The organism is Herbaspirillum sp. AP02, from assembly GCF_015767275.1.
GTDB lineage: Bacteria > Pseudomonadota > Gammaproteobacteria > Burkholderiales > Burkholderiaceae_D > Herbaspirillum.
The window spans coordinates 172,316-228,988 of sequence record NZ_JADWMY010000002.1 but is presented as its reverse complement, the minus strand read 5'-3'; the positions used below and the strand labels follow the sequence as shown (position 1 = coordinate 228,988).

The 56,673-nt window shown below is 63.1% G+C and carries 52 protein-coding genes; 26 read left to right on the top strand and 26 right to left on the bottom strand.

Annotated features, from left to right (window positions below; translation table 11 throughout):
- Positions 1–61 precede the first annotated feature (61 nt).
- Positions 62–385, bottom strand: coding sequence for an AzlD domain-containing protein (locus I5R65_RS06960; RefSeq protein ID WP_180665726.1), 324 nt, complete (start codon positions 383–385; stop codon positions 62–64).
- Complete coding sequence (locus tag I5R65_RS06955; RefSeq protein WP_180665724.1) at positions 382–1,176, bottom strand: AzlC family ABC transporter permease; 795 nt, start codon at positions 1,174–1,176, stop codon at positions 382–384. The genes I5R65_RS06960 and I5R65_RS06955 overlap by 4 nt, the downstream gene beginning before the upstream one ends.
- Positions 1,177–1,402: 226 nt before the next feature.
- Here I5R65_RS06955 and I5R65_RS06950 point away from each other — a divergent pair, with 226 nt between their 5' ends.
- The 5 genes from I5R65_RS06950 to I5R65_RS06930 all read left to right on the top strand — a co-directional run bounded on the left by I5R65_RS06950 (position 1,403) and on the right by I5R65_RS06930 (position 4,751).
- The gene (locus I5R65_RS06950) at positions 1,403–2,323 is read left to right on the top strand and encodes a branched-chain amino acid transaminase (protein ID WP_180665723.1); all 921 of its coding nucleotides are present in this window, start codon (positions 1,403–1,405) and stop codon (positions 2,321–2,323) included.
- 84 nt (positions 2,324–2,407) lie between these two features.
- Positions 2,408–2,608, top strand: coding sequence for a zinc-finger domain-containing protein (locus I5R65_RS06945; RefSeq protein ID WP_180665721.1), 201 nt, complete (start codon positions 2,408–2,410; stop codon positions 2,606–2,608).
- A 68-nt stretch (positions 2,609–2,676) separates the two neighbouring features.
- Positions 2,677–3,111: a nuclear transport factor 2 family protein gene (locus I5R65_RS06940; protein ID WP_180665719.1), complete on the top strand. Its 435-nt coding sequence runs from the start codon at positions 2,677–2,679 to the stop codon at positions 3,109–3,111.
- Between the two features lie 55 nt (positions 3,112–3,166).
- Entirely contained in the window at positions 3,167–4,159 is a 993-nt protein-coding gene (locus I5R65_RS06935; RefSeq protein WP_180665717.1) for a YheT family hydrolase, read from the top strand.
- Entirely contained in the window at positions 4,152–4,751 is a 600-nt protein-coding gene (locus tag I5R65_RS06930) for a DUF2946 family protein (protein WP_180665715.1), read from the top strand. Before I5R65_RS06935 ends, I5R65_RS06930 begins: the two co-directional genes overlap by 8 nt.
- A gap of 15 nt (positions 4,752–4,766) precedes the next feature.
- On the opposite strand, the gene I5R65_RS06925 is transcribed toward I5R65_RS06930, so the two are convergent.
- Entirely contained in the window at positions 4,767–6,323 is a 1,557-nt protein-coding gene (locus I5R65_RS06925; protein ID WP_180665713.1) for a M48 family metalloprotease, read from the bottom strand.
- A gap of 111 nt (positions 6,324–6,434) precedes the next feature.
- Here I5R65_RS06925 and moaC point away from each other — a divergent pair, with 111 nt between their 5' ends.
- A complete protein-coding gene (gene moaC / locus I5R65_RS06920; protein WP_180665711.1) occupies positions 6,435–6,941 on the top strand; it encodes a cyclic pyranopterin monophosphate synthase MoaC in 507 nt (168 codons plus the stop codon).
- 75 nt (positions 6,942–7,016) lie between these two features.
- Here the strand turns inward: moaC and I5R65_RS06915 are convergent, their stop codons facing one another.
- From I5R65_RS06915 to recA, 6 genes are all read right to left on the bottom strand, one after another.
- Positions 7,017–7,523, bottom strand: coding sequence for a pilin (locus I5R65_RS06915; RefSeq protein WP_180665709.1), 507 nt, complete (start codon positions 7,521–7,523; stop codon positions 7,017–7,019).
- Positions 7,524–7,636: 113 nt separating this feature from the next.
- Positions 7,637–8,365: a TerC family protein gene (locus I5R65_RS06910; protein ID WP_180665707.1), complete on the bottom strand. Its 729-nt coding sequence runs from the start codon at positions 8,363–8,365 to the stop codon at positions 7,637–7,639.
- Positions 8,366–8,602: 237 nt separating this feature from the next.
- Positions 8,603–9,484, bottom strand: coding sequence for a succinate--CoA ligase subunit alpha (sucD, locus tag I5R65_RS06905; RefSeq protein ID WP_180665705.1), 882 nt, complete (start codon positions 9,482–9,484; stop codon positions 8,603–8,605).
- A gap of 101 nt (positions 9,485–9,585) precedes the next feature.
- Positions 9,586–10,746 (bottom strand): ADP-forming succinate--CoA ligase subunit beta, encoded by a 1,161-nt coding sequence (gene sucC / locus I5R65_RS06900; protein ID WP_180665703.1) that lies wholly within the window; start codon positions 10,744–10,746, stop codon positions 9,586–9,588.
- Positions 10,747–11,363: 617 nt separating this feature from the next.
- On the bottom strand, positions 11,364–11,828 hold the full coding sequence (gene recX / locus I5R65_RS06895) for a recombination regulator RecX (RefSeq protein ID WP_180665701.1): 465 nt from the start codon (positions 11,826–11,828) through the stop codon (positions 11,364–11,366).
- Positions 11,829–12,047: 219 nt separating this feature from the next.
- Positions 12,048–13,097: a recombinase RecA gene (gene recA, locus I5R65_RS06890; protein WP_180665700.1), complete on the bottom strand. Its 1,050-nt coding sequence runs from the start codon at positions 13,095–13,097 to the stop codon at positions 12,048–12,050.
- A 434-nt stretch (positions 13,098–13,531) separates the two neighbouring features.
- On the opposite strand from recA, the gene I5R65_RS06885 reads away from it, so the two are divergent.
- The 4 genes from I5R65_RS06885 (at position 13,532) to I5R65_RS24380 (ending at position 17,071) form a co-directional block, all read left to right on the top strand.
- The gene (locus tag I5R65_RS06885) at positions 13,532–15,160 is read left to right on the top strand and encodes a tetratricopeptide repeat protein (RefSeq protein ID WP_180665698.1); all 1,629 of its coding nucleotides are present in this window, start codon (positions 13,532–13,534) and stop codon (positions 15,158–15,160) included.
- A 2-nt stretch (positions 15,161–15,162) separates the two neighbouring features.
- On the top strand, positions 15,163–15,768 hold the full coding sequence (locus I5R65_RS06880; RefSeq protein WP_180665696.1) for a sensor histidine kinase KdpD: 606 nt from the start codon (positions 15,163–15,165) through the stop codon (positions 15,766–15,768).
- A gap of 206 nt (positions 15,769–15,974) precedes the next feature.
- The gene (locus I5R65_RS06875) at positions 15,975–16,940 is read left to right on the top strand and encodes an aliphatic sulfonate ABC transporter substrate-binding protein (protein WP_180665694.1); all 966 of its coding nucleotides are present in this window, start codon (positions 15,975–15,977) and stop codon (positions 16,938–16,940) included.
- Positions 16,941–16,942: 2 nt separating this feature from the next.
- Positions 16,943–17,071 carry a hypothetical protein gene (locus tag I5R65_RS24380; RefSeq protein WP_255493348.1) on the top strand — a complete coding sequence of 43 codons (129 nt, stop codon included), beginning with the start codon at positions 16,943–16,945 and terminating at the stop codon, positions 17,069–17,071.
- Positions 17,072–17,274: 203 nt separating this feature from the next.
- On the opposite strand, the gene I5R65_RS06870 is transcribed toward I5R65_RS24380, so the two are convergent.
- Both I5R65_RS06870 and I5R65_RS06865 read right to left on the bottom strand, forming a co-directional pair.
- The gene (locus I5R65_RS06870) at positions 17,275–18,228 is read right to left on the bottom strand and encodes a Tim44 domain-containing protein (protein ID WP_180665692.1); all 954 of its coding nucleotides are present in this window, start codon (positions 18,226–18,228) and stop codon (positions 17,275–17,277) included.
- A 208-nt stretch (positions 18,229–18,436) separates the two neighbouring features.
- Positions 18,437–18,853: a hypothetical protein gene (locus I5R65_RS06865; protein ID WP_180665690.1), complete on the bottom strand. Its 417-nt coding sequence runs from the start codon at positions 18,851–18,853 to the stop codon at positions 18,437–18,439.
- A 283-nt stretch (positions 18,854–19,136) separates the two neighbouring features.
- Between I5R65_RS06865 and I5R65_RS06860 the strand changes: the two genes are divergently transcribed.
- From I5R65_RS06860 to I5R65_RS06845, 4 genes are read left to right on the top strand one after another with little or no spacing between them, the layout of a single operon-like run.
- Positions 19,137–19,847: a response regulator transcription factor gene (locus tag I5R65_RS06860; RefSeq protein ID WP_180665688.1), complete on the top strand. Its 711-nt coding sequence runs from the start codon at positions 19,137–19,139 to the stop codon at positions 19,845–19,847.
- Positions 19,848–19,897: 50 nt separating this feature from the next.
- Positions 19,898–21,484 (top strand): sensor histidine kinase, encoded by a 1,587-nt coding sequence (locus I5R65_RS06855; protein WP_180665686.1) that lies wholly within the window; start codon positions 19,898–19,900, stop codon positions 21,482–21,484.
- 1 nt (position 21,485) lies between these two features.
- Entirely contained in the window at positions 21,486–21,770 is a 285-nt protein-coding gene (locus tag I5R65_RS06850; RefSeq protein WP_180665684.1) for a DUF4212 domain-containing protein, read from the top strand.
- Positions 21,760–23,811 (top strand): sodium:solute symporter family protein, encoded by a 2,052-nt coding sequence (locus I5R65_RS06845; RefSeq protein ID WP_180665682.1) that lies wholly within the window; start codon positions 21,760–21,762, stop codon positions 23,809–23,811. The genes I5R65_RS06850 and I5R65_RS06845 overlap by 11 nt, the downstream gene beginning before the upstream one ends.
- Before the next feature lie 17 nt (positions 23,812–23,828).
- Here the strand turns inward: I5R65_RS06845 and I5R65_RS06840 are convergent, their stop codons facing one another.
- From I5R65_RS06840 to I5R65_RS06825, 4 genes are all read right to left on the bottom strand, one after another.
- A complete protein-coding gene (locus tag I5R65_RS06840) occupies positions 23,829–24,773 on the bottom strand; it encodes a transglutaminase family protein (RefSeq protein WP_180665680.1) in 945 nt (314 codons plus the stop codon).
- Position 24,774: 1 nt separating this feature from the next.
- Positions 24,775–27,276: a circularly permuted type 2 ATP-grasp protein gene (locus I5R65_RS06835; protein ID WP_180665678.1), complete on the bottom strand. Its 2,502-nt coding sequence runs from the start codon at positions 27,274–27,276 to the stop codon at positions 24,775–24,777.
- A gap of 84 nt (positions 27,277–27,360) precedes the next feature.
- The gene (locus tag I5R65_RS06830; RefSeq protein WP_180665676.1) at positions 27,361–30,789 is read right to left on the bottom strand and encodes a DUF2126 domain-containing protein; all 3,429 of its coding nucleotides are present in this window, start codon (positions 30,787–30,789) and stop codon (positions 27,361–27,363) included.
- Positions 30,790–31,033: 244 nt separating this feature from the next.
- Positions 31,034–32,260, bottom strand: a complete 1,227-nt coding sequence (locus I5R65_RS06825) for a polyhydroxyalkanoate depolymerase (RefSeq protein WP_180665674.1) — start codon at positions 32,258–32,260, stop codon at positions 31,034–31,036.
- Positions 32,261–32,615: 355 nt separating this feature from the next.
- Here I5R65_RS06825 and I5R65_RS06820 point away from each other — a divergent pair, with 355 nt between their 5' ends.
- The 5 genes from I5R65_RS06820 (at position 32,616) to I5R65_RS06800 (ending at position 37,530) form a co-directional block, all read left to right on the top strand.
- Entirely contained in the window at positions 32,616–33,272 is a 657-nt protein-coding gene (locus tag I5R65_RS06820) for a glutathione S-transferase family protein (RefSeq protein WP_180665672.1), read from the top strand.
- Between the two features lie 76 nt (positions 33,273–33,348).
- Positions 33,349–33,792, top strand: coding sequence for a cupin domain-containing protein (locus I5R65_RS06815; RefSeq protein WP_180665670.1), 444 nt, complete (start codon positions 33,349–33,351; stop codon positions 33,790–33,792).
- 258 nt (positions 33,793–34,050) lie between these two features.
- Complete coding sequence (locus tag I5R65_RS06810) at positions 34,051–35,478, top strand: circularly permuted type 2 ATP-grasp protein (protein WP_180665668.1); 1,428 nt, start codon at positions 34,051–34,053, stop codon at positions 35,476–35,478.
- 2 nt (positions 35,479–35,480) lie between these two features.
- A complete protein-coding gene (locus I5R65_RS06805) occupies positions 35,481–36,479 on the top strand; it encodes an alpha-E domain-containing protein (protein WP_180665666.1) in 999 nt (332 codons plus the stop codon).
- A 172-nt stretch (positions 36,480–36,651) separates the two neighbouring features.
- Positions 36,652–37,530 (top strand): peptidase, encoded by an 879-nt coding sequence (locus tag I5R65_RS06800; protein WP_180665664.1) that lies wholly within the window; start codon positions 36,652–36,654, stop codon positions 37,528–37,530.
- Between the two features lie 132 nt (positions 37,531–37,662).
- Here the strand turns inward: I5R65_RS06800 and purM are convergent, their stop codons facing one another.
- A complete protein-coding gene (gene purM / locus I5R65_RS06795; RefSeq protein ID WP_180665662.1) occupies positions 37,663–38,706 on the bottom strand; it encodes a phosphoribosylformylglycinamidine cyclo-ligase in 1,044 nt (347 codons plus the stop codon).
- A 104-nt stretch (positions 38,707–38,810) separates the two neighbouring features.
- Here purM and I5R65_RS06790 point away from each other — a divergent pair, with 104 nt between their 5' ends.
- From I5R65_RS06790 to folK, 5 genes are all read left to right on the top strand, one after another.
- Positions 38,811–39,893, top strand: a complete 1,083-nt coding sequence (locus tag I5R65_RS06790) for an AI-2E family transporter (RefSeq protein WP_180665660.1) — start codon at positions 38,811–38,813, stop codon at positions 39,891–39,893.
- A gap of 123 nt (positions 39,894–40,016) precedes the next feature.
- Entirely contained in the window at positions 40,017–40,733 is a 717-nt protein-coding gene (hda, locus tag I5R65_RS06785) for a DnaA regulatory inactivator Hda (RefSeq protein WP_180665658.1), read from the top strand.
- Positions 40,730–41,413 carry an HAD family phosphatase gene (locus I5R65_RS06780; RefSeq protein ID WP_180665656.1) on the top strand — a complete coding sequence of 228 codons (684 nt, stop codon included), beginning with the start codon at positions 40,730–40,732 and terminating at the stop codon, positions 41,411–41,413. The genes hda and I5R65_RS06780 overlap by 4 nt, the downstream gene beginning before the upstream one ends.
- Positions 41,410–43,020, top strand: coding sequence for a polynucleotide adenylyltransferase PcnB (gene pcnB, locus I5R65_RS06775; RefSeq protein WP_180665654.1), 1,611 nt, complete (start codon positions 41,410–41,412; stop codon positions 43,018–43,020). The genes I5R65_RS06780 and pcnB overlap by 4 nt, the downstream gene beginning before the upstream one ends.
- Before the next feature lie 6 nt (positions 43,021–43,026).
- Positions 43,027–43,512, top strand: coding sequence for a 2-amino-4-hydroxy-6-hydroxymethyldihydropteridine diphosphokinase (gene folK, locus I5R65_RS06770; protein ID WP_180665652.1), 486 nt, complete (start codon positions 43,027–43,029; stop codon positions 43,510–43,512).
- Between the two features lie 27 nt (positions 43,513–43,539).
- Here the strand turns inward: folK and I5R65_RS06765 are convergent, their stop codons facing one another.
- The 9 genes from I5R65_RS06765 to I5R65_RS06725 all read right to left on the bottom strand — a co-directional run bounded on the left by I5R65_RS06765 (position 43,540) and on the right by I5R65_RS06725 (position 53,459).
- On the bottom strand, positions 43,540–44,802 hold the full coding sequence (locus tag I5R65_RS06765) for an EAL domain-containing protein (protein WP_180665650.1): 1,263 nt from the start codon (positions 44,800–44,802) through the stop codon (positions 43,540–43,542).
- Positions 44,780–45,973, bottom strand: a complete 1,194-nt coding sequence (locus I5R65_RS06760; protein WP_180665648.1) for a chemotaxis response regulator protein-glutamate methylesterase — start codon at positions 45,971–45,973, stop codon at positions 44,780–44,782. Before I5R65_RS06760 ends, I5R65_RS06765 begins: the two co-directional genes overlap by 23 nt.
- Positions 45,970–46,845, bottom strand: coding sequence for a protein-glutamate O-methyltransferase CheR (locus tag I5R65_RS06755; RefSeq protein WP_180665646.1), 876 nt, complete (start codon positions 46,843–46,845; stop codon positions 45,970–45,972). The genes I5R65_RS06760 and I5R65_RS06755 overlap by 4 nt, the downstream gene beginning before the upstream one ends.
- A 4-nt stretch (positions 46,846–46,849) precedes the next feature.
- Positions 46,850–47,425 (bottom strand): chemotaxis protein CheW, encoded by a 576-nt coding sequence (locus I5R65_RS06750; protein ID WP_180665644.1) that lies wholly within the window; start codon positions 47,423–47,425, stop codon positions 46,850–46,852.
- A 104-nt stretch (positions 47,426–47,529) separates the two neighbouring features.
- Entirely contained in the window at positions 47,530–49,317 is a 1,788-nt protein-coding gene (locus I5R65_RS06745; protein WP_180665642.1) for a methyl-accepting chemotaxis protein, read from the bottom strand.
- Between the two features lie 26 nt (positions 49,318–49,343).
- Complete coding sequence (locus tag I5R65_RS06740; RefSeq protein ID WP_180665640.1) at positions 49,344–51,545, bottom strand: chemotaxis protein CheA; 2,202 nt, start codon at positions 51,543–51,545, stop codon at positions 49,344–49,346.
- The gene (locus I5R65_RS06735; protein ID WP_180665638.1) at positions 51,542–51,877 is read right to left on the bottom strand and encodes an STAS domain-containing protein; all 336 of its coding nucleotides are present in this window, start codon (positions 51,875–51,877) and stop codon (positions 51,542–51,544) included. Before I5R65_RS06735 ends, I5R65_RS06740 begins: the two co-directional genes overlap by 4 nt.
- Before the next feature lie 52 nt (positions 51,878–51,929).
- On the bottom strand, positions 51,930–52,298 hold the full coding sequence (locus I5R65_RS06730; RefSeq protein WP_180665636.1) for a response regulator: 369 nt from the start codon (positions 52,296–52,298) through the stop codon (positions 51,930–51,932).
- Positions 52,299–52,307: 9 nt separating this feature from the next.
- The gene (locus I5R65_RS06725; protein ID WP_180665634.1) at positions 52,308–53,459 is read right to left on the bottom strand and encodes a chemotaxis protein; all 1,152 of its coding nucleotides are present in this window, start codon (positions 53,457–53,459) and stop codon (positions 52,308–52,310) included.
- Between the two features lie 424 nt (positions 53,460–53,883).
- On the opposite strand from I5R65_RS06725, the gene I5R65_RS06720 reads away from it, so the two are divergent.
- Together I5R65_RS06720 and panB are read left to right on the top strand one after the other, a co-directional pair.
- Complete coding sequence (locus I5R65_RS06720) at positions 53,884–54,525, top strand: deoxynucleoside kinase (RefSeq protein WP_180665632.1); 642 nt, start codon at positions 53,884–53,886, stop codon at positions 54,523–54,525.
- A 7-nt stretch (positions 54,526–54,532) separates the two neighbouring features.
- Positions 54,533–55,360 (top strand): 3-methyl-2-oxobutanoate hydroxymethyltransferase, encoded by an 828-nt coding sequence (gene panB, locus I5R65_RS06715; RefSeq protein WP_180665630.1) that lies wholly within the window; start codon positions 54,533–54,535, stop codon positions 55,358–55,360.
- 109 nt (positions 55,361–55,469) lie between these two features.
- Here panB and dnaJ read toward each other — a convergent pair whose 3' ends face one another.
- Complete coding sequence (gene dnaJ / locus I5R65_RS06710; protein WP_180665628.1) at positions 55,470–56,600, bottom strand: molecular chaperone DnaJ; 1,131 nt, start codon at positions 56,598–56,600, stop codon at positions 55,470–55,472.
- Between the last annotated feature and the right edge of the window lie 73 nt (positions 56,601–56,673).

Below are 56,673 nucleotides of genomic sequence, written 5' to 3'. Positions count from 1 at the left end.
TGACGGCTTTTTGGCAGCCTGGACAACATCCTGGGCGCGACGGGCGGCTATGCGCAGAGGTTCACAGGAACCAGCGCAACAGTGTAAAGAGTGACATTCCTGCCACAATAGTTCCCAGAAGATGACGCGTTGCCGCAAAGAAGATGGCACCACCAATGCCGGCCAGCAACTTGGGGTTGGCCAGGCTCAGGTCGATCACCCCGCGCGCGCTGACCAGGTCGGGAAAGATGATGGCCGCCATGGCGGCGGCCGGGGCATAGCTCAAGGCGTGCTTCAGGCGCGGCGGCAGCTTGACCGCGTGACCGAACAGGAAAAAGCCGCTGCGCGTGACCAGGGTGGACACGGTCATCAGGACGATGGCGCCCCACACATACCATTCACTCATGCGGCAACCCCTTCATCCTTTTCTTTCACTGGAAGCAACTTGTCGACCAACATGGCCGCACTCATCCCCAACACCATGGCCAGCAGCAAACCCAGGCGGTAGGGCAGCGCCAGCGCCAGTACCGCCACCGTGCCGGAGACCACCACCCCGGCCAGGGCCGGCAGGCTGCTGGTCATCGGGATCATGATGGCGATCAGGGCCAGGGTGCCGGCGAAGCCGATGTTCCAGCTCTCCGGAATCTGGCTCGCCAGCAGGATGCCGATGGTGGCGCCGAGTTGCCAAGCCACCCAGCCGGGATAGCAGATCGCTGCAAAATAACCGATCTTGCCTGCAGGTTGCCCGAAGGTAGAAGGAGGAAAGCGCTGTGGAAAGAAGGCCATCGAGATATCGCCGTTGAAGAAGCCATACCACACCCGGCGATACCAGGGCAGGTGCTCGAAATGCGGCGCGACGGCGGCCGAGAAGATGACGAAGCGCAGGTTGACGATCATGGCCGTGAAGAACACCACCAGCAGCGGCACGCCGGTCGCCAGCAGGGGCAGTACGGCGAACTGGGCCGAGCCGGCATAGACCAGCAGGCTCATGCCCAGCGACTGAAAGATGCTCATCCCCGACTTGACCATGGCCATGCCCGAGACTACGCCCCAGGCCAGCACGGCCGGTATGGTCGAGGCGCTGGCGCGCCAGCCGTCCTGGAAGGCGTCCTTCTCGATGCGGCGGGCGGTGGCGGGGTCGTGCGGCGTTGGCTGGCCTGCCGCCCCTGGTCCGTGCTCGCCTGTCTCCTTCTGCATTGTTGTTCCGTTACCCGATTGGATGCACCGGCCGGGAATGCCGGGGCGTGTGACGATGTGTGCATTTTCACTCAGGCCTTTCATTCTACAGATGAAAGTTTTTGCTCGCGTGAATCCGCTAAAATGCAGTTCTTTGCCCGGTTCGTCCGCACTGGGTGTTTCATCACGAATTTCGTTTTCCGCACATTCTGCACATTCCGCATTTACCGCATACAGGGAGATGACCATGTCCATGGCTGACCGCGACGGCAAGATCTGGAAAGACGGCGCGCTGGTCGACTGGCGCGACGCCACCGTCCACGTACTGACCCACACGCTGCACTACGGTATGGGTGTCTTCGAGGGCGTGCGCGCCTACAAGACGGCCGAGGGCACGGCCATCTTCCGCCTGAAGGAACACACCCAGCGCCTGTTCAACTCGGCCAAGATCTTCCAGATGGAAGTGCCGTTCGACCAGGAAACGCTGGCCCAGGCGCAACGCCAGGTGGTGCGCGAAAACCAGCTTGAATCCTGCTACATCCGCCCACTGATCTGGATCGGCTCGGAAAAACTGGGCGTGTCCGCCAAGGGCAACAAGATCCACGTGGCCATCGCCGCCTGGCCGTGGGGCGCCTACCTGGGCGAGGACGGCATCAACAAGGGCATCCGTGTGAAGACCTCTTCCTTCACCCGCCACCACGTGAATGTGTCGCTGGTGCGCGCCAAGGCCTGCGGCTACTACATCAACTCCATCCTGGCCAACCAGGAAGCGCTGGCCGACGGCTACGACGAAGCCCTGCTGCTGGACACCGAGGGCTATGTCTCGGAGGGTTCCGGCGAAAATGTCTTCATCGTCAAGAACGGCAAGCTCTATACTCCCGACCTGGCCTCCTGCCTGGATGGCATCACCCGCGACGCCGTGCTGACCATGGCGCGCGACCTGGGCATCGAGGTCATCGAGAAGCGCATCACCCGCGACGAGATGTATTGCGCCGATGAAGCCTTCTTCACCGGCACTGCCGCCGAGGTCACGCCGATCCGCGAACTGGATCGGCGCGTCATCGGCAACGGCGGCCGTGGTCCCATCACCGAGAAGCTGCAGACCCTGTTCTTCGACGTGGTGGCCGGCCGGGCGCCGCAGTACAAGCACTGGCTCACGCTGGTGTAAAGGGCAGCGGCGGCCGCCAGGATATCGATTCGCAACACCCGACCTTAACGTTTCAACAGTCAATCGCAAGCAACGGAGAACAAGATGAGCCAAGCTCAAGCATCGCAGGGCGTGGTCCTGCTCGAAGGCAAGGACCTGCCAGCCCACTGCCCCAGCCCCGGCATGACCACCTGGAATTCGCACCCGCGCGTGTTCCTGGAACTGGATGCGCACGGCGCGGCCAAATGCCCATACTGCGGTACCCAGTACCAGCTCAAACCGGGCACCGTGGTCAAGGGCCACTGAGCAGAAGTTTCAAGCCAGACACGAGAGGGCCCACAAGGCCCTCTTTTCATCTGATCCGGAGATTTGTCATGCCGCGCACCAAACTGATCCATGGCTCGCCCGATGAAATCGAGGCGGCCTACTACGACGCCCTCGCCCGTGCCGACCTGGAGGCGCTGATGGAGCTGTGGGCCGATGACGAGGAAATCGTCTGCATCCACCCCGGCGCACAACGCCTGGTGGGCCACGCGGATATCCGCGCCATGTGGGAAGACATCCTCTCCAACGGCGGCCTGCACATCCGGCCGCGCCAGTTGCACGCGTCGCAGAACATGATGACCTCGGTGCACAGCGTGGTGGAAGAAATCGACCACGGCGGCGAAGGCCCGCCTGACGTGCATGTCATCGCCACCAATGTCTACCTCAAGACCGCGCTGGGCTGGCGCATGGTGATGCACCACGCCTCGGTCGCCCCGGGCCCAGCACCGGTCGAAGCCGTGGTCAGCACAGCCATGCTGCACTGAGTGCGGCCGGTTTCTATCCTCCACAGGCAGCATCGAACACGAGCAAGGCCGCATCATGCTTTACATCCCGCCCCGCTGGCTTCCCGGCGGTCATCTGCAGACCATCTATCCCTCGACCTTCCTGCCCAAGCCGGCCGTGCGCTACCGGCGTGAGCGCTGGGAAGCGCCGGATGGCGACTTCGTCGATATCGATTTCGTCGACGGCCAGCCGGGACGTCCGCTGCTGGTGCTGTTCCACGGGCTGGAAGGTTCCTCGGACAGCCACTACAGCCTTGCCCTGATGGCCGAGGTGCAACGGCGTGGCTGGCACGGAGCGATTCCGCATTTCCGCGGCTGCTCCGGCGAAATCAACCTGGCGCCGCGTTTCTATCACTCCGGCGACACGGCTGAACTGGACTGGATCATCCGCCGCCTGAAACAGCGTCAGCAGGATCTGGCGGCGAGCCACCTCTACGCCAGCGGCGTCTCGCTGGGTGCCAATGCGCTGCTGCGCTGGCTGGGGGAATCACAGCACCAGGCCGAGATCGTCGATGCTGCTTGCGCAGTGTCGGCACCGCTGGACCTGGCCGGTGGCGGAGCGGCGCTGGCGTCGGGCTTCAACCGGCTCTATACCTGGGTCTTCCTGCGTACCATGCGGCCCAAGTGCCTGGCCAAGCTGGACCAGTTCCCGGGCCTGTTCGACCGCGAAGCGCTGCTGTCGGCCCGCGACCTGTACGCCTTCGACAACATCGTCACCGCCCCCCTGCACGGTTACCGCAATACCGAGGATTACTGGGACCGCGCCAGTGCCAAGCACATCCTGCACGACATCAGCGTGCCCACGCTGGTCCTGAATGCGCAGAACGATCCCTTCCTGCCGGCGCGCCACCTGCCGCGCTCGGCCGCGCCGGAAGTGGTGCTGGAATACCCGGAACAAGGCGGCCATGTCGGCTTTGCCGCCGGCGGCCCGCCCGGCAACCTGGCGTGGCTGCCGCGCCGCCTGCTGCATTTCCTGGAGGGCAAGTCGGAGAGCGCCTTCCCGGCCCATACGGAGCTGGCCCATGGATGAGATCGTGCAGCAGGCCATGGCCCGCTGGCCCAATGTGCCGCATTGCTTCGGCTGGCTGCGGCTGGATGCACGAGGCGGCTGGCGCATGCGCGACGAGCGCGCGCAACAGCTGGACTTGCCGGGTGACCTGATCCGCCACCCTGCCCTGCTGGCCTTCATCGACCGCAATTACGCCTGCGATGCGGGGGGGCGGTGGTATTTCCAGAACGGGCCGCAGCGGGTCTATGTCGACCTGGAATGGATGCCACACATCCTGCGCACCGAGCCGGATGCACAGGGCAAGCTGTCCCTGGTGCTACACACCGGGGCAGTCGCCGATGAAGTGGAGGCTGCCTGGATGGATGAAGCCGGCCGGCTCTACCTGCGGGTCGGCGAGGTGATCACCGGCGTGGATGACCGCGACCTGGGGCATCTGTTGCCTTGCCTGCAGGTGGACGATGCGGATGAGGATGCCCTGATGCGCTGGCTGGAGGGCGCCGATGCGGTCGCGCCCCGTTTCCAGCTCGGTCGCCAATCGCTCCCGCTGCAGCGCGTGGCTACCAGCCAGCTGGAACAACGCTTCAGCTTCGTCAGCCGTCCGCACCAGGACTAACGCCGTGCATGGCGGCTAGCCGCGTTCCTTCATGTCTTTCTGTTCATCTTTCCAGCGCGCCTTCCATTCACGCTCGCGCGCGTCGATCTGCGACTGGTCGTAGAAGGTCGCATCGGGGGCCTTGCGGGCAATTCCCAACTGCTCGATGGCGGCCAGCAGGGTGCCATTGAGGGCGTACGACTCGGCCAGCGCCATGTGCTGCAAGGCCTGCTTGCCCTGAGCCGCGTAGACCTTGGCCAGCAATTGCTGGACCTGGGCATCGGCGCGGTAGAGCTGTGCCTGGTCGCGCAGGTAGGCCACGGCCTCGTCGTAGCGCCGGGCGGCGATCAGGGCATCGGCATACTGGCGCGCAATCGTGCGTGAAATCGGGAACTGCTGGCGCAGGCTGTCGGCCAGTTGCAGCGCCTGCGGGGCCTGCTTGCGGGCGATCTTGATATCGATGTCGAGGCTGCCGAACATGATGCCGGTCTTCATCGGGATGGCCGCTTCCTGCGCTTCCTTCAAGGCGGCCTCGGCCTGGTCGAAGCGGTTCTGGCGGTAGTAGGTGTAGGCCAGCCCGTACTTGGCGGCGGCGGTCTGCAGCTTGGTGTTCTGTCTGGCCTGGTCGGTGAATTTTTGCACGTTGTCGCGCAGGCCCTGCACGCTGTCGTTCTGCAGCACCTGGGTACGCGCCCGCACCAGCTGGAATTCGGGGTTGTCCACCCGCTGCTTGTAGCGCTGGTCGCGGATGCGGGCCTCGATGTCGGCGATGCGGTCGGTGGTCAGCGGGTGCGTCATCAGGTAAGGCGGCACGGCGTCGGTGTAGTTGCGCGAGGCCGCCTGCAGACGACCGAAGAAGGTGACCATGCCGGAGGGGTCGAAGCCGCCATCACGCATGATCTGCAAGCCGATGCGGTCGGCCTCGCGCTCGGCGTCGCGGCTGAAGTTGAGCTGGCGCTGCACGGCCAGCCCGGTGCCGCCCATCATGGTGGCCATGGCCGCATCGCCGCCGGCCCTGGACACCCCGGCCAGCGCGCCCAGCACGATGGCGGCCAGCTGGATCATGGAGTTCTGCTTCTGCTGGCCCAGCATGCGCGCAATGTGACGCTGGGCCACGTGGCCGATTTCGTGCGACATCACGCCGGCCAGTTCCGACTCCGACTGCGCCGCCAGCACCAGCCCGCTATTGACGCCGATGAAACCACCCGGCAGCGCAAAGGCGTTCAGCATGGGATCGCGCACCATGAAGAACTGGAACTCGAAGCCAGCCTCGCCGCGTACCTCGGGATGGATGGAGACCAGATTCTGGCCGAAGTTGTTGAGGTATTCCGAGATCGGGCCATCGTCGACATAGTCGCGGTCGGTCCGGATGTCGCGCATGATTTCCTCGCCCAGCTTGCGCTCCATCAGCGGCGAGAGACCTTCGCGCTCGGTATCACCCAGCGTAGGCAAGCCCTGGGCCACGCCCGGATGGGGTAGCAGGCTCAAGGGTGCTGCCGGCAGCAACAGCAAGGCAGCACTCAGATAGCGGGCCAGCAACCGGCGCACGGGGACACGGAAACGGCGGGACACATCGGAAGCGGTGGGTGGCATGGACGACATCGGTAACGGTCAGGGCTGGCGTGGAAGTCGGAGCAGCGCGGGCTGCCGGCTGGCTGCTATGATACCTGCTCCTTTCCCTCCATTCACCTAGAGCGAATCAGCATGAACACATCCGGCGAATACGCGCCCAACGGCGGCCTCACCCACTTCGACCAGGGCGGACAGGCGCACATGGTCGACGTCGGCGGCAAGCACGAGACCCACCGGGTGGCCCTGGCCACTGGCGTGATCCGCATGCAGCCGGCCACGCTGGCCATCATCGAGGCCGGTACGGCCAAGAAGGGGGATGTCCTGGGCATCGCCCGCATCGCCGCCATCATGGCGGCCAAGCGCACCGGCGAGCTGATCCCCCTTTGCCATCCATTGGCACTGACGCATGTTTCGGTCGAGTTCGAGACCGACGCCGCCAGCTCTTCCGTGCGCTGCACCGCGCGCGTGGAAACCTTCGGCAAGACCGGTGTGGAAATGGAGGCGCTGACCGCCGTGCAGGTGGGTCTGCTGACGGTCTACGACATGTGCAAGGCGGTCGACAAGACCATGGTCATGACTGACATCTGCGTGACCGAGAAGCGCGGCGGCAAGAGCGATATCACGATGGCGCGGCCCTGAAGCGCCACGGCTCCTTGAAATGAAAAACGCGCCTGATGGCGCGTTTTTTCTTGGGATGTCAGACTAGGCAGCGGATCAACCGCGGCAGTTGGCCGGTGCATACTTGGCCGGTAGGGAGCCGGCGGCAAAACCGGTGTTGGCGGTGGCGCCTTCCGGCGTGGCTGCCTGTTTCACGTCCTTGGCGGCGCACTGCCACTGGATGGTGCCGGCGGTGATGGTCGGGGTCAACGTGAGCGTGCCGCCGTCACCCACCCGGGCGCTGTAGGTGATGGTGATGACACCGCCCACGCCGCGCTTTTCCATCGGCGAAACGTCGATCTTGCTGACGTTGTCGGTGGACGCAAAGGTCGGCAGGCCCAGTTGCGCCACGGTGAAGACGCCGTTGTTGGAGCTGATCTGCTCGGTCACGGCCAGCTTGTAGGGCTCGGCCAGGTTGAAGCCCTCGGCCACGCGCGCGCGGGCGATGTAGTCCTGGTATTGCGAAGCGCCCAGCATGGCGAGAATGCCGATGATGGCCAGCGTGACCATCAGTTCAAGCAGGGTAAAGCCGCGTGGGGCGCGACGGGAGACGACTGGTTTCATGAATTCCTCGTGAAGGTGATAAGGGTGCTTGCAGTATCGGCAGCGCTGGCAATGCCGACTAGCGAATAAATTGCGAACCTAACAGGTTTGAAGCGGGCCGACGCTGACCTGCGTCAACCTCCCGCCTGGGCCTGCTTCCTGCGCTTGAGCGTGAGACCGGTCAGCACCACCCCGATGGCACCCACCAGGCCGGGCAGGCTCAGGTGGACACCGGCTCCGGGCAGCATGAATTCAGTATCGGTGATGAATTCATTCAGGCGGGACTGCACCGCGCTATCGCTGAAGATCATGCCACCGGCGATATAGCCCAGGAGGGCCGCGCCCAGGGTGACGATCACCGGGAATTTCTCCATCAGCTTCAATACCAGGGTACTGCCCCAGACGATGATGGGGATGCTGACCACGATACCGAACACCACCAGCAGCAACTGGTGCTCACCGGCTGCCTGTTCGGCGGCGCTGGCGATGGCGATCACGTTATCCACGCTCATCACGAGGTCGGCCACGATCACGGTCTTGACGGCGCTCCACAGGCGGTCGCTGCCGTCGACGTCGGTATGTTCGTCATCCTCGTTGAGCAGCTTGGTACCGATCCACAGCAGCAGGACCCCGCCCAGCAGCTTCAGGAAGGGCAATTGCAGCATGGTCACGGCAAAGGCGATCAGGGCGATGCGGATGCCGATCGCACCCACCGTGCCCCAGACAATGCCCTTCATGCGCAGATTGTCAGGCAGATTGCGGCAGGCCAGCGCGATCACGATGGCATTGTCGCCACCGAGCAGGATGTCGATCAGGATGATCTGGGCGACTGCGACCCAGTTCAGGTTGGCCAGGAATTCCATGCTTGTCCTTTGCAAAACGATGTCCGCCAGAGAAAACGGCGTATGGCAGGATGACCGCAGTCCCCGCCGTTGGTGCCGTTTCCGGTCGCCGTCTCGCTCGTGCTAACGGACTCGGCGTGTCCCATAAAACGACATGGGGAGCCGGAGCTCCCCATGCTGGTGTTGCTATGCTGCAGGTCTGGCTAGGCTTGCTTCACGTACGTATCAACAGAGACGAACGAAAAGCCAGTGCCACCCTTACAGCACCGACTTCAGCAGGCGACCCATTTCGGAGGGGTTGCGGGTGACCTTGATGCCGCACTCTTCCATGATGGCCAGCTTGGCTTCGGCGGTGTCGGCACCACCGGAGATCAGGGCACCTGCGTGGCCCATGCGCTTGCCCGGAGGCGCGGTCACGCCGGCGATGAAGCCGACCACCGGCTTCTTCATGTTGTCCTTGATCCAGCGCGCAGCGTTGGCTTCGTCAGGACCACCGATTTCACCGATCATGATGACGGCATCGGTGTCCGGATCGTCGTTGAAGGCCTTCATGACGTCGATGTGCTTCAGACCGTTGATCGGGTCGCCACCGATACCGACGGCGGAGGACTGGCCCAGGCCCAGGGCAGTCAGCTGGCCCACGGCTTCATAGGTCAGGGTGCCGGAGCGGGAAACCACGCCGATGCGACCCTTCTTGTGGATGTGACCCGGCATGATGCCGATCTTGATTTCGTCCGGGGTGATCAGGCCGGGGCAGTTCGGGCCCAGCAGCAGGGTCTTGGAACCAGACTTCGCCATGCGGTCCTTCAGGGCCAGCATGTCGCGCACAGGAATGCCTTCGGTGATGCAGATGGCCAGGTCCAGCTCGGCTTCGACGGCTTCCCAGATGGCAGCGGCGGCACCGGCGGGCGGCACGTAGATCACGGAAACGGTGGCGCCGGTGGCGTTCTTGGCTTCGGTGACGTTGGCGTAGATGGGGATGCCTTCGAAGTCTTCACCAGCCTTCTTCGGGTTCACGCCGGCGACGAAGGCGTTCTTGCCATTCGCGTAGTCGCGGCACATGCGGGTGTGGAACTGACCGGTCTTGCCGGTGATACCTTGGGTGATGACCTTGGTGTCTTTGTTGATGAGGATCGACATTTCTCTTCCTTGACTGTGATGCCTGCGCCGCTGGCGGCGCCCGGTGCTGCAATTGCTCGCAGCCGGCGGCTCGCGCCGCGCAGGTTTCGTGTTGGGTTGACTTACTTGGCTGCTGCCACGACCTTTTGTGCGGCTTCTTCCATGGAGTCGGCCGAGATGATCGGCAGACCGGAATCGGCGAGCAGCTTCTTGCCCAGGTCTTCATTGGTGCCCTTCATGCGGACCACCAGAGGCACCTTCAGCGAGACAGCCTTGGAAGCGGCGATCACGCCTTCGGCGATCACGTCACAGCGCATGATGCCGCCGAAGATGTTGACCAGGATGGCCTTCAGTTCGGGGTTCTTCAGCATGATCTTGAAGGCTTCGGTGACCTTCTCGGTGGTGGCACCGCCGCCCACGTCCAGGAAGTTGGCCGGCTCGCCGCCGAACAGCTTGATGGTATCCATGGTGGCCATGGCCAGGCCGGCGCCGTTGACCAGGCAGCCGATGTTGCCGTCCAGGGAGATGTAGGCCAGATCGAACTTGGAGGCTTCGACTTCAGCCGGATCTTCTTCGTCCAGGTCGCGGTAGGCGACGATTTCCGGATGACGGTACAGGGCGTTGGAGTCGAAGTTGAACTTGGCGTCCAGGGCGATGACCTTGCCGTCGCCGGTCAGGATCAGGGGATTGATTTCGGCCAGGGAGGCGTCGGTTTCCCAGTAAGCCTTGTACAGACCTTGCAGGTTCTTGCGGGCTTCGGGGATGGAAGCAGCCGGCACGCCGATCTTGGCGGCCACGTCATCGGCTTGCGCGTCGGTCAGGCCATCGATCGGGTCGATGACGACGTTGTGGATCTTTTCCGGGTTGCTGTGGGCGACTTCTTCGATGTCCATGCCACCTTCGCTGGAGGCCATCAGCACGACCTTTTGCGAGACGCGGTCGGTCACCAGGGAAACATACAGTTCCTTCTTGATGTCGGCGCCTTCTTCGATCAGCAGGCGACGCACCTTCTGGCCTTCGGGACCGGTCTGGTGAGTGATCAGTTGCATGCCCATGATCTGGTTGGCGTATTCCTTGACCTGTTCGATCGACTTGGCCACCTTCACGCCGCCACCCTTGCCGCGACCGCCAGCATGGATCTGGGCCTTGACGACCCACACCGAGCCGCCGAGCTTCTGGGCTGCCGCTTCGACTTCGTCGACCGACATGCAAGGAATGCCGCGCGGCACGGTTACGCCGAACTGGCGCAGGATTTCTTTACCCTGATACTCATGGATTTTCATGGGAGCTTCCCTTTAGACACTGAATGAATAAAACTTGCCGGATTGAAATTCGGTAGCCGGCAGCATGCCGGCCGACGAGAAAGCAGACTGCAACCCGCAGGCGGGTGTCACATCCGGAGACGGACGGAGACGGGCGCAGGCGTGAGCTGCGCGGGTTGCTAGTGAATTCGTAGAATTGGGCATGTGCATGCCGTCTGCTTTAGTTGGTCTGATATTCGAAACGCGCCAGCTTGCGCAGAAGCGTCCGCATTATCCATTCCTGCTGCTACATGGGCCTTGCATCGTTGCGCCGTTTTGACAAACCGGCAACACGCGATATCTCCTCAGGCTTGCGCGCCGCAGCAAAAACTTCCGAATTCTAGCACAGGCCGGCCGGGCTGTTCGTCGGTAGCGCTAACAGTGCCCCGAAAGGGAAGGCTTTTTCATTTAACGGGACAAATGACCGGTATTTACGCAGCGGGCGGGAAGTGAGAGGGTAGCGAGGAGGGGTAAAGGGAATACGAACTATGGTGGCTAATGGCTGGCTGGCCATGTCCAGGATGCGAGCGTGCCGCGAATGTGAGCGCACGGCCCACTCATTATCGTCTCAACGCATCAGGAAACGCAGTGCTGCCCGCTTACGACGGCTCCTGCTCGTCGCTCCACGCGGTCTGCAAGGCCTCGCGGATACTGCGGTGGGAAAAACCACGCTGCTGCAGGAAGCGAATCTGTTTGGCACGCGTCTCGGCATCCGTCGGGGGCGCACTGTATTTGCGGCGCAAGACCTGCGCGGCGCGCTCACCCTCGCCTGCCGCCAGGTCGGCCTTCAACTCGGCGATGGCCTCACCTTCGATGCCATGCCCATGCAACTCGGAAAAGATGCGCTGGTTGCCATAACGGGCCGAGCGGCGATGCACCAGAGATTCGGAAAAACGTTCTTGGGAAAGGAAACGGGACTGCTCCAGCCACTGCAGGAGCGCATCGATGTCATCACCCTCTTGCGCGTAAGGGGCAAGCTTACGCGCAAGTTCCAGGCGACTATGCTCACGTGAAGAGAGATATTTGAGCGCCCGTGCTTTCAGGCTGATCGGCGGTCTAGGCATGACGTTCGACTACACGGGCGATGTAACGGTGTAATTCACAAAGAAAAACGATGAAACCGTGTTGCATTGAAACGAGGCAGCAACAGGACGATGCGGCCGGTACTTCAGCTCGTCCATCCAGCCAGGCCGGCGCCGGATGCGCGAGCGGGACAGGCACCACCATGACATCAAGGCTCAGGCAAACCCCGTCGTCATGGTGACACTTGAAGACGATGATGATCAGGACGCTTGCGTCTCGGCGGCGCCGCCTGCCAGTTCAGGCACGCCCAGCGCGACGCGGACCTTGTTTTCGATCTCGCGCGACAGTTCCGGATGTTCCTTCAGGTAGTTGCGGGCGTTGTCCTTGCCCTGGCCAATGCGCTCGCCGTTGTAGCTGTACCAGGCGCCAGACTTCTCCACCACCTTGTGCTCGGAGCCCAGGTCGAGGATTTCGCCTTCGCGGGAGGTGCCTTCGCCATACAGGATGTCGAAGTGGGCTTCGCGGAACGGAGGCGCAACCTTGTTCTTGACGACCTTGACCTTGGTCTCGCTGCCGATGACTTCGTCACCGGACTTGATCGAGCCGGTACGACGGATGTCCAGACGCACCGAAGCGTAGAACTTCAGCGCATTACCACCGGTGGTGGTTTCCGGATTGCCGAACATGACACCGATCTTCATGCGGATCTGGTTGATGAAGATGACCGTGGTGTTGGTGCGATTGATGCTGCCGGTCAGCTTGCGCAGGGCTTGCGACATCAGGCGGGCCTGCAGGCCGGGCAGGGAATCGCCCATGTCGCCTTCGATTTCGGCCTTGGGAGTCAGCGCCGCCACCGAGTCCACCACGATCAGATCGACCGCGCCGGAGCGCACCAGGGCGTCGGTGATTTCCAGTGCCTGCTCGCCGGTGTCAGGCTGCGAGATCAGCAGGTCGTTCAGGTTTACGCCCAGCTTTTGCGCGTAGGTGACGTCCAGGGCGTGCTCGGCGTCGATGAAGGCGCAGGTGCCGCCCAGCTTCTGCATTTCGGCGATCGATTGCAGGGTCAGCGTGGTCTTGCCGGAGGATTCCGGACCGTAGATCTCGACGACACGGCCGCGCGGCAGGCCGCCGATGCCCAGCGCGATGTCCAGGCCCAGGGAGCCGGTGGATACCGACTGGATCTCCTCGGCGACGGCGCCATCTTCCATGCGCATCACCGAGCCCTTGCCAAACTGCTTTTCAATCTGTGCCAACGCGGCGGCCAGCGCCTTGCTCTTCTCAGAGTTGTTCGCAGCTTTTTTGTCGTCCATAAATCTCTCTCGGCAAAATGTCGTGAAGAAGGGGTCAGGGGGGAAGTCTTACGGTCTTGCTGTTCTTGCAGGTACCGCCCGGAGGCAGAAAATGATGACCGCCCCGATAGAGCGATACTGTATAAAAAAACAGTGCTTCGTGCAAGCGTTTTTGCGCACACCGGACACAAACGCCGATAGACAACGATAATGAGCGGCCGAAAACCACAATTATAAGAGAGCTGATCATCGTAAAACCCCTAATTCGCAGAGGAATGATGCATGCAAGGAAAAAAAACGGCACACTCGCGAGTTGGTAGGAATAATTCGTCAGCTATGCGTCAATGAACGCGTAAAACAAGTCACCTCGCCAATTATTGCACTGCAGCAACACCAATCACCCAGGTGCCGCCGTTTGCAATCAAGACCGATAGATCGTTAGACAGACAGTTCTCATGAGTTTAGTGCCTTTCAGCCATATCAGCGCCCTGCGCTGCCTGGTCATCGACGACATGCCGACGATGCGCCAGAACATCCGCATGCACCTCGGACAGCTCGGGGTGACCAAGGTGGAACAGGCCGCCACGCCGGATGAGGCTATCCGTTTCGTGCAGTCCGGCACGTATGACCTGATCATCTGCGACTACAACCTGAACAAGGAAAGCAACGGCCAGCAGCTGCTGGAGTTCTTCCGCACCCAGAACATGCTCTCACCGACCTGCATGTTCATCATGGTCACGGCCGAGAGCGGCTACAACCTGGTGGCCAGTGCCGCGGAGTTCCAGCCGGATGCCTATATGCTCAAGCCGTTGACGGCCAGCCGCATCGCCGAGCGCGTGGATCGCCTCCTGGAAAAGCAGCACGCCATGCTGCCGGTGACCGAGAAGATGAAGCGCAAGGACATCTCCGGAGCCATCCTGGAGTGCGACAACGTGCTCAAGGGCGCGCCCAAGTGGATCGTGGAAATCATGAAGACCAAGGGCACGCTGCTCATTGAACAGCGCCGCATCGACGAGGCCCGCGACGTCTACAAGCAGGCGCTGGCCATGCGCGACGACCTGGTCTGGGCCAAGATCGGCCTGGCGCGCTGCAATATCGTCGCAGGGCAGATGGACGACGCCCGTACCATCGTGCAAGAAGTGCTGGCGCAGAACAAGCAATTCATCGCCGCCTACGACCTGCTGGCACAGATCGACGAGGCACAGGGCAACCAGGAGGGCGCGCTGGAGGCGCTCACCAAGTCATCCGAAATCATCCCTTCGGCGCGCCGCAGTCGCCTGGTGGGTGACGTGGCCTACCGCAGCGGTCACCTGGACCAGGCTCGCGAAGCCTATGACAAGGTACTCAAGCACACCAAGGGTTCGCTGACGGCGCAACCCACCGATCTGCTGTCGCTGGCGCAGGTGCACGTCGACAGTGGTGACCCCGATGCCGCGCTGCGGCTGCTGGAGAGTGCACCGCGCCGCTACGAGGAATCCAGCATTTTCATCTCGGCGCAGGCGGCCGTGCAGGCCCAGGCCTACGTGCAGCTGGGCGATTCGATCTCGGCCCAGCAGGCGTTTGAGACCGCGCAACAGGCCGCGGCCAAGGAATCGTCCGACACCACCACGCTGGCACTGGCCAAGGCCGCCTTCTCGATGGGCAAGGACGAGGAAGGCGCCAAGCTGATCGCCGAGGCCGTCAAGTCCGATCACGAAAACAAGACCCTGCAGATGCTGGCACGCAAGGTGCTTGCCGATACCGGCCGGGCGGGTCTGGCCGAAGAGCTGATTGACGGTGCCGTCAAGCACTGCATGAGCATCATTGCCGAGGCCAATGCCCTCATGCGCAGCGCCAAACCCGACGAATCGCTGGCCAAGCTGGAAGAGGCCCTGGCCAGCATGCCAGAGAATACCGGCGTGCTGCTGGCCTCGGCGCAGCTGCATCTGCTGTGGATGAGCCAGCGCGGGTGGAACGAAGAATACGTCAAGCGCGTGCGCCGTTACCTGGCCACGCTGGATCGCCTTATCCCGGGCAACGATAGAGTCGCGAAGATGCACAAGTTCCTGCGCGATACCCTGAGCAAAGTAGCCCCGAAGAGCTGACCATGGACCCCAAGCTTGCCGCGATCATCATTCACGACATCAAAAACTCCCTGGGCGTGCTGGAGGGGGAATTGCGCCGCCTGTCCGACGACGTGCCACGCGCCCAGCAAGCCCATGTCACCTGCCTGGCCCTGCAAGAAAAGCTGATCGCCTTCCTGACCCTGTACAAGGCCGATTCGCAAGGCCTGCGCGCGCAGGTCGAGGCGGTCTCGCCGCTGGATTTCCTGGAAGCCCTGGCGCGCGAGCAGGCGGTCAGCCGTGGCAACGAGATCGCGCTGACGGTGGACGAGAGCGATATGCCAGTCATCGGCTTCTTTGACGAACACCTTGTGGCACTCGCCCTGGAAGCGGCCTTGCAGAACGCCGGGCGTTTTGCCCGCTGCCACATCGTGCTCGGCTGCCGCAAGCATCCGGAAGGCGGGGTGATCTTCACGGTACGCGACGACGGTCCCGGCATCGGCACTCAGGAAAAGAAGCCTTCCACTGGCCTGGGCATGGACCTGTGCAATGCGATTGCCACTGCCCACAACAAGGAAACGCGCCACGGGGAGGCGCGTCTGTCCAATCATCCGGACGGCGGCGCGCTGTTCGAGTTGTGCCTGCCCTGAGTCGGGTCGGCAAGGGCGCGATCGACTGATCGGCCCATGGCGCCAGCGTCACATACGCAAAGCGCATATCCAAGCGTGAAAATAGTCGTTCTGTCACCCGGGCTTCGTGCTTAGAGTGCTGGTTTGTCGCGCCGCTACGCGGGGACGGGCCCATCCAGGTCGGTCCCGGGCGGCGTCGCCCTTCCCTATTTCACGAGAACCATTTCATGCGACGCAGACACTTCCTCGGCCTGGCACCGGCCGCGCTTAGCCTGGGTGCGCTCATGCACACCACTGCACAAGCCCAGAACGACAGCAAGACCATTCGTATCGGCTACCAGAAGTCGTCCACGCTGCTGACCATCATCAAGGCCAATGGCACGCTGGAAAAGCGTCTCGGACCGTCGGGCGCAAAGATCAGCTGGCACGAATTCACCAGCGGCCTGCCGCTGCTGGAGGCGCTCAATGTCGGCGGTGTCGACCTCAGTGCCGACGTCGCCGATACGGTACCGGTATTCGCCCAGGCGGCCGGGGCCAGGCTGGCCTATGTGGCACAGGAATCACCCTCGCCATCGGCCCAGGCCATCGTCGTGCGCGCCGATTCGCCACTGCGCCAGGTAAGCGAGCTCAAGGGCAAGAAGATTGCGGTAACCAAGGCCGCCGGAGTGCACTATCTGCTGATCGCCAGCCTGGAAAAGGCGGGCCTGAAATTCAGCGATATCGATGCTGCCTATCTGTCGCCAGCCGATGGACGCGCTGCATTCGAACGTGGCAGCGTCGACGCATGGGTGACCTGGGACCCTTTCCTGGCGGGTGTACAGCGACAGTCGCAGGTACGCATTCTGGGCGATGGACGTGGCGTCGCCGACTATCAACGCTACTACCTGGCGTCGGCCAGTTTCGCCCAGGCACATCCGGAAGTGCTGCAGGTAGTGTTCGACGAATTGAAGAAGGCCGGTACGCAAGCCAAGCGGCAACCCAGAGAAACGGCCGCCTTCCTGGCCCCGCTATGGGGGCTGGATGCCGACACCATTGCGCTGGCCAACAGCCGGCGCAGCTATGAGGTACGGGCCGTCAGGCTGGAGGCACTGGGGGAACAGCAACGTATTGCCGATACCTTCTTCGCTGCCGGTTTGCTGCCGAAAAAGGTCGATACCGGTGATGTCGCGATCTGGGCGCCGGGGCAGGCCTGAACATGGACGGTCTGGACCGGATCACCCTCGTGCTGCTGGTCATCCTGGTGGTCGTGGCGCTGTTGTTTCCGCTGACAGAAAGGCGCGCCAACCGCCGGGAAAGGCGCAGACAAGACAAACGGGAGAATTGACCGTACACCGCTGATGCGGTGTTTTTTTTGCCCAAGTGAAGGACAAACGGCGTGCGGGAACCATGACAGGCGTGGAATGCAGATAAAAAAACCGCCGGCAAAAGCCGGCGGTAAAACGGACTGGCGACGCTCATCCACTAACCGCCGCCTTCCGCGCCAAACTGATACTTGCTACATGAACTTCATGGACTGTCGTGACGCGATTACGCAGACACCGGGTCCAGTTGCTGGATACCCGCCAGCACCCAGCCACCCTGACCGGCAGCCGGCTTGGACAGGTTCCAGATTTCCGCGAACTGGACAGGCGAAGCCGTCGGATCTTCCTTGATGAAACCGAAGAACTTCACGCTGGCCAGGTAATCATTGCCCACGGTCTCCACGCCCAGCACTTCCGCATCCAGCGAGACCACATCGGTCTGGTTGGAAGCAGCGCCGCGTTCCTGGATCTGCAGACGCAGCTCGGCAAACATTTCGGGCGTGGTGAATTCACGGATGTCGTTGATGTCCGCCTTGTCCCATGCCGCTTGCAGGCGGATGAAATAGGTCTTGGCATTGCGTACGAAGCCCACCGTATCGAAGCCCGCCGGAACACCATAGGCCGGCACCGCTTCGGTATTGCCGAAACCACCACCGAAACCACCCTGCGGTGCAGCGGCTGGCGCTTCGCCGGTCTTCAACATGGAGCCGATTTGGGGCGTGGCCGAGGCGTTGTCAGAGGCTTGCTGTGCGGCGCCTGCCCAGGCCGGCGTCGGCTGCGACGCTTCCTGCTTGCGACGGAACATACGGATCACGAACATGATCGCCAGGGCGATCAGGGCCACCGTCAGGATGGTGCTGATCATGCTGGCCAGGGCGCCACCCAGGCCCAAGTGCGACAGCAGTGCGCCCAGGCCCAGGCCCAGCAGCGCGCCGCCCAGCAATCCCTTCCACATGCTCGGCTTGGCTGCGGCAGCGGCCGGTGCGGCGGCAGGCGCGGCCGGCTTGGCGGCAGCGGCCTGGTTCTGTTGCATCGGAGCAGGGCTCTGCGCCTGACGGCTGGCGCCCGAGGACTGTTTGCCGATCGAGCCGCCACCACCAAGACGCTTGGCTTCGACGGTCGAAATGCCAACAGACAGCGTCATCACCGCCACTATCAGCGCGACAAATGCTTTTTTCATGCTTTCTCCTAGAGGATTCTGATGATGTGATGCGGTCACATCGGCCGTAATTCGTAAAACTGGTGAGTACCCTGGCTGGTTCAGCGCCGGCGCAGGCAGGCGGGCGCAGGTCGCGAACGCGATATCACTGCACTTGCAGCACGCGTGGCCTCAGGGTTTCAGGGGCAGTTCAGCGGGCGCGGCAGGACAGTCGCGCTAAGCGACGGGATCAGGCCCGGGGAGGACGTCCTGCGCGGGGCAGGAAGGGAGGTTGCAGGGCGGCATCGCTACGCAGAGCGGGCGCCAGACGGGAAGTTTGCGGCATCACGGCCAACGACTGAACCAGCACGGGCTCGTCGCCGATACCGGCGTGGGTGGAGAAATCCTCACCACTGTCGGCATAGCCGGCACCGTCGTCGTCATTGACGCCGGCATCGGCCACCACGGCGTGCGACTGATCGTCGGTCACGGCATGGTCCGCCAGGGAAACAGTCTTGGCACCAAGATGCTGGACCGCCACGGTAGCGTGCACCGGGACCGGGACCGAGAAATCGGTTGCGGCCATCGAGCTGGCGTACGTCAGCACCGCTGCAAAGACTTGCACCGGTAACAGACAGATCAGCAGAAGGACCCACAATCGTTTCATCAGATTTTCCAGCAAATGATGCGAGAAATTATATCAACAAAAATTGCGCTGGCAGCAAGTAAATCTTGCCTACGCCGTTACTATAAGGCCAAAGGGCAGGAGTTCAATGGTGTATCCCGGAATTGTTACACTTCAAGCCATGCGGATATCGACGTCGGCTCGGGCCATCAGGATTTCCCTGATTTGCATTGGCAATTGAATTAGTGGAATATGAATGAAAAGTACCATAACAATTCAACCATCCGAGACAAATCAGCCGAGTCCGCCTCGCTGACCGATTCCTATGCGCATCCTCCTTGCTGAAGACGACAGCGTACTGGCCGACGGTCTGACCCGCTCCCTGCGACATTCCGGCTATGCCGCCGATTGTGTCAAGAATGGCGTGGAAGCCGATTCGGCCCTGTCGACCCAGGATTTCGATCTGCTGATCCTGGACCTGGGCCTACCCAAGATGTCCGGCCTGGAGGTACTGCGCCGCCTGCGCGCGCGCAATTCACGCCTGCCGGTGCTGATCCTGACGGCCGCCGACTCGGTCGAGCAACGCGTGCAGGGGCTGGATCTCGGCGCGGACGACTACATGGCCAAGCCCTTTGCCCTGTCGGAACTGGAAGCCCGGGTGCGCGCCCTGACCCGACGCGGCGCCGGTGGCGGCCCCACCGTCATCAAGCACGGCCCGCTGTCGTTCGACCAGGTCGGCCGCATTGCCTATATCGGCGAGCAGATGCTGGAATTATCTGCACGGGAGCTGGGACTTCTGGAAGTATTATTGCAACGCACGGGTCGCCTGGTCTCCAAGGAACAGCTGGTAGACCACCTGTGCGAATGGGGAGAGGAAGTCAGCAACAATGCCATCGAGGTCTATGTCCATCGTCTGCGCAAGAAAATCGAAGTCGGCGGCGTGCGCATTGCTACCGTGCGCGGCTTGGGCTATTGCCTCGAAAAGCTCCCCGAGGCCGCCCCGGCACCGTTGGTGGCATCCAACAGCGCGGTCTGAGCCGACGCTCCAACCCGCTCTTATCGCACGCGCACCTGCGCTGATCCGTCATGACAGCGCGTGACCGTTCCTCCACCGCATCCGCCACGCCGGAGCAGCAGCCGGAGCCTCAGCCCGGCCAGACGCCCCGCAAGAAGCGCCGCGCCGCCCTGGCCACGCAACCGGTGGAACGCATCCAGCGCTCGCTGTTCGGCGAAATCCTCGACTGGATGCTGGCTCCGCTGCTGCTGCTGTGGCCGATGAGCATCGCCATCACCTACCTGATCGCGCAATCGATTGCCAACCAGCCCTTCGACCGCGCCCTGGAAGACAGCGTCACCGTACTCGCCCAGCAGGTCTCCGAAGTCAACGGCAAGATAGTGGCGCGCCTGCCGGTCTCGGCCCGCGACCTGCTGCGCGCCGACGACATCGACAACATCTACTACAAGGTCACCGGCCCCGGCGGCGAATATGTGGAAGGCGACGTCGACATGCCGCAACCGCCAGCCGAAGAGGATCGCAGCACCATCGGCACGGTGCAGTTCCGCAACGACATCCTGCACGGCAGCGATGTACGCATTGCCATGCTGCAGGTGGACCTGCGCCGTAGCCCGGCCCAGCGCGCCGCCCAGCGCGAACCGCGGCTGGCGACCGTCCAGGTCGGCGAGACCCTGGAAAAGCGCGCCCAGCTGGCCAACGAGATCATCAAGGGTGTGATCCTGCCGCAGTTCGTGATCCTGCCGGTGGCGCTGGCGCTGGTGTGGTTCGCGCTCTCGCGCGGCCTGTCACCGCTGACCGAACTGCAGCAGCGCATCCGCGCGCGCCGCCCCGACGACCTCTCCCCCATCGACTCCGGCCAGGTGCCGGAAGAAATTTCACCCCTGGTCAGGTCGCTCAACGACATGCTGGCGCGCCTGTCGCAGACCATTGCCATCCAGAAACGCTTCATCGCCGACGCCGCCCACCAGATGAAGACCCCGCTGGCCGGCATGCGCATGCAATCCGAACTGGCCCTGCGCCAGGATGATCAGGTGGACGTGCGCCGTTCCCTCGAACAATTGGCCAAGAGTTCGGAGACCGCCACCCGCCTGGTCAACCAGTTGCTCTCGCTGGCCCGCGCCGAGAACCAGCAGTCGCAGTCCGGCGGAATGACCGCGCTGGAGCTGAACGAACTGGCGCGCAGCGTGGTGCAGGACTGGGTGCCGATGTCCTTTACCCAGCGCATCGACCTGGGTTTCGAGCAACCCAACCACCCCATCATGATCACCGGCAACGCCATCATGCTGCGTGAACTATTGTCCAACCTGCTGGACAATGCCCTGCATTACACGCCACATGACGGCAGCGGTCGCGTCACCGTGCGCGCCCGCACCGACGAAGGGGGGGGCCTGGCGATCCTGGAAGTGGAAGACAACGGCCCCGGCATTCCCGCCGCCGAGCGCGCCAACGTCTTCGAACGCTTTTATCGCATCCTCGGCACGCCCAGCACCGGCAGCGGCCTGGGCCTGGCCATCGTGCGCGAGATCGCCCAGCAGCACGACGCCGCCGTCGAGATCACCCACAACCCGCGCAGCACGGACCCCAAACAACCGGGCAGCCTGTTTCGCGTGAGCTTTCGCATGATGCCCAATACGCCTTTCCTCGACGACATCACCTGACATGGACCACGGCTCCCCTCCCCTCGATGCCGGCAACCAATGGCACCGGACGCGCCGCATGACCGGCTGGCTGCTGGCGCTGTGGTTCCTGGCGACCTTCTTCTTCATCTACTTCGCCCGCGAACTGGACCAGGTGCACCTGTTCGGCTGGCCAATCTCCTTCTACATGGCGGCACAGGGCATGATGCTGATCTATCTTGCCATCGTGGTCGTCTACGTACGTCGCATGCGACGCATCGAACAAGCAGTCAGACGTGAACAAGACGAGCCCTGGCATGGAGAGTAACAAGGACTTCTTCCGGCGCCTGTGCCGCTACTACGGTTTCTACACGCTGGGCTTCATCGCCTTCCTGTGCGTGCTGGCCATCCTGGAACGCGAAGGCATGCCGCGCTCGTGGATCGGCTACCTGTTCCTGTTCGTCACCATCGGTCTCTATGCCGGCATCGGCGTGGTCTGCCGCACCTCCGACGTGCCCGAATACTATGTCGCCGGACGGCGCGTACCGCCGCTCTTCAATGGCATGGCCACCGCCGCCGACTGGATCTCGGCCGCCACCTTCATCAGCCTGGCCGGTGGCCTCTACCTGCAGGGCTTCGACGGCCTGGCCTATATCCTCGGGTGGACCGGTGGCTATTGCCTGGTGGCGCTGCTGATCGCGCCCTACCTGCGCAAGTTCGGCCAATACACGATCGCCGACTTTCTCGCTGCGCGCTATCCCGGCCGCGCCGGCAGCCATGGCGTCAACCTGATCCGCATCCTCGCGGTGGCCGCTACCATTCTCATCTCCTTTACCTACGTGGTGGCGCAGATCTACGGTGTGGGTCTGATCACTTCGCGCTTCACCGGCATCGATTTCTCCATCGGCATCTTCCTCGGCCTGGCCAGTATCCTGGTATGTTCCTTCCTGGGCGGCATGCGCGCCATCACCTGGACCCAGGTGGCGCAATACATCATCATCCTGTTCGCCTACCTGATCCCGGTGATCTGGCTCTCTGCCAAGCACGCCACGGTACCAGTACCGCCGGTGGCCTACGGCACGGTGCTGCCCAAGCTCAGTGCCATGGAACACAAGCTGGAAGACGACCCCAAGGAAAAGGAAGTGCGCCAGATCTTCCAGACCCGCGCCGACGACTACGAACGGCGTCTGCGTAACCTGCCGCACTCCTGGCTGGAAGGCCGTGTCGAAGCGCAAAACCAGGTCGACCAGATTCGCCGCGACACGCATGCGTCCCTGGCCGACATCAAGGCCGCCAGCCGCGCGCTGTCGGCCTACCCGAAGTCCCCCGAGGAAGCCGAACGCAAATGGACCGAGGCACGCGCCACCAACCTGGCCAGAGCGCAGCCGCCGGTCTCGCAGACCGAGCCCTTCCCCGGGCGCGACAAGCAGAGCTCCGACATCAAGCGCAACAACTTCCTGGCGCTGGTGTTCTGCCTGATGCTCGGCACGGCGGCACTGCCACACATCCTCATGCGCTACTACACCACGCCCACCGTGGCCGGTGCGCGCAGTTCGGTCTTCTGGACCCTGTTCTTCATCATGCTGATCTACCTCACCGTGCCGGCCCTGACCGTGCTGGTGAAGTACGACATCTACACCTCGCTGGTGGGCAGCAGTTACAGCCACCTGCCGGACTGGGTCTACTACTGGGCCAACATGGACAAGCTCAATCCGCTGGTCTCCATCAACGACCTGAACCACGATGGCCTGGTGCAACTGGGTGAGATTTCCATGGATGGCGACATCATCGTGCTGGCCATGCCCGAGATCGCCGGGCTGCCCTATTTCGTGTCCGGCCTGGTGGCTGCGGGTGGCCTGGCGGCGGCGCTGTCGACCGCCGACGGCCTGTTGCTGACCATCTCCAATGCGCTCTCGCACGACGTCTATTACAAGGTGGTCGACCCCAGCGCGTCGACCCAAAAGCGGGTGACCATTTCCAAGCTGCTGTTACTGGTGGTGGCGCTGCTGGCAGCCTACGCGGCCTCGCTCAAGCCGGGCGATATCCTGTCGATGGTGGGCGCGGCGTTTTCGCTGGCCGCCTCCACGCTATTCCCGGCGCTGGTACTGGGCGTGTTCTGGAAGCGCGCCAACCAGGCCGGCGCGATTGCCGGCATTATCTGCGGCTTCCTGATGTGCGTGTACTACATGCTGCACACCAACCCCTCCTTCGGCGGCAGTGCGGCGGGACAGTGGTTCCACATCGCGCCGATCTCCGCGGGCATCTTCGGCGTGCCGGTGGGCATGGCGGCCATGGTCATCGTCAGCCTGCTCACGCCGCCGCCGGATGAAGCCACCATCGCGCTGATCGACCATATCCGCACGCCTTAGGCACGCAGAGCGCGGGCTCAGATCGACAGCTGCAGCCCCCGCGCCTCTTCGCCCGGCATGACGGTCACCGCCACCTGCATGGTCTGCCGGCCACCGCCGATCAACACGCCGCGCAGAGGCGAGATATCCAGGAAATCGCGCCCCCAGCCCAGGGTGATATGGCTGGTATCGGGGAAGATGCCATTGGTCGGATCGGCATCGATCCAGCAGCCCTCGGCGCCCTCCGCACCGGGGCAATACACCGACACCCAGGCATGCGAGGCATCGGCACCGATCAGGCGCGGCTGTCCCGGCGGCGGCTCGGTCAGCAGATAACCGCTGACATAGCGCGCCGCCAGACCGATCGAACGCAGGCAGGACAGCATCAGGTGCGCAAAGTCCTGGCAGACACCACGCCGATTGGCGAAGACTTCGGTCACCGGCGTCGACACGGTGGTGGCCGCCGGGTCGAAGGCGAACTCGGCGTAGATGCGCATCATCAACGCCCGCACCCCCTCCACCACCGACATGCCCGGCACGAAGCAGTCGGCCGCATACCGGATGAATTCACGCTTGATGCGCACGTGCGAAGATTCGAACAGGAAGTTGGACGCATCCAGCATCCCCGGCGTCATCACCCGACCGCCGTGATAGGCCATCAACGTGGCCGCCTCATCCCATGCCATGCTTTCCTGCGGCTGACCGCGAGGGGTCAGCGCAACCCAGGAATCGGCCTGCACGTCCAGGCTGGTGTGGTCGACATCGAGAGAAAAAGCCTTGATGATATTGCCGAAATTGTCCGCATAGCTACGCACCAGTTGCGGTGCCGGCAGCACGTTCACGGTGTGCGACAGGCACTGTTGCCAGGGCAGTTCGCGTGGCGTCAGGTGCAGCACCTGATGCGACAGGCGCACCGGCAGTGCATAGCTGTAATGGGTCTGGTGATGGATGCGATAGACCACGCGTTGACTGTTCGCGTTCATCTCAAACCCCCTGGCTGACCGGCGCGGTCAACGGCGTGAAGTAATGACGCGACAGGTCATCGGAGAGCATGTGGCCGCCGCTGATCGCATCGCGCATCAATTGCGTCAGGCGCGCATTGGCTTGCTCCACGTTCGGATGATCGTGGGCAAATTCGCTGAGATTCATTGCCTCCAGCTGGCTGGACAGGTGCGTGGGGATGTTCATGCTGAGCAGGCCAAGCTGCTGGGCGATGTCGCTGATGTATTGCTGCAGCATGCGAAACTGGTAGGCCATGCCATGCGGATTGCTGACATCGAACACCAGCAGGTGCAACACCGGCAGCCATTCCGGCGTGCGGCGATAGCGCACGCGATAGGTGACGATGCTGCTGGCCGCCTCCAGCAACCACGACAGTGCTGCTGTCTGGCGCTGCGGCGGCAGCCGCAGGAAGTTGTCGAACAGCGCCGCCATGTTGGCCATGCGCTCGATATGACGGCCCACCATCAGGAACTGCCAGCCGGCGTCGCGCGTCATGTCGTCCAGCGCATGCCCGGCCAGCCCGGAACAGGCATCGATCACATTGCCCAGCACATGCTGGGCGGCGGCCGGGGTATGGATGCGTTCCTGCACCAAGGCCGGCATCTTGGTCAGCGCATGCCAGTTGTCCAGCGAAAGATGTTCCCGCACCTGATAGGCGGCATTGGCCAGTTGCCGCAATTGCGTGGCCACGCTGACCGGCACCGACGGATCGACCACCGCCGCCTGCAGGCTCTGCTGCAGGCCGGTGATAGTCGGTCTTGGCTCCGATTTGGGCATCTGCACCCCGAGCTGGCTGCAGATCCAAGAGACGCTGCCCAGCATGCCCCGGCTTTCGCTCTGGCCATCCAGGGTGTATTCCAGCGTGGTCCGCAACAGGCGCGAGAGATTCTTCACGCGCTCCGAATAGCGTCCCATCCAGAACAGGTTCTCACCGGAGTGTGATGACACATCGACCGTCCCCTTGATGACGGTGACGTTTTCTGCACCATGACCGCCCTCCACCACGCTGGGCGCCCACTGCTCCGCCTCGCGCAGCACCCACACATCCTTGCTGGTGCCGCCTTGCTGCATCGACACCACATCCCGTCGCTGGCGCGGTGCCACCCGGGTCAAGCCACCCGGCATCACCTGATAGCCACCTTCGCCATCAGCCACCACGAACACGCGCAGGCTGATGGTCCGGTTCATCAACCGATAGTCACCGCTGCGTGACATCACCGGCGCCTGCGACAGGCGTACCCACTCCTGCGCCGCATAGGCGTGTGGCTGCAGTTGCAGGCTCTCGATCAGGCGCCGACGCGCCGTCCCGTTAAGGGCATGGCCAAACACCGGCTGCATGCGCATCGAGGAAAACGCCGGCACGATGACCAGGTCATCGAGATGCTCCAGCGTATAGTCCAGGGCCGGCTTTTCACCGCACCACCAGGAGGCCACCGAGGGCAACATCAGAGGTTCGCCGAACAGACGCTCGTTGATGGCAGGCAGGAAGCCATGCAGCGCCGTCGACTCCAGCACGCCGCTGCCCAGCGAATTGGCGATCACCACATTGCCCAGGCGCGCCGCCTGGGTCAGCCCCGGCACCCCCAGCGCCGAATCGGCGCGCAGCTCCAGCGGATCGCAATAGTCATCGTCCATGCGGCGCAGGATGGCGTGCACGCGGCGCAAGCCATTCAAGGTCTTCAGGAACACCTGTTCGCCACGCACCGTCAGGTCCACCCCTTCCACCAGCGGGAAGCCCAGCGTGTGCGCCAGGAAGGCATGTTCGGAATAGGTTTCGTTGTAGGGACCGGGAGTCAGCAGCACGATCAGCGGTACCTCACCCTCGGCCGGCGCCAGTCGCGTCAGCATCGCGCGCAAGGTGTGGAAGTAGCGATGCGGCGACTCCACGTGCATATCGCGCAGCGCCTCCGGCATGGCACGCGCCATGATCTGGCGGTTCTGCAGCGCATATCCGGTGCCGGACGGCCCCTGGGTACGGTCCGACACCACCCACCAGGTGCCATCGGCCGAACGCGCCAGGTCGATGGCGTAGGCATGCAGATGCACGCCACCGGGCGGCTGCCAGCCGTGGCAGGGCATCAGGTAACCGTGCTGGCCGAACACCAGCGCCGGCGGCAACAAGCCCTCGGCGATCAGTGACTGCGGCCCGTAGATATCGGACAGCAGGCCGTTCATCAGCCGCGCCCGCTGGGCCACGGCACGCTCCAGGAAATCCCATTCTTCCGAGGACACCAGGTGCGGTAGCAAGTCCAGTTCCCATGGGCGATTGGCGCCCTTGGGATCGGCATAGACGTTATAGGTCACGCCATCGGAGGCAATGGCGTCGCGCACCTCGTTGGCACGCCGGCGCAACATCTCCGGCGAGAGGTTTTCAAGCTGGTCGATCAGCGTTCGCCAGTGCGGGCGCAGGCGGCCGTCGGCCGCCAGCATCTCGTCGAAACGATCGCTGGCGACCGAATAGCTCTCCAGTAGACGCTGGTGCATAAGTCAGTGGCGGCCGGGCTGCGCTGCGCGACGGCCTGCATCGCGCAGCGCCAGAGGCGGCAAGACGCCGCGCCCGGCTCAGTTTTAGAAGTAGCGTAAGTCTAACGTAAAAGGAAACTCGATAGACGGCCGCGCCGGGGTGACTCGCAATTTTCCCGGGGTATGGTTCATGCGGAAATAGCGCGCCAGGCGGCGGCTTTCCGCCTCGAAGGCATTGACCGGGAAGGTTTCGTAGCTACGCCCGCCCGGGTGCACCACGTGATACTGGCAACCGCCCAGGCTGCGGCCGTTCCAGGTATCGACCAGATCGAAGGTCAGCGGTGAATCCACCGGGATGGTCGGGTGGAGCGCCGACGGTGGCTGCCAGGCGCGGTAGCGCACACCGGAGACGAACTGTCCGACCGTGCCGGTGGGCTGCAACGGCACCGAGACACCATTGCAGGTCAGCACGTAACGGTCCGAGGCCATGCCGCTGACCTTGACCTGCAACCGCTCCAGCGAAGAATCGACATAGCGCGCCGTACCGCCGCCACTGTTTTCCTCACCCAGCACGTGCCAGGGCTCGAGTGCCGTGCGCAGTTCAATCCGCATGCCCTTGACGGCATAGTCGCCGATCTTGGGGCAACGGAACTCCATGTGCGGCGCAAACCACTCGGCGCGCAGGGGATAGCCGGCCTCGTTGAGGTCCGCCATCACATCGGCAAAGTCCTGCTCGATGAAATGCGGCAGCAGGAAGCGGTCGTGCAGCTCGGTCCCCCAGCGTACCAGGCGCGCCGGCTTGTACGGGTCCTTCCAGAAGCGCGCCACCAGAGCCCGCAGCAAGAGCTGCTGGGTCAGGCTCATGCGCGCATGTGGCGGCATCTCGAAGGCGCGCAACTCCAGCAGCCCCAGGCGGCCGGTGGCGCTGTCGGGGGAATACAGCTTGTCGATGCAGAACTCGGCGCGGTGCGTATTGCCGGTCACATCGATCAACAGGTTGCGCAACAGCCGGTCGACCAGCCAGGGCGGGCACTCCCCCTTGGCCATCTGTTTGTCCATCTCGGTGAAGGCCAGTTCGATCTCCACCGTGGAGTCATTGCGCGCTTCATCGATGCGCGGCGCCTGCGAGGTCGGACCGATGAACATGCCCGAGAACAGGTAGGACAACGAGGGATGGTTATGCCAGTAGGAAATGAGACTGCGCAACAGGTCCGGCCGGCGCAGGAATGGCGAATCGCTGGTGGTGATGCCACCCAGCACCATGTGGTTGCCGCCGCCGGTACCGGAGTGATGACCATCAAGCATGAACTTCTCGGTGGTCAGGCGCGAGGCGCGTGCGGCGTCGTACAAGTGAGTGGTCTGCTCGACCAGCTCGCTCCAGTTGTTGGCCGGCTGGATGTTGACCTCGATCACACCGGGATCAGGGGTGACACTGAACTTGCGCAGACGCGGATCATTCGGCGGCTCGTAGCCTTCCAGCAGCACCGGCTGCTTCAGCTCCTCGGCCACGGCCTCGATGGCGGCCACCAGTTCCAGGTAATGCTCCAGTTTCTCCAGCGGTGGCATGAACAGGTAGAACACACCATTGCGCACCTCCGCGCTCAAGGCGGTGCGGGTAATCCCGTCGCCCGATTCGAAGGGAGCCGGGGCCGTGCCGGGGCTGCCGGGCCGGCCGAGTCCACCGACAGTGCCGACAGTGCCGGTGGCCGCGCCAGGCAGCTTGGCCGTGCCGACTGCGGCAGCCGCCCCCCCTTTGCCGGCGATGACCGCCGCCATGTCGGCGGCCTTGTCCAGGCGCACCGGAAGCTCCTGCCGACCGCCCAGCTGGCGACGGATCTCGGCATTGCCGGGCAGGGGGTGGAAGGCCTGCGTCGGGTCGGCCGGATAGGTCGCCGGATAGTCGGTTTCCCTCACCCAGGGCAGGGAGTCCAACGGCAGACGATAACCCAGCGGCGAATCACCCGGATACAGATAGCAGCGTTCGCTGCGCAGGAACCACGCCCCGCTCTGCCAGACTCGGCCGTCATCGCTGCGCGCCAGCGGCAGCACATGGCCGACCGCGCTTTGCAGGCCTTGCGTGAAGACCCGCATCAAACGCTCGCGCTCCTGCTTGTCGTCCACCCGCGAGTCGAAAGGATCGACATTGCCCGGCAGGCGCCGCTCGCGCCACATGTAGTAGAACACGTCCTCATAGGCCGGGAAGACGTTCTTGCCATCCACCTTCAGCCGCTGCGCCACGCGATGCAGGAAGTGGCTGGTGACGATCTTGTCGGTCACGTTGGGCTTGGTTTCGTCACCGATCAGGGCCGGGTTCATCCAGATCGGTTCGCCATCGCGACGCCAGTAGCAATTGAGCGCCCAGCGCGGCAGCTGCTCGCCCGGATACCATTTGCCCTGGCCGAAATGCGGCAGGCCCTGGGCCGCATACTTGTCGCGCATGCAATGGTAGAGCTCGGCCGCCAGCGGCTTCTTGGTCGGCCCCATGGCGGCGGTATTCCATTCCGCTTCATCCGGATGATCCAGCGAGACGAAGGTCGGCTCGCCGCCCATGGTCAGGCGCACGTCATTGGTCTTGAGGTCGGCATCGATGGCATGGCCGAGCTGTTCGATCGCGGCCCACTGCTCCTCGGTATAAGGCTTGGTCACGCGCGGCGCTTCCCAGATGCGCTTGACCGACATCAGGTGTTCAAACTCCACTTCGCAGGGGTCGACCAGACCACTCACCGGTGCGGCCGAGGCCGGTTCCGGCGTGCAGGACAAGGGGATGTGCCCTTCGCCGGCGAACAGACCCGAGGTCGGGTCCAGCCCCACCCAGCCGGCACCCGGCAGGTAGACCTCGCACCAGGCGTGCAGGTCGGTGAAGTCGGCTTCAGGACCGGAAGGACCGTCCAGCGACTTCTGATCCGCCGTCAACTGGATCAGGTAGCCGGACACGAACCGCGCCGCCAGACCCAGGTGGCGCAGCAACTGCACCAGCAGCCAGGACGAATCGCGGCAGGAGCCTGACTGCAGTTTCAAGGTTTCTTCCGGCGTCTGTACGCCCGGCTCCATGCGAATGGTATAGCCGATGTGCGAGGCCAGTTGCTGGTTCAGCGCCACCAGGAAGTTGGCACTGCCCACCTTCTCGCGCGGAACACTGTCCAGGAATTTCTTGAACAGCGGCGACAGCGGCAGCTTCTGCCGGTACGGCATCAGTTCGTTCTGCAGGTCCTTGGCATACTCGAAGGGAAATTGTTCGGCATACGGTTCAAGGAAGAAATCGAAGGGGTTGATGACCGACATCTCGGCCACCAGATCGACTTCGATCTTGAATTCGGTGGTCTTCTCGGGGAATACCAATCGGGCCAGGTAGTTCGACTCCGGGTCCTGCTGCCAGTTGATGAAGTGCGGCTCGGGCAAGACCCGCAGCGAGTAGCTCAGGATACGCGTACGGCTATGCGGAGCGGGACGCAAGCGCACGACTTGCGGTCCCAGGTTGATGGCACGGTCGTACTTGTAAGAGGTGACATGGTTCAGGGCCACGTGGATCGACATGGAATTCCTTTACGACAAGCAAATGGTCAAGCGCAGAGCTTGGTTGTTGGCGACATGCGGTGACGGCGATGATAGCGGTCATGCATACCTTGTTTTTCTTACCGCCTGATTACTTTCCTGGTGACATTCCTGAGGGCGACCTCGCTATGAGTGTAAGTGAGAGTGAGAGTGCCCGGCGCTGGAAAATCTGGATTTCTGATCCGGGAAACCCAGTCTTCATCGCGCCGAGACAGGCGCCGGATGCTCACCTGTGATGCATATTAATGAAATCCCTCAGGCGCGGATAGATTTCGTTCTCCCAGCGCCGGCCATTGAAGACGCCGTAATGACCGACCGCCGTCTGAACATGGTGCATGCGCATGTAGGGCCGGATGCTGCTGCACATTTCCTGTGCGGCCACGGTCTGCCCGACGGCGCAGATGTCATCCTTCTCACCTTCGATGGTAAAAAGCGCGGTGCGGCGAATCGCACGCGGCTCCACCACGCGCTCGCGATAGGTCAGCTTGCCCAGCGGCAGCGCGTGCTCCTGGAAGACCATGCGCACCGTCTCCAGGTAGAACTCGGCCGGCAGATCGGACATGGCGAAATACTCTTCGTAGAAATCCTTGATCTGCGCCGCCTGCACCTGCTCGCCTTCAACCAGGTGATGGTAGAGCTTGCGGAAGGCATCGACGTGCCGGTTCAGGTTCATGTTCATGAACGCACCCAACTGCACGAAGCCCGGATAGACGCATCGTCCCGCCCCCACATGGCGCGCCGGCACGGTGCTGATCATGTTCTTCTCGAACCATTCGATCGGCTTGCTCTTGGCCAGCGCGTTGACGGCGGTCGGATTGACCCGGGTATCAAGCGGCCCGGCCATCAGGGTCATGGTGCGCGGCTGCGCCGGGTGGTTTTCATCGGCCATCACCGCCGCTGCGGTGAGCGCCGCCACCGTGGGCTGGCACACCGCCACCAGGTGGGCAGCAGGACCCAGTACGGCGAGGAACTGGATCACGTGGGAGACGTATTCATCCAGGCCAAAGCGACCGTGCTCCAGGGCAATATCACGTGCATTGCGCCAGTCGGTGATATAGACATCGTGGTCGCGCAGCAGTGTCTTGACGGTACCCCGCAGCAACGTGGCGAAGTGGCCCGACATGGGCGCCACCACCAGCACCTTGGGCTGGTTGACCGAGGTTTCCTTGCGGAAATGCAGCAGACCACAGAATGGCGTACCGCTGATCTCTTCTTCATGCACCGCAATTGTGCGCCCGCCATCGACCACCTCGTCGATGGCGAAAGGCGGGCGGGCATGGGTCAACTGGGTGCGTGCGAAGACCTCGCAGGCCGACGCCATCTTGCGCAGGTAGGGCTGGGCCGGCATGCCCGGCCAGGTCATGCCCAGCATGGGCGCCATCATGCGGGCACAGGCCCGCATCGGATCGGTGGCGTCGGCGTAGTTCTGGTAGAGCTGATAGGTATTGATCATGAAAACGCCGCCCTCGGGAGTGTCTCTTCTTGGTTTCCTTGACTGCCGCTCGCTTCCGACGGGATGCAATTGTCGTGCCATTGATGTCTGGAAAAATGCCGGATCGAGCCAGTTTTCAAGGCCTGCACCGCCTTTCGTGGCCATGCGGAAAGTCCCGGCCTGCTCGTGCCGCCGTTTCCCGCGAGCTGGCACAAGCTTTGCAAGCAATGCATTTGCATGCCGGTTACCGGCTGCGCCCTTCCTGATGCGCAGACAGGCGGGGCTGGTTGAAATGACATAGATGATGAAGATGACACCGCCGCTCACGCGGCAGCGTGCCCAAAGTCAACCTGCACAAAACAGAAAAAGGACTGACATGCCTAAGACGACTTTGCGCATCACCAGCAAGAATTACTCCTCATGGTCCCTGCGCGGCTGGCTCATGGCCAGGTTCGCAGGGCTCTCCTTCGAGGAAGACATCGTGCCGCCGGACGATCCGTCGGCACGGGCAGAGATCCTGCTCCTGTCTTCCTCCATCCTGGTGCCCAGCCTCCATCATGGCGACGTACTGGTATGGGATACGCTGGCCATTGCCGAATATCTCAACGAAATCCGCCCCGGCGCCAAGCTGCTGCCCTCCGACCTGGCCGCCCGCGCCCATTGCCGCTCGGTCTGCGGCGAAATGCATTCCGGCTTCTCGGCCCTGCGCGCAGCGCTGCCGATGAACCTCAAGGGACACTTCCCCAACTTCAAGGTGTGGTCGCGCGCCGAAGCCGACATTGTGCGCATCACCACCATCTGGAAGGAATGCCTGGCCAAGTACGGCGGGCCTTTCCTGTTCGGCGAACAACGCACCATGGCCGATGCCATGTATGCGCCGGTGGTCACGCGTTTCATGACCTATGACGTCAAACTCGATCCCATCTGCACCGCCTATGCCAAGCGCATCATGGCCATGCCGGAGATGCAGCAATGGATCACCGCCGCCAAGAAGGAGCCGGAGGATATCGACGAGCTCGACGTGGAATTCTAGGGCGCAGCCGCAGTTGAAGTCGCGCCCGTTTTTTGTCGCAGGCCCATTGCGGGAGACCGCAGAAAGGATGGATGTGATGAATACCGTAGCTGATGCAAGCGTACTGGCGCAAAACACCTTCTCGCATGTGAGCGAGGGCGACACGCCCTATGAAACGGGCGGACTGCGCGACTTCTTCCTCTACCGCGATCTGGGCATCGCCGCGGCCACCGGTGGCCAGGTGGTGGCGCAACTGGTCAAGGCCAACATGGCACCCGAGACCGGCACCGGATGGCATCGGCACGAGGCCAACTTCCACATCGTCATCATGCTCAAGGGCTGGGCGCGTTTCATGTACGACACCGAGGTCACGCTGGTCAAGGCCGGCGACTGCGTGCACCAGCGACCCGGCATCGTGCACTTCCTGTTCGATTATTCGCCGGACATGGAGTACCTGGAAATCGTCAGTCCGGCGGACTTCAAGACCATCGACATGCCCGCGCCCTGCGAGGTGCCGGCCGCCACCCCATGGAACAACTGAAGCCAATGCGGGTCTGCATTACCGGACTGCAGGCCCGCGCATGAGAGGAGCAAAAGCGTGCAATTTTCCACTGTCAAAAATTTCAGGGCTCTGTTAGTCTTTCTTCGTGCACGCCCCCTCTGGCGTGCCGCTGCAGTCCCCTAGGGTCATTGCTTCACGCTGCAATCCCGCTGGTGTTTTGCCGTACCTACCGCCTCAGTTTTCGTTACAACCTACTTAGAAAGATTCCCGCTCCCCACGGGAACGCGAAGCAAACCTATGGCACATTTTTTTGATGAGATGTATTCAGGAGGCTCCGGCAGCGAAGACCGTGAAGTGCGTCAGCACTATGCAGAATTCGCCAGCTGGCTTTCCGCGCAATCGCCGGAAATCATCGCCCGCAAACGTGCCGAATCCGACCTGATCTTCCGCCGCGTCGGTATTACCTTCGCCGTCTATGGAAACGATGCCGGCACCGAACGCCTGATCCCCTTCGACATCATCCCGCGCATCATCCACAAGGCCGAATGGGCCAAGCTGGAAGCCGGGCTGGTCCAGCGCGTCAAGGCGCTCAACATGTTCATCCACGACATCTACCACGAGCAGAAGATCGTCAAGGCCGGCATCATCCCGCCCGAGCAGATCTTCCAGAACGCCCAGTACCGGCGCGAGATGCAGGATGTGAACGTGGTCAACGACATCTACGCGCACATCGCCGGGGTCGACATCGTGCGGGCCGGCGAGGGTGAATTCTACGTACTGGAAGACAATCTGCGCGTGCCTTCCGGCGTGTCCTACATGCTGGAAAACCGCAAGATGATGATGCGGCTCTTCCCCGATCTCTTCAAGCACCACAAGATCGCGCCGGTCGATCACTATCCCGACCTGCTGCTGGACAACCTGCGCTCGGTGGCCCCTGCCGGCGTAACCGATCCGACGGTGGTGGTGATGACCCCGGGCATGTACAACTCGGCCTACTTCGAGCATGCCTTCCTGGCCCAGCAGATGGGCGTGGAACTGGTCGAGGGTCAGGACCTGTTCGTCAAGGACAACGTGGTCTACATGCGCACCACGCGCGGCCCCAAGCGGGTCGACGTGATCTATCGCCGCATCGACGACGACTTCCTCGATCCGCTGGCCTTCCGACCCGATTCGGCGCTGGGCGTACCGGGACTGCTGCAGGCCTATCGCGCCGGCAAGGTCACGCTGACCAATGCCATCGGCACCGGCGTGGCCGACGACAAGTCGATCTATCCCTACGTGCCGGACATGGTGCGCTTCTACCTTTCCGAAGAACCCATCCTCAACAACGTGCCGACCTACCAGTGCCGCAAGAAGGAGGATCTTTCCTACACGCTGGCCAACCTGGAAAAGCTGGTGGTCAAGGAAGTCCATGGCGCCGGCGGCTACGGCATGCTGGTCGGCCCGGCCTCGACCAAGCAGGAGATCGAGGACTTCCGTGCCCGCATCATCGCCAAACCCGACGGCTATATCGCCCAGCCCACGCTGGCGCTGTCGGTCTGTCCGACCTATGTGGAGTCCGGCATCGCGCCGCGCCACCTGGACCTGCGCCCGTTCGTGCTGTCGGGCAAGCAGATCACGATGGTCAAGGGCGGCTTGACGCGCGTGGCCTTGAAGGAAGGCTCGCTGGTGGTGAACTCGTCGCAGGGCGGCGGCACCAAGGACACCTGGATTCTGGAGAAATAACGATGTTGAGCCGCACCGCCGATCACCTCTTCTGGATGGCCCGCTACACCGAGCGCGCCGAGAACACTGCCCGCATGCTCGACGTGCATGTGCAGACCGCGCTGCTGCCGCAATCGACCGACGACGCCGAGCAGGGCTGGCGCGCCGTGCTGGGCATCTCGGAACTGCTCTACGGCTACGACCAGAAATACGACAAGCTCACGCAGAAGGACGTCATCGACTTCATGGTGCGCGATCCCGATAATCCGTCGTCGATCGCCTCCTGCCTGCGCCAGGCCCGCGAGAATGCGCGTGCCGTACGCGGTGCGCTGACCACGGAAGCCTGGGAAATCCAGAACGCCACCTGGATCAAGATGCAGTCCTACCTGCAGACCAATGCGCTGGAGCAGAACCCCAGCGATTTCTTCGAATGGGTCAAGCACCGTTCGCATCTCTCGCGGGGCGTGACCATCGGCACCATGCTGGAGGATGAGGCCTTCCACTTCATCCGCCTGGGGACCTTCCTTGAACGTGCCGACAACACGGCACGCATCATCGACGTCAAGTTCCACGGCGCCAAGGAAGCGCAGTCGCAAAAGCAGAACGGGCAATCGCAATCGCAATCGCAAAGCCAAGCTGCCCGTGACGAAGCGGGGCAACTGGACTTCTACTACTGGGCCGCGATCCTGCGTTCGGTGTCGGGCTTCGAGATCTACCGGAAGGTCTATCGCGACGTCATCACCCCCGAGCGCGTGGCCGAACTGCTGATCCTGCGTGCCGACATGCCACGCTCACTGCTTGCCTGCATGGGCAATGTGATCTCCAACCTGCACCATGTGCGCAACGATGTCTCGGCTGACACCGAGCGCTTCGCCGGCAAGTTGCACGCCGACCTGAAGTTCGCCCGCATCGAGGAAATCCTGGAAGCCGGTCTGCATGACACGCTGACCGAATTCCTGGAGCGCATCTTCGAGCTGGGCAATCGCATCAGCCGTGATTTTCTTGTTCCTTTGGCAGCGTAAGTGAGCTCGGCTGTGCTCTGCAGCATAAGAAAGGAGCACAGCCAATGTCATCTTTTCCGGAAACAGGCCGTTACTGTAGGTACGTCACGACAGATGCCCCCGGTGCGCAAGCTCTGGCGCCGGGCCTTACGGTAAAATCCGGCTTTACGTTTCCAAGTACCAAGATTCCATCATGACCTACTGCGTAGCCATGCGCCTCAACGGCGGCCTGGTGTTCCTCTCCGATTCTCGTACCAATGCGGGTGTCGATCATATCGGCACCTTCCGCAAGATGAGTGTCTACGAGAATCCGGGCGACCGCGTCATGGTCATGATGACCGCCGGCAACCTCTCCATTTCGCAATCCGTCCGCCAGATGCTGACCGAGCGCACCAACGCCGAGGGACGCAGTATCTGGACCGCGACCTCGATGTACGAAGCAGCCCAGATCCTGGGCGACGCCATCCGCGCCGTGCATGATCGGGAAGCGGCCGAGCTCAACAAGTTCGGCATCGACTTCAACGTCAGCATCATCTTCGGCGGCCAGATTCGCGGCGAGCGCTGCCGCCTGTTCCAGATGTACTCGGCCGGCAACTTCATCGAATCGCATGACGAGAATACCTATTTCCAGATCGGCGAATCCAAGTACGGCAAGCCCATCATCGATCGCGTGGTGACCCCGCAGACCTCGCTGGACGAAGCCGCCAAATGCGCGCTGATCTCCATGGACTCCACGCTGAAGTCCAACATCTCGGTGGGCCTGCCGCTGGACCTGCTGGTCTACGAGAGCGAAGACCTGGCCGTGACCCGTTTCGTCACCATCGACGAACAGAACCAGTATTTCCAGATGATCCGCCGCAGCTGGGGTTCGCAGTTGAGGCGCGTCTTCGAGGCCATCGACGACCCGGTCTGGGATGCCCTGCCGGAAGACACGCTCAATGTGCTCTCGACGGCCTCCGATATCAGCGAACCGGTGCGCGTGCCGCCGCCCAATGGCGTGGCGCGTGGGGTACAAGCGGGACCGCGACAGATCCTGGCCGAACAGGACGGGGATGTGGGACAGGCAAGCTAGTCGCCCTTTCCTGATGGAAACCGGGTGCCCTCCTGGCAGGTCCAGGAGGGGAATACCGCGGGAAATCCCGGCACAAGTGAAAAAGGCTGCATCAAAGCAGCCTTTTTCATTTTGCGAAACGATTTACGCCATTCAACGCACGATGGTCTGGGCTTCACCCTCGGCGCGGGCACGGATGGCACCGATGCGATAGACGGTCTCGCCAGCGGCCTTCAGATGGGCTTCGGCGGCATCCGCGTTTTCCTTGGAGACGATCACGGTCATGCCGATGCCGCAGTTGAAGACACGGTGCATTTCGGCATCGGCCACGCCACCATGCTGCTGCAGCCAGGTGAACAGCGGCGGCATGGTCCAGGACTTGGCATCCAGCTCGGCGGTCAGGTGATCCTGCAGCACGCGCGGGATGTTCTCGACCAGGCCGCCGCCGGTGATGTGGACCATGCCCTTGACTTCCAGCTTTTCCATCAGCGACAGCAGCGGCTTGACGTAGATGCGGGTCGGGGCCATCAGCACATCGGCCAGCTTGCGGCCGTGGAAGTCGGCTTCCAGGTCCGGCTTGGCCACATCCAGGATCTTGCGGACCAGCGAATAACCGTTGGAGTGCGCGCCCGAGGAAGCCAGGCCCAGCACCACGTCGCCCGGGGCGATCTTGGTGCCGTCGATGATCTTGGACTTCTCCACCGCACCGACAGCGAAGCCGGCCAGGTCGTATTCACCGTCCGGGTACATGCTGGGCATCTCGGCGGTTTCGCCACCGATCAGGGCGCAACCGGCCTGTTCGCAACCGGCGGCGATGCCCTTGATCACATCGGTAGCCGAAGGCACGTCCAGCTTGCCGCAGGCGAAATAATCCAGGAAGAACAGCGGCTCGGCACCCTGCACCAGGATGTCGTTGACGCTCATGGCCACCAGGTCGATACCGACCGTATCGTGGCGCTTGAGATGGAACGCCAGCTTCAGCTTGGTACCGACGCCGTCGGTCCCGGACACCAGCACCGGCTCCTTGAACTTCTTGCTGATCTCGAACAGGGCGCCGAAACCGCCAATGCCGCCCAGCACGCCTTCGCGGGTGGTGCGCTTGGCGAAAGGCTTGATCGCTTCGACCAGGGCGTCACCGGCATCGATATCGACGCCAGCGTCACGGTAGGAGAGGGAGACATTGGAAGGTGAAGTCATGATGAAATATTGCCAGTGAAGACGGTAAAATAGGGGATTCAGGGTATCGAACGCCCTGCCAAAGCGTGATTTTAACAAAACCGACACTCCCGAACTCCGAATCCATGCCTTTTTCTTTGTCCGAAGATCAAAAACAAAACCTGGCGTGGCTGATTGTCGGCATTTTGCTGCTGTCCTTGCTGGTGGCGCTGGGGCCGATGCTGTCGCCCTTCGTCGCCGCCGGCATCCTCGGCTATGCGCTCAACCCGGGCGTAGACTGGATCGCCAGCCGACGCCTGGGGCCGTTGCGGGTGCCGCGTTTTGTGGGCGTGACCATCATGGTGCTGCTGTTGATCCTGGCCGGCCTGGCGCTGGTGCTGATCGTGGTGCCGCTGGTACTGCGCCAGATCCCGCTGCTGCAGGCCCAGGTGCCGCCGCTGCTGGACAAGTTGAACGCCTTCCTCTCGCCGCGCCTGCACCAGCTGGGCATCGACGTGCGCCTGGACATGGCCGGCATCAAGGCCTTGCTCACGCAACAGATCAGCACCAGCGGCGACGAGCTGTGGAGTTCGGTGCTGGCCTCGGCCCGGGTGGGCGGCACGGCGCTGCTGGCCTGGCTGGCCAACCTGCTGTTCGTGCCGATGGTGTTGTTCTACCTGTTGCAGGATTGGCATCCTTTCCTCAAGCGCGTGCAGATCATGATCCCGCGTCGCTGGGCCGGCCGCGTCAATACCATGGCTGCCGAGGTCGATGGCCTGCTGGGACAGTATCTGCGTGGACAATTGCTGGTGATGCTGGTGCTGGCAGTCTATTATTCGGTTGCGCTCACGGTGGCGGGCTTTGACAGCGCGTTGCCGGTGGGTGTATTGACCGGCTTGCTGGTGTTCATCCCCTACGTCGGTTTCGGCCTGGGGCTGGTGCTGGCGATCCTGGCGGCGATCCTGCAGTTCGATGGCGCCATCGGGCTGCTGTGGGTGGCCCTGATTTATGGCGTGGGACAGGTGCTGGAAAGCTTCATCCTCACGCCCAAGCTGGTGGGCGAGCGTATCGGCTTGCATCCGCTGGTGGTGATTTTCGCCCTGCTGGCCTTTGGCCAGCTATTCGGCTTCGTCGGCGTGCTGCTGGCGCTGCCGGCCTCGGCCATCGTCTCGGTGATCGCCATGCATGTGCGGCGCGAGTACCTGGCCAGCAATTTTTACAACCGCTAGAGTGTCCATGTCTTATTACAGCCTCCATGCTGGACCGGGAAGCTGCGCAGTGTCCGGCGCCGCGCGCCGACCTGCATTAACTTGCCGCAGCACAACTGCGGCGCCCGTAGCTGATACACGCCGATGAAACAGATTCCGCTCGATTTGAGCGCGGACCAGCCGCAAAGCTTCGATAGCTTCGTGACCGGCCGCAACGCAGAACTGCTGGAGCGCCTGAAGCTGCTGGCCTCCGCCGGCGTGGGCAAATCCACCCATACCGGCAGCGCCAGCACCGACCGCTTCATCTACCTCTGGGCCGAAGCCGGTGCCGGCAAGAGCCACCTGCTGCACGCCCTGGCCAGCAAGGCCGGCCAGGAAGGCAATCATGCCCGCCTGATCCGCGCCGACTCGCCAGAGTCCGCCTTCGAATACAGTTCCCGCACCAGCCATTACCTGCTCGATGACGTGGACCAGTTGTTCGAGGAACAGCAGATTGCCGCCTTCAACCTGTTCAACCAGATTCGCGAACAGGGCGGCTGCATGGTCTGCAGCGGCACCCTGCCGCCGACCCGGCTGGAGTTGCGCGAAGACCTGCGCACCCGCCTTGGCTGGGGCCTGATCTACCAGGTCCACGATCTCTCGGACGATGAGAAAATCGCAGCCCTACTCCAGATCACGCTGGACCGCGGTCTGGAAATCCCCCCGGCCGTGATGATGTACATGCTCACCCACTACCGGCGCGACATGCCCTCGCTGTCGCGCATGCTCGACGCGCTGGACCACTACTCGCTGGCCACCAAGCGCGCCATCACCCTGCCCTTGCTACGCGAACTGTTACAACAGGAATCCGGAGAACAATGAACCTCGCCCTTTTCGATCTCGACCATACCCTGCTGCCGCTCGACTCCGACCACGAGTGGGGCGAATTCATGGCGCGCATCGGCGCCGTGGATGCCGACAGCTTCCGGAAAGCCAATGACGAATGGTTCGCCCATTACCAGAACGGCACGCTGGACCCGGTAGCCTACCTGGAGTTCGCGCTGGGCAACCTGTCGCGCATCCCGCGCCAGCAACTCGACGAGATGCACCAGCAGTTCATGGAAGAAGTGGTCAAGCCGGCCATCCTGCCGCAAGCCGTGGCCCTGGTGAAGAAGCACCTGGACGCCGGCGACCTGGTGGCCATCGTCACCGCTACCAACCATTTCGTGACCAAGCCCATCGCCTCGCATTTCGGCGTGGAACACCTGATCGCCGCCCTGCCGGAGCTGGATGCCCTGGGCAACCTCACCGGCAAGCTGCGCGGCACGCCCACCTTCGGCCCGGGCAAGATCGTCCACACCGAAGCCTGGCTGGACCAGCTGGGTCACACCCTGGACAAGTTCGAGCGCAGCTACTTCTACAGCGATTCGCAGAACGACATCCCGCTGCTGGAACGCGTCACCGACCCCATCGCCACCAATCCCAACGACAAGCTGCTGGCGCATGCCCAGTCACGTGGCTGGCCGGTACTGAACCTCTTCGACGACGGCCACGTGCAATGATCAAGAAACTGATTCGCTCCATCCTCGGCCGTGGCAAGGCTGCTGCAGCCGCAGAGAGCGCCGAACCGGTCAAGAAATCGCGGGCCAAGGCCGGTGCTGCGGGCGGAAAGATCGAACCCGACGTGCTGGGCCCCAAGCAGCATGGCATCGATCCCGCGCTGGTCTCGCCCAATGCGGTGCGCGTGACGCAGACCCTGCAGGACGCCGGCTACAAGGCCTTCATCGTCGGCGGTGCAGTGCGCGACCTGCTGCTGGGGATCAAGCCCAAGGACTTCGACGTGGCCACCAACGCGACGCCGGAACAGGTCAAGCAACTGTTCCGCCGCGCCTTCATCATCGGCCGCCGCTTCCAGATCGTCCATGTGATGTTCGGTCAGGAACTGATCGAGGTCACCACCTTCCGTGGCGCCTCGGCCGAAGCCGCGCCCAAGGATGAACATGGTCGCGTGCTGCGCGACAACACCTTTGGCGAACAGCATGAAGACGCAACCCGACGCGACTTCACCATCAATGCCATGTACTACGATCCGGCCAGCCAGACGGTGCTGGATTATCACGGCGGCATCGCCGACATCCGTGACAAGAAGCTGCGCATCATCGGCGAACCGGAAGCGCGCTATCGCGAAGACCCGGTGCGCATGCTGCGCGTGGTGCGCTTCGCGGCCAAGCTCAAATTCAGCATCGACCCGGCCAGCAGCGCACCGATCCGCGTGATGGCGCCGCTGATCGACAACGTGCCGGCCGCGCGCGTGTTCGATGAAATGTTGAAGCTCCTGATGAGCGGCCATGCCCTGGCCTGCCTGCAGCAACTGCGCAAGGAAGGCCTGCACCATGGCCTGCTGCCGCTGCTGGACGTGGTGCTGGAGCAGCCGCTGGGAGAGAAATTCGTCAGCCTGGCCCTGGCCAATACCGACGCCCGCGTCAAGGAAGGCAAGGGGGTCTCGCCCGGATTCCTGTTTGCCTCGCTGCTGTGGCACCAGGTGTTGGAAAAGTGGCGCGCCTACCAGGCCGCCGGGGAATATCCGATTCCCGCGCTGCATCTGGCTGCCGACGATGTACTCGACGCCCAGACCGACAAGCTGGCCCTGCAGCGCAAGATCGCCTCCGACATGCGCGACATCTGGGCCATGCAACCACGCTTCGAGCGTCGCGTCGGCAAGGCCCCTTATAAACTGCTGGAACACCTGCGCCTGCGTGCCGGTTTCGACTTCCTGCTGCTGCGCTGCCAATCCGGTGAACTCGATGCCGAACTGGGCGAATGGTGGGAAGCCTTCATCGCCGGCAACGGCGCCGAGCGCGAAGAACTGATCGCGCGCAAGCCGGCCGATACTGCCAGTGCCGGCGCCGGACCCAAGAAGCGCAAGCGGCGCGGTGGCCGCAGCCGCAGCAAGTCCGCGAGCGACAGCGCGGACAATGATGGCGGTGACGACCAGCAGGTCGCGCCAGCAGAAGTGGCCGACGCGGCACCCAAGAAGCTTGCCACGGCGCCCGCCGAAGCTGGCAGCGATGGCAGCAGCGCCGAAGCACCCAAGCGCCGTCGTCGGCGCAGCCGCACCAGTACCGCTGGCGCAGGCCCCGACGCAGCGCCGGGCGGCGAGGACCAGTAAGCAGGCATGGACCAGCCCGGGACCCTGGCCTGGATCGGCATCGGCGGCAATCTGGGCGACGCCCGGGCCACGGTCGAACAGGCCATCGCGCGGCTGGCAGGATTGCCGCAGTCACGCCTGCTGCGCAGTTCATCGCTCTATCGCACGGCCCCCATCGACTCCGGCGGCGACGACTACGTCAATGCGGTGGTGCTGGTGAGCACGACCCTGCCGGCGCTGGAGCTGCTGCACGCCCTGCAGACGATCGAATTGCAACATGGGCGCGAACGCCCCTATCGCAATGCACCGCGCACGCTTGATCTGGATATCTTGATATATGGAGAAGCCCGCATCGCCAGCGCGGAGCTGACCGTCCCCCATCCTCGCATGGCACAGCGCGCCTTCGTGCTGGCGCCCATGCTGGAGATGGACGAAACGGTGGAGATTCCCGGACTGGGACCGGCCCGGCCATTTCTGGATGCCATCACGGACCAGCCGGTCAGCAGGCTCTGAAGCGCCCGCACCGGCGTGACTCGTCCGCTAGGCCAGCCCGCCCGTCGCCGCTCCGCGTCCCAGCGGTCGCAGCTCGTGCAAGCGGCGATGATGCCCCTTCAGCCACAACGGCAACTCGTTGGCCGGCATGGGCTTGCCGATCAGGTAGCCCTGCCCCAGGCTGCAACCGAAATCCTGTAGCAGACGCCAGTCTTCCATGGTCTCCACGCCTTCGGCGACGGTGACCAGTTCCAGGCGCTGCGCCATGTCCAGCGCGGACTGCAGGATCACGCGCAAGTTCTTGCGATCATGCGCGCCATGGACGAAGGATCGGTCGATCTTCAGTTCCGTGAAGGGAATACGGGCCAGTTGCTGCATCGATGAAAAGCCGGTGCCGTAATCGTCAATCGACAGGCCGAAGCCCTTCAGGCGCAAGCGCGCCAGCATGCCCAGCGAATTTCCCTTGTGCGCGACCACCGAGCTTTCGGTGATTTCCAGCACCACGTTCTCGGCCGGCAAGGCATGCTTGTCCACCAGTTCCAGGATGCGATGCAGGAAGTCGGGTTGCTCCAGCGACAGCGGCGACAAATTCACCGCCACCTTGATCGCCAGCCCTCGACTATGCCACACCGCCGCCTGGGCCATGGCCTGGTCCATCATGCTGATGGTCAGGTCGTGGATCAGGCCGCACTGCTCGGCCAGGGGGATGAAGCGGTCCGGCGGCACCATGCCGCGCTCGGGATGGTTCCAGCGCGCCAGCGCCTCAACACCCTTGAGGATGCCGGTCTGCACATCCACTTTGGGCTGGAAGTAAGGCAGCACCTGACCACCGCCAATGGCCCCGTCCAGGTCGGTTTCACACATCGAGGGCAAGGGATCGTCATGCGCATGCGCATCACCGCCATGACGGCGGAAGGCTTGCAGCGCGGCACGCAACTGGCCCAGATTGAGTGGTTTCTGCAGTACGCCGATCAGGTTCATGCCCAGCGCATGGATCATGGTTTCCACCGACAGCAGCAAGGAAGTCTCACGACTGGAGGCGACGATCAGCGGGATGTCGATGCCTTTCTGCTGCAACTGCTGGATCAGCTCGATGCCATCCATGCCCGGCATTTCCAGGTCGATCACCACCAGACCTGGCGGCAGCTTCAACAGTGCCAGCAGATCCAGCGCTTCGTTGCCGTTACCGGCCTCGTAGATCAGATCGACGCCCAGCTCCTGCAACAGCGTGACGCTGTGGCGGCGCTGCAGGGCGCTGTCGTCGACGACCAGCGCGGATTCGATCAGCTCATTGAGATTCTCTAGAGGCATATTTTTCGATCACGGCAGAGATATGTTCGAGCGGGAGGACATCACCGACGCCCCCCATGTGTATCGCTTCTTTCGGCATGCCGAAGACCACACTGCTGGCCTCGTCCTGGGCGTAGGTCGGGGCGCCGCAATCGGCCATCTCCCGCATTCCCCGCGCACCGTCGTCCCCCATGCCCGTCATGATGATGCCTACTGCATTGCTGCCGGCGGCCTTCGCCAGCGAGCGGAACAGTACGTCCACCGATGGCTTGTGCCGGCTCACCAGCGGTCCCTCCACGGTCTCCACATAGTACTGCAGGCCATCGCGCCGCACGACCAGATGCTTGCCACCCGGGGCGATCAACACCCGCCCCGGCAGGATCACGTCGAGATGCTCGGCCTCCTTGACCTCGGCCCCGGAAAGACGATGCAGCCGCTCCGCGAAACTGCGCGTGAAACGCTGCGGCATGTGCTGCACCACCACGATGCCGGGACAACGCCGATCCAGGCGGCCCAGTACCTTCTCCAACGCCTGCGGTCCGCCGGTGGAGGCACCGATGGCGACGATGCGTGCGGTCGGGGGGCGATAGCCGTCTTCCGGCCCTGGCGGGTTCAGCACGGCATCAGCGGTGTAGCGCTGCAAGCCCGAGGCCCAACCCGCATCATGCAGTATTTCACGCGTTGCTGCTTTGACCGGGCGCAGATTGGCCAGCAGTGGCACGGAGCGTGTCGGCGCGGCGACCGGCACTGCGACCACCGCGGACATGTTGCGACTACCGGGTCCGACCACCATCGCCGCGCGGATGGCGCTGGCCAGTTCTGCCACGGCTTCGTGCAGGAACTCGCGCACGCCCAGTTGCGGTCTGGCAATGACGCTCACCGCTCCGGCCGCCAGGGCTTCGGCCGCGACTTCGCTGCTGTCGCCGGCACGTGCGCTGCACATGATGACCGGCGTGGGGCGGGAGGCCATGATCTGGCGCAGGAAGGTAATGCCATCCATGCGCGGCATCTCGATGTCCAGCAGGATCACGTCTGGCCATTCCTGCTGCATCTTGCGCAGGGCAAACACCGGATCGGGCGCCGTGCCGATGACACGGATGTCGGCGGTCTGCGCCAGCAGTTGCTGCATCAACTGGCGCACCACCGAAGAATCATCGATGACCATGACCCGGATTGTCTGCGGCGTCTTCATTGCGGTCTGCGGTAGATCGAGGGTGAATGCATCAGCAGGTCCAGCTCCATGCCGTGCAGGGATTCCGAATGCCCGACCACCAGATAGCCGCCCGGACGCAAGCGCGCGATCACATCGCGCAACACCTTGAGCTTGGTCGCGCAATCGAAATAGATGATCACGTTGCGCAGGAAGATCAGGTCGTACAGCCCATCGTCATGGGCATGCAGCGCAGTCAGGTTGCGCTGGGCGAAATCGACCTTGGCGCGCAGGTCCGCCTGCACCAGGAACTGCCCCTCGTATTCGCCGGTGCCAAGCAGGCAATAGCGGCGCAGATAGGGACGCGGAATGTTCTGGCCGCGGGCCATCGGATACAGCGCACGGCGGGCGAAACGCAGCACCCGCGTGCTGATGTCGGAGCCGAACACCGACCAGGGTGCCGTGGGCCGGTGATGGTCCAGCAGCATGGCCAGGGTATAGGCCTCCTCCCCGGTGGAACTGGCAGCGCTCCAGACGCGCAGGGTCTTGCGGTCGCTCCACAACGGCAACAGTTCATCGGCCAGGAAATCGAAATGCCCCTGCTCGCGGAAGAAATAGGTTTCGTTGGTCGTGATGAGGTCAATGGCGCGCTGTCGCTCCTGGGCGCCGTGCTGGCTGCTGATCAGGGCATAGTACTGGCCCAGCTCGCGCAGACCCAGTTCATGCACGCGGTTGCCCAGCCGGCTTTGCAGCAAGGCCTTTTTCGACAGCGGCAGGTGCAGGCCGATATGCTTCTTGAACAATTGCTGGAACAGCTGCATATCATGATCGCTGACCTCGTCGTCCTGCTGCAGACCGGGGCCCGCGCTGCCGCTCAGGTGGTTGACGCCGCCGGAACCGCCGATGCTGGCCATGCCCCTACTCCCGCGTCACCTGGACCGACAGCACCGGCACTCCACCCAGGGCATCGTCGGCGCTCATGCCCAGCAGGCTGGCCAGCTCATCCACCGACAACACGCGCTGGACGTCCAGCACCACCACGAAACGCTCGCTGACATTGATCATGCCGTCGATGAAGTCGGCACGAATGCCGGCGCCAAAGGATGGGCGCGGTTCGATGTGATCCACGCCGATGCTCAGGACCGCGCTGACGGCATCGACCATCACGCCCAGCAGCAGCATCTGCTCGTCCTGCACCAGTTCCATGATGATGATGCAGGTACGCTTGGCCTCGACAGTGGGCGCACGACCAAAGCGCAGCGACAGATCGATCACCGGCACCACCGAGCCGCGCAGGTTGATCACCCCGCGCAGGAATTCCGGCATCAGCGGCACTTCGGTCAGACCGCCGAATTCGATGATCTCGCGGATGTGAACGATGGGCATGGCAAAACATTCCGCGCCAACCAGGAAAGTCAGGAACTGGCGCGTCTCGATGACTTCCTCCTGTTGCCGCTTGCGGGCCGATTCGCCGTTCAACGATACGCTGGGCATGGCCGGCTCTCCTGGCTGCGCCGGCAGCTGCCGGACGGGTTCACTGCGCGCCGCGCGGGTGATGATGTGAGGATCGAAGCAATCTTGCTCATGGCGGTGCGGCCTCAGAAACGCTTGAACGCAGACTCGTCCACGCCTGGCTCGTTCTCGTCCACATCCAGCATGGACAGCCGGCGTACCCGCTCGTGCTTCACACCAGGGGTACGTGGCTCGCCGGGCTTGTCGCCGCGTGGCGGCGTCTTCTGCATCTCGCCCACGCGGAAGAAGCGCATCAGGTCCTGCAGATGGATGGCCTGGGCACTCATCTCTTCCGAGGTGGCCGACAGTTCTTCGGAAGCCGAGGCCGTCATCTGGGTGGTCTGCGCCATCTGGTGCACGGCGTTGTTGATCTGTTCCAGGCCGGTCGACTGTTCGGCCGAGGCCGCAGCGATCTCTTGCACCAGGTCGGCAGTCTTGCGGATCGACGGCACCATCTGATTGAGCAGGCCACCGGCTTTTTCAGCCAGGCCCACGCTGTTCTCGGCCACGGCGATGATTTCCTGGGCGGCGGTCTGCGAACGCTCGGCCAGTTTGCGCACTTCGGCAGCGACCACGGCAAAGCCCTTGCCATGTTCGCCGGCACGCGCTGCTTCGATGGCCGCATTCAGGGCCAGCAGGTTGGTCTGGTAGGCAATGTCGTCGATGATGCCGATCTTGCTGGCGATCTGTTTCATCGCAGCCACCGTCTCGCGCACCGCCTCGCCGCCTTCGGTGGCGGCATTGGCCGAGAGGCTGGCGATGCCATCGGTGGTGCGGGCGTTGTCGGCGTTCTGGGCGATGGTGGCGGTGATCTCTTCCACCGAGGCGCTGGTTTCCTCGACATTGGCCGCCTGCTGCGAAGCATTGTGCGACAGCGCCTGGGAAGACGATGAAATCTGCTCCGATGCCGAGGCCAATGCGCTGGCGGTGCCACTGACATCGCCGATGACGTCGGTCCACTTGGTCACCATCTGTTGCGTGCTGTAGAGCACGCTTACCTTGTCGCGCTTGCGCAGTGGTACGGTCACGGTGAGGTCGCCCTCGGCCACCCGGCGCAGCACGCTCATGGCGTCACGCGGTTCGCCACCGATCTGGGAGCGGATGGTGCGATAGGCAAACCCCAGGCAGGCGAACAGCACCACCACCGAGGCGGTGAGCAGCCAGAAGATCTTCTGCTCCAGCTCCGCGTAGTCGGTACCGGCCTTGACCACCCGGGCCTGAGTACGCTCATCCACCAGGCGCAGGAAATCATTGACCGGGCTCATTACCTTGCCGAACAGGGTGCGATAGGTCTGGTCGAACACCAGCTCCTGCGCCATGGCCTGGTTGGGTGCGCCGACCACACTGAACTTGCCTTCGCCATCGTCGAACTCACCCTTGACGGCGTGGAAGGCGGTGATCTCGATACGCGAAAGCTGGTCGGCCAGCTTCAGGGCCTCCTGCATCTTGGCCAGTTCCTGGTCGGTGAAACCGGAGCGCTTCATCAGTTCGGACAGCGGTACTGCCTCGGCACCCGTTTCCACCGGTAGCTTGCGGGCGCTCACCAGGTCCCAGTTGAAGCGGTCATAGTTGGCCGGGCGAGGGCGCTTGCCGTTGCGGATATCGAGGATCAGGTAGTAACGATCTTCGTCGTTGGGGTCACCGGTGGTCACGTAGGCGCGGGCGAACTTGGTCATGTCCTCAGCGGTACGGCGCAGTTCATTGGCCAGCGCGGCCGACGAATAGCGCGACTGGTGGGCATGTTCCAGGGCCATGTTGGCCTGCCTGAGCGTGTCGGTGAGGCTGATCACCACCGCCACCAGGATGGACAGCACCACCGCCAGCCAGATGAAGATCTGCTTGATGCTCATCCTGTTGGTCATCGATTCTTGCATGCTCGCTTCCCCTTGTGCTGCGCTCGTCATTGCGCGGACGCCACGCCGCGTTCGGCGTAGGCCGCCGTATTGCCTTGTTCCTGCTGCTGGGTATGGTGGACCAGGTGCGGGATGTCCAGGATCAGCGCCACGCGGCCGTCACCGAGGATGGTCGACCCCGACAATCCCTTGACCTTGCCGAACAGCCGGCCCAGCGGCTTGATCACTGCCTGGCATTCGCCGAGCAGGCCATCGACCAGCAGGCCTGCGCGCAACTGGCCGTATTGCACGATCACCAGGCTCTTGCGTGCACGGCCCTGCTGGCGCTCCGGCAGGTCGAACAATTCACGCAGCGGTACGAAGGGCAAGGGTTCGTCGCGCACCGCCACGATGTGGCTGCCGCTCTGGTGCGGCGGCATGTCGATGCACTCCACCACCATGTCCAGCGGAATCACGAAGACCGCATTGCCCACCACCACCTGGAATCCCGAGATGATGGCCAGCGTCAGCGGCAGGCGGATGCGCACCACGGTGCCGCGGCCGCCTTCGGTATCGATGGTCACTTCGCCTTGCAAGGCCTCGATGTTGCGCTTGACCACATCCATGCCGACCCCGCGCCCCGATAATTCAGTCACCTGGCGTGCGGTGGAGAATCCGGGCTCGAAGACAAAGCGATAGATGTCGGCATCGCTGAGGTCCTCATCACCCGTCACCAAGCCTTGCGCCACGGCCTTCTCCAGGATACGGTCGCGGTCCATGCCGCGGCCGTCATCCATGACTTCGATCACCACGCTGCCCGATTCGTGGGTGGCATTCAGGCGCAGGGTGGCCTTGGGCGGCTTGCCGGCGGCGAGGCGTTCTACCGCCGGTTCGATGCCGTGGTCGATGGCATTGCGCACGATATGCATCAACGGATCGGCCAGGCGCTCGACCATGGATTTGTCCAGCTCGGTGTCGGAGCCGGTCATGATGAGGTCGATGTCCTTGTCGAGGTCCCGCGCTATGTCGCGCACGATGCGCGGGAAGCGTTGGAACACTTCATTGATCTGCACCATGCGCAAGGTCAGCGCGGCATCGCGGATCTGTTCCATCAGGCCATCGATGGCCTGGGTCGCTTCCTCGAACTGGCTGTCCTTGCGGCGGCGTGCGATCAGGCGTGCACTGGCACCGGCAATCACCAGTTCGCCTACCAGGTCGATCAACTGGTCGAGCTTGGAGACTTCGATCTTGATGAACTTCTGCTCCTGCGCACGGCGTTCGTCCAGCGGACGCGGCCGCTGGCGAGCATCGGGAGCGGCCACCGGCACCACCGGCGCGGTAGCCTCTTCGACCGTGACCGCACCCAGGCAGCGCCACTGAGATTCATTGAACAGCCCGTGGTGGCGCCAGAGACCGACCAGACGCGCCGCATCCTCACGCGCCAGGCGTTGCAGCACGGTAGCGTAGTCGGCCAGCACGCTATGCGGGGACAGGATGTCGATGCGACTGTCGTCCCGCACGAACTCGAAGACATCCTCCAGCGTCTGGCGGCTGGAGCCGGAGGCAAAACAGATCTCCACGCCGAGGTAGCAACTCTCGGCATCCATGCTGGCGGCATCGGGAATACCGCTCTCCACCGGCAGGATGGCGACGATGCGCCCCAGCGAGCGCAGATAATGCAGGAAGGATAGCGGGTCGAGGCCATCACGCAGCACGTTTTCGTTGAACTGCAGCGACAGGTGCCAATAGGGATAGTCGGCCGGGGCCTGGGCGATGAGCTCGTCAAGCACACCCAAGGCGTCAGGCAGGCCAGCGACAGTTTCGCCTGCTGCAGCAGCCGGCCCGGCGCCTGCTGTATCGACGGCGTCGGCGGTGCTTGCGGTCAGCGCCACCATGGCCAGTTCGGCCAGCAGTGCCGTACGCCGCTTGGCATTGGGCTCCTCGGCTTCCTGGCCGCGCTCAATGGCATCGACCAGCTCACCGATGTAATCGCCACACTGCAACAACAGGGACATCAGATGGCCGTTCAGGGGCAGGCGATCCTGGCGTACCAGGTCCAGCAGATGCTCCACCTGGTGCGTGAACTGGACGATGCTGTCGAAGGCGAACAGTCCGGCCGAGCCCTTGATGGTGTGGGCAGCGCGGAAGATGGCGTTGATGCATTCGCGGGTCGGCCCTTCCATCTCGATCTGCAGCAATGCGGCCTCCATCGCCACCAGCAGCTCACGTGCTTCCTGTACCACGGCGTCGCGGGCGGAATCCTTTTTCATGCATCCTCCCCTGCAGGCAAGAGCAGGGCATCGGCGGGACCGAAGCGCTCATGCAGCTGCAGCAGGTCCAGCGCCGCCACCACCGCCGGGCTGTAGGCACCGATCTCCAGCTGACGACCGCGCTCAGCCAGCTCGCGCCGCAGCAGCAACAGCAACTGGATGCCTGCGGTGTCGATCTCGTCCACCCCGGCCAGGTCCAGCACCACGCGTGGCTGCACCATCGTCAATGCGTGCAGCAGCTCCGGCTTGCGCTCGGCCGCCTGGAAAATGCTCAGTCCGCCGCTCACGGTGAGCAGCAGGCTGTCCTCTTGCACGGAGTACGTCAGTGGCATGTTGCAGGCCTCGGCTTTCTCTCGGTCTCTTGCTATCGGTCGGCGTCAGCGTTCAAGGCTGTACCAGCTTGGCCACCGCATCGAGCAGTACCGGAGGCTGGAAGGGCTTGTGCACCCAGGCGCGGATGCCGGCGGCCTTGCCCTCCAGCTTGCGCGCTTCACTGCTCTCGGTGGTCAGCATGATGACGGGCGTGAACTTGTAGGCCGGCATCTGCTTCATCTCGCGCACGAAGGACAGGCCGTCGAGGTTGGGCATGTTGAGGTCGGAAATGACCAGGTTGAACTTGCGGCCATCCAGTTTCTTCAGGGCCTCGCGGCCGTCGGCGGCTTCTTCCACGTGGTAGCCGGCACCCCTCAAGGCGGCAGAGATGGTCTGCCGCAGGCTGAAGGAATCGTCGACGATCAAAATGCTCTTTTCCATCTCGCTTCCTCAGAAGAAATCCACTTGGGACGGCGCCGCAGGATTGCCCTGCTGGCCGGCGTGTATCTGGCGCTGTTCCTGCGTGGTGTAGGTCTTTTCGAGATCGGCCAGCCATTGCTGGGGAGAAGGCAGAGTGGCCTGTCCCGGCTCCGCAGCCCCGCGCAGGCGGGCAATATCCTGTTGCACGTGGTCCAGTATCTGGCTGATGCGGTCCTGGAATTGCAGGTGGACCAGGATGTCGCAGACTTCGCGATCGACTTCGCGTCCCTCGTCTTCCAGCTCTTCCACGGTGGTGGTCAGCTTCATGGCGGACTGGCGGAAGTCGGCGATGATCTGGTCGATCACGGCACGCGAGTTTTCCACGATCTCGCTGGCGCCGGCGGCCATTTCGCCGGTACTGCCGATGGCCGCCAGGATCTGCTGGCGCGCGCCCTTGGCGCGGGCGGCGATCTGCCGGCTGTTCTCGGCCGAGCGTTCGGCCAGCTCCTGCCAGCTCTGGGCGTCGCTCAGGAGATCGGTCACACCGGTCTGGCCGGCCAGTTGTTCATTCTGCTGGGCCAGGCGGCGGATGTCATCGTTGGCCGCCATGAGTGCGTCGAAGCGGGTGGCCAGTACCTGCCGCGCAGCCTGCATGCCTTCCAGCGCCGAGGCGATGATGCCCAGTTGCTCGGCGGCGTCCTGGATGGTCTGCAGGATGTCACCGTTGGCAGCGCGGCTGGCGGGATCGAGCGTGCCACCGAGACGCTCGTGGATACCCACGAAACGGGCAGTGAGACTATCGATGGCCGATTGGGTCTGCGCGCGCGCCAGCTGTACATTGCCTTGCCACACCGGCAGCACTTCGCGCAGCAGGTCGGCCAGGGGGTGGGACTGATCGGGGGCAGAGGTCGGCACCGAGGATGACTTCGATGGTGACGCCACGACGGCCGCCCCGGCATCTTCGACGCTGGGTACGTGCTGCGCCTGCGGCACGTCGAGTACCGCCACGGCAGCGCTCGGGGAAATCGGCGCGACGACGGGAGCCGGCAGGCAAGTCAGATAGAAGGCGCCGCCGATCAGCAGGCCGACCAGCAAGCCCAGCCACCAGTGCTGGGCCAGCATCATGAACAGCAGCAGATTGACCAGGCACAGCACTGGCAAGATATTGCGAAGCGATTTCACAGCCACGATCCCGATTTGTTGTTCTCAGTTTGGGTCAATGCGCATGGCGCCACGGGCGCACCATGCTCTTGACGGTGTTTACGGCAGGCATTGCCCGATCTTGGGGGCAACAGGCCGCCGCACCGCCTGTTGCGCGCTACCGGGAGACTGCCTCGTCAACACGGCAACCTGCACCGGACCCGGCACCAATCTCCCACCTGGCTGGTCTATCCCCGCACGCACCAAGCCACAGCCTATTGTGCTGGTTGCCAGAGTGCTGCCTTTCGTCGAATAAAGGCCAATTTCCGTTTGAGTTGTCGACGCAGTGGATGGGTGAATGGAAATTATTGCAATAGTCACAACAAAACCAAGCTTCCGCGGGTGCCGCCCGCCGGGGGAAATCAACTACAATGCCGCACCCGGCGTGCCGGGGGAAAGAGGACGCATGGAACTGGAAAGCTATCGCTACATTGCAATCGACGGCCCGATCGGCGCCGGCAAGACTTCACTGGCCAGACGCTTGGCCAGCTTGTGGGACGCCCAGGTGGTACTGGAACAGCCGGAGGAAAATCCCTTCCTGGCCGACTTCTACCGCAATGCCGGCCAGCATGCCTTCCAGACCCAGGTGTTCTTCCTGCTGCAGCGGATGAGGCAGTTGCAGGCACCACTCGATCCGGCGCTGCTGGAGGGCCGCTTCGTCGCCGATTTCATGCTGGAAAAGGACATGCTCTTTGCCGGCCTGACCCTGGCCGGCGAAGAACTGGCGCTCTACCAAACCTTGTACCTGCAGTTGCGCCCGCAGGCGCGGCTGCCGGACCTGGTGATCCATCTGCAGGCTGCGCCCGAGATATTGCAGGCGCGCATTGCCGAGCGCGGCGTGGCCATGGAAGAAGGCATTTCGCTGGACTACCTGCAACGGCTTTCCGAGTGCTACAGTCAGTTTTTCTATCATTACGAAGGGGCGCCGGTGTTGACCGTCAATACCGAACACCTGGACCCGGCGCACAACGACGCCGATCTGCGCACACTGCTGCAGCACATCGAAGAGATGCGCGGCAAGCGCGCCTTTCTCAATCAAGGAGGTTGAATTTCCAATGGCAGGCTATCTTCAGGAATCCGGCGCCGCTCGCGCCAAGCCGGTGACGACCCACACCCTGCAGGCCATGCGCGCCAAGGGCGACAAGATCAGCATGCTGACCTGCTATGACGCCAGCTTCGCCACGCTGATGGAGCGCGCCGGCCTGGAAACGGTATTGATCGGCGACTCCCTGGGCATGGTCTGCCAGGGCCATGATTCCACACTGCCGGTGAGCATCCAGGACGTGGCCTACCACACCGCCGCCGTGGCACGCGGTAGCAGCACCATGCTGATCATCGCCGACCTGCCCTTCGGCACCTATCCGACCCGTGAAGAGGCCTTCCGCAACGCCGCCCTGCTGATGCAGGCGGGGGCGCACATGGTCAAGCTGGAAGGCGGGGTATGGCTGGCGGACACCATCAGATTCCTGACCGAGCGCGGCATTCCGGTCTGCGCGCATATCGGCCTGACGCCGCAGTCGGTGCACCAGCTGGGCGGTTTCAAGGTGCAAGGCAAGACCAGCGATGGCGCTACGCAATTGCACGCCGATGCACTGGCCGTGCAGCAGGCGGGGGCCTCGCTGGTGGTGATCGAGGCGGTGCCGGCGACGCTGGGCAAGGAAGTGACCGACCGCCTGGCCATTCCCACCATCGGCATCGGTGCCGGCCCGGACTGCTCTGGCCAGGTGCTGGTGATGCATGACATGCTGGGGGTCTTCCCAGGACACAAGAGCCGCTTCGTGCGCAACTTCATGGACGGCGCCGGCAGCATCGAGCAGGCCGTGCGCGCCTATGTGACCGCGGTCAAGGACGGCAGCTTCCCGGCACCGGAGCATTGCTTCTGAAACTGCCTGGGGCATCAACCGCCTGCTGCATTGCGCAGGCGGACAGCAAAACGGCCAGCGATCTGCTGGCCGTTTTGCTTTGCTGCTGTTGCGCGAAGGATCTCCGGTCTTACTCGAAGAATTCCTTGACCTTGTCCTTCCAGGTCTTGGTCTGCGGGCTGTGCTTGGCGCCGCCTTCGGTGGTCAGCTGCTCGAATTCGCGCAGCAGTTCCTTCTGGCGTTCGGTGAGCTTGACCGGGGTTTCCACCACGACGTGGCAGAACAGGTCGCCGGCATAACCGGAACGCACACCCTTGATCCCCTTGCCGCGCAGACGGAAGGTCTTGCCGCTCTGGGTGCCTTCGGGGATGGAGAAGGATGCCTTGCCGTTCAGGGTCGGGGCTTCGATCTCGCCACCCAGGGCTGCCTTGGCAAACGAGATCGGCATTTCGCAATGCAGGTCGTCGCCATCGCGCTGGAATACGTCGTGCGGCTTGATGTGGATTTCCACATACAGGTCGCCCGGAGGACCGCCGTTGACACCCGGCTCACCGTTGCCGGAGGAGCGGATGCGCATGCCGTCGTCGATGCCTTCGGGAATCTTCACTTCCAGGGTCTTGTTGCGCTTGATGCGACCGGCACCGGCGCAGGTGGGGCAAGGTTCAGGAATGATCTTGCCGCTGCCGTGGCACTTGGGGCAGGTCTGCTGGATGCTGAAGAAGCCCTGTTGCATGCGCACCTGGCCGTGACCGCCGCAGGTGGTGCAAGTGACCGGCGAAGTGCCGGGCTTGGCGCCGCTGCCGTGGCAGGTGTCGCACTGGTCCCAGGAAGGCACGCGGATGGTGGTATCGAAACCGTGGGCCGCTTGTTCCAGGGTGATTTCCAGGTTGTAGCGCAGGTCGGCGCCGCGATAGACCTGCGGACCCGAATTGCGCCCGCGACCGCCGCCGCCACCACCGAAGATGTCGCCGAAGATATCGCCGAAGGCATCGGCAAAGCCGCCGGCACCGGCACCGCCGCCCGCGCCCATGTTGGGATCGACACCGGCGTGTCCGTAGCGGTCGTAGGCCTCGCGCTTCTGCGGGTCCGACAGCATCTCGTAGGCTTCCTTGACCTCCTTGAACTTGTCTTCCGCGCCCTTGCTGTCGGGGTTGCGGTCAGGATGGTACTTCATCGCCAGCTTGCGATAAGCCTTCTTGATCTCTTCATCGCTGGCGTTCTTGGCCAGTCCGAGCACTTCGTAAAAATCGCGTTTTGCCATGTTGTATAACCCACCTTGTTATTGTGTTCCGTCGCTGCTGCGATGGCCTGCACTGCGGCCGCGCACGCACGAC

Bases quoted from the DNA above. Each gene is read 5' to 3' on its own strand.
- I5R65_RS06960 (WP_180665726.1), bottom strand. From the start codon at position 385: ATGAGTGAATGGTATGTGTGGGGCGCCATCGTCCTGATGACCGTGTCC.
- I5R65_RS06955 (WP_180665724.1), bottom strand. From the start codon at position 1,176: ATGCAGAAGGAGACAGGCGAGCACGGACCAGGGGCGGCAGGCCAGCCA.
- I5R65_RS06950 (WP_180665723.1), top strand. From the start codon at position 1,403: ATGTCCATGGCTGACCGCGACGGCAAGATCTGGAAAGACGGCGCGCTG.
- I5R65_RS06945 (WP_180665721.1), top strand. From the start codon at position 2,408: ATGAGCCAAGCTCAAGCATCGCAGGGCGTGGTCCTGCTCGAAGGCAAG.
- I5R65_RS06940 (WP_180665719.1), top strand. From the start codon at position 2,677: ATGCCGCGCACCAAACTGATCCATGGCTCGCCCGATGAAATCGAGGCG.
- I5R65_RS06935 (WP_180665717.1), top strand. From the start codon at position 3,167: ATGCTTTACATCCCGCCCCGCTGGCTTCCCGGCGGTCATCTGCAGACC.
- I5R65_RS06930 (WP_180665715.1), top strand. From the start codon at position 4,152: ATGGATGAGATCGTGCAGCAGGCCATGGCCCGCTGGCCCAATGTGCCG.
- I5R65_RS06925 (WP_180665713.1), bottom strand. From the start codon at position 6,323: ATGCCACCCACCGCTTCCGATGTGTCCCGCCGTTTCCGTGTCCCCGTG.
- moaC (WP_180665711.1), top strand. From the start codon at position 6,435: ATGAACACATCCGGCGAATACGCGCCCAACGGCGGCCTCACCCACTTC.
- I5R65_RS06915 (WP_180665709.1), bottom strand. From the start codon at position 7,523: ATGAAACCAGTCGTCTCCCGTCGCGCCCCACGCGGCTTTACCCTGCTT.
- I5R65_RS06910 (WP_180665707.1), bottom strand. From the start codon at position 8,365: ATGGAATTCCTGGCCAACCTGAACTGGGTCGCAGTCGCCCAGATCATC.
- sucD (WP_180665705.1), bottom strand. From the start codon at position 9,484: ATGTCGATCCTCATCAACAAAGACACCAAGGTCATCACCCAAGGTATC.
- sucC (WP_180665703.1), bottom strand. From the start codon at position 10,746: ATGAAAATCCATGAGTATCAGGGTAAAGAAATCCTGCGCCAGTTCGGC.
- recX (WP_180665701.1), bottom strand. From the start codon at position 11,828: ATGCCTAGACCGCCGATCAGCCTGAAAGCACGGGCGCTCAAATATCTC.
- recA (WP_180665700.1), bottom strand. From the start codon at position 13,097: ATGGACGACAAAAAAGCTGCGAACAACTCTGAGAAGAGCAAGGCGCTG.
- I5R65_RS06885 (WP_180665698.1), top strand. From the start codon at position 13,532: ATGAGTTTAGTGCCTTTCAGCCATATCAGCGCCCTGCGCTGCCTGGTC.
- I5R65_RS06880 (WP_180665696.1), top strand. From the start codon at position 15,163: ATGGACCCCAAGCTTGCCGCGATCATCATTCACGACATCAAAAACTCC.
- I5R65_RS06875 (WP_180665694.1), top strand. From the start codon at position 15,975: ATGCGACGCAGACACTTCCTCGGCCTGGCACCGGCCGCGCTTAGCCTG.
- I5R65_RS24380 (WP_255493348.1), top strand. From the start codon at position 16,943: ATGGACGGTCTGGACCGGATCACCCTCGTGCTGCTGGTCATCCTGGTG.
- I5R65_RS06870 (WP_180665692.1), bottom strand. From the start codon at position 18,228: ATGAAAAAAGCATTTGTCGCGCTGATAGTGGCGGTGATGACGCTGTCT.
- I5R65_RS06865 (WP_180665690.1), bottom strand. From the start codon at position 18,853: ATGAAACGATTGTGGGTCCTTCTGCTGATCTGTCTGTTACCGGTGCAA.
- I5R65_RS06860 (WP_180665688.1), top strand. From the start codon at position 19,137: ATGCGCATCCTCCTTGCTGAAGACGACAGCGTACTGGCCGACGGTCTG.
- I5R65_RS06855 (WP_180665686.1), top strand. From the start codon at position 19,898: ATGACAGCGCGTGACCGTTCCTCCACCGCATCCGCCACGCCGGAGCAG.
- I5R65_RS06850 (WP_180665684.1), top strand. From the start codon at position 21,486: ATGGACCACGGCTCCCCTCCCCTCGATGCCGGCAACCAATGGCACCGG.
- I5R65_RS06845 (WP_180665682.1), top strand. From the start codon at position 21,760: ATGGAGAGTAACAAGGACTTCTTCCGGCGCCTGTGCCGCTACTACGGT.
- I5R65_RS06840 (WP_180665680.1), bottom strand. From the start codon at position 24,773: ATGAACGCGAACAGTCAACGCGTGGTCTATCGCATCCATCACCAGACC.
- I5R65_RS06835 (WP_180665678.1), bottom strand. From the start codon at position 27,276: ATGCACCAGCGTCTACTGGAGAGCTATTCGGTCGCCAGCGATCGTTTC.
- I5R65_RS06830 (WP_180665676.1), bottom strand. From the start codon at position 30,789: ATGTCGATCCACGTGGCCCTGAACCATGTCACCTCTTACAAGTACGAC.
- I5R65_RS06825 (WP_180665674.1), bottom strand. From the start codon at position 32,260: ATGATCAATACCTATCAGCTCTACCAGAACTACGCCGACGCCACCGAT.
- I5R65_RS06820 (WP_180665672.1), top strand. From the start codon at position 32,616: ATGCCTAAGACGACTTTGCGCATCACCAGCAAGAATTACTCCTCATGG.
- I5R65_RS06815 (WP_180665670.1), top strand. From the start codon at position 33,349: ATGAATACCGTAGCTGATGCAAGCGTACTGGCGCAAAACACCTTCTCG.
- I5R65_RS06810 (WP_180665668.1), top strand. From the start codon at position 34,051: ATGGCACATTTTTTTGATGAGATGTATTCAGGAGGCTCCGGCAGCGAA.
- I5R65_RS06805 (WP_180665666.1), top strand. From the start codon at position 35,481: ATGTTGAGCCGCACCGCCGATCACCTCTTCTGGATGGCCCGCTACACC.
- I5R65_RS06800 (WP_180665664.1), top strand. From the start codon at position 36,652: ATGACCTACTGCGTAGCCATGCGCCTCAACGGCGGCCTGGTGTTCCTC.
- purM (WP_180665662.1), bottom strand. From the start codon at position 38,706: ATGACTTCACCTTCCAATGTCTCCCTCTCCTACCGTGACGCTGGCGTC.
- I5R65_RS06790 (WP_180665660.1), top strand. From the start codon at position 38,811: ATGCCTTTTTCTTTGTCCGAAGATCAAAAACAAAACCTGGCGTGGCTG.
- hda (WP_180665658.1), top strand. From the start codon at position 40,017: ATGAAACAGATTCCGCTCGATTTGAGCGCGGACCAGCCGCAAAGCTTC.
- I5R65_RS06780 (WP_180665656.1), top strand. From the start codon at position 40,730: ATGAACCTCGCCCTTTTCGATCTCGACCATACCCTGCTGCCGCTCGAC.
- pcnB (WP_180665654.1), top strand. From the start codon at position 41,410: ATGATCAAGAAACTGATTCGCTCCATCCTCGGCCGTGGCAAGGCTGCT.
- folK (WP_180665652.1), top strand. From the start codon at position 43,027: ATGGACCAGCCCGGGACCCTGGCCTGGATCGGCATCGGCGGCAATCTG.
- I5R65_RS06765 (WP_180665650.1), bottom strand. From the start codon at position 44,802: ATGCCTCTAGAGAATCTCAATGAGCTGATCGAATCCGCGCTGGTCGTC.
- I5R65_RS06760 (WP_180665648.1), bottom strand. From the start codon at position 45,973: ATGAAGACGCCGCAGACAATCCGGGTCATGGTCATCGATGATTCTTCG.
- I5R65_RS06755 (WP_180665646.1), bottom strand. From the start codon at position 46,845: ATGGCCAGCATCGGCGGTTCCGGCGGCGTCAACCACCTGAGCGGCAGC.
- I5R65_RS06750 (WP_180665644.1), bottom strand. From the start codon at position 47,425: ATGCCCAGCGTATCGTTGAACGGCGAATCGGCCCGCAAGCGGCAACAG.
- I5R65_RS06745 (WP_180665642.1), bottom strand. From the start codon at position 49,317: ATGCAAGAATCGATGACCAACAGGATGAGCATCAAGCAGATCTTCATC.
- I5R65_RS06740 (WP_180665640.1), bottom strand. From the start codon at position 51,545: ATGAAAAAGGATTCCGCCCGCGACGCCGTGGTACAGGAAGCACGTGAG.
- I5R65_RS06735 (WP_180665638.1), bottom strand. From the start codon at position 51,877: ATGCCACTGACGTACTCCGTGCAAGAGGACAGCCTGCTGCTCACCGTG.
- I5R65_RS06730 (WP_180665636.1), bottom strand. From the start codon at position 52,298: ATGGAAAAGAGCATTTTGATCGTCGACGATTCCTTCAGCCTGCGGCAG.
- I5R65_RS06720 (WP_180665632.1), top strand. From the start codon at position 53,884: ATGGAACTGGAAAGCTATCGCTACATTGCAATCGACGGCCCGATCGGC.
- panB (WP_180665630.1), top strand. From the start codon at position 54,533: ATGGCAGGCTATCTTCAGGAATCCGGCGCCGCTCGCGCCAAGCCGGTG.
- dnaJ (WP_180665628.1), bottom strand. From the start codon at position 56,600: ATGGCAAAACGCGATTTTTACGAAGTGCTCGGACTGGCCAAGAACGCC.